At 64.5% G+C, this 43132-nt stretch carries 43 protein-coding genes, 2 tRNA genes and 2 pseudogenes; 27 read left to right on the plus strand and 20 right to left on the minus strand.

What is annotated here, in order from left to right; genetic code table 11:
* On the minus strand, positions 1–926 hold a 926-nt coding region (locus HYH07_RS34435; protein WP_220006635.1), incomplete at its 3' end, for a complex I NDUFA9 subunit family protein.
* A 140-nt stretch (positions 927–1066) separates the two neighbouring features.
* Between HYH07_RS34435 and HYH07_RS34440 the strand changes: the two genes are divergently transcribed.
* The 3 genes from HYH07_RS34440 to HYH07_RS34450 all read left to right on the plus strand — a co-directional run bounded on the left by HYH07_RS34440 (position 1067) and on the right by HYH07_RS34450 (position 2023).
* Positions 1067–1153 (plus strand) — tRNA-Leu (locus HYH07_RS34440).
* 432 nt (positions 1154–1585) lie between these two features.
* Positions 1586–1801, plus strand: coding sequence for a hypothetical protein (locus HYH07_RS34445; protein ID WP_220006636.1), 216 nt, complete (start codon positions 1586–1588; stop codon positions 1799–1801).
* Positions 1802–1819: 18 nt separating this feature from the next.
* Positions 1820–2023, plus strand: coding sequence for a hypothetical protein (locus tag HYH07_RS34450; protein ID WP_220006637.1), 204 nt, complete (start codon positions 1820–1822; stop codon positions 2021–2023).
* Positions 2024–2143: 120 nt separating this feature from the next.
* On the opposite strand, the gene HYH07_RS34455 is transcribed toward HYH07_RS34450, so the two are convergent.
* Positions 2144–3415, minus strand: a complete 1272-nt coding sequence (locus HYH07_RS34455) for an MFS transporter (protein ID WP_220006638.1) — start codon at positions 3413–3415, stop codon at positions 2144–2146.
* Positions 3416–3672: 257 nt separating this feature from the next.
* Here HYH07_RS34455 and HYH07_RS34460 point away from each other — a divergent pair, with 257 nt between their 5' ends.
* The 8 genes from HYH07_RS34460 to ptsN all read left to right on the plus strand — a co-directional run bounded on the left by HYH07_RS34460 (position 3673) and on the right by ptsN (position 11905).
* Positions 3673–4998 carry a UbiA family prenyltransferase gene (locus HYH07_RS34460; RefSeq protein ID WP_220006639.1) on the plus strand — a complete coding sequence of 442 codons (1326 nt, stop codon included), beginning with the start codon at positions 3673–3675 and terminating at the stop codon, positions 4996–4998.
* Positions 4999–5101: 103 nt separating this feature from the next.
* Positions 5102–5716: a ribonuclease D gene (locus HYH07_RS34465; protein ID WP_057752212.1), complete on the plus strand. Its 615-nt coding sequence runs from the start codon at positions 5102–5104 to the stop codon at positions 5714–5716.
* 225 nt (positions 5717–5941) lie between these two features.
* The gene (gene lptC, locus HYH07_RS34470) at positions 5942–6676 is read left to right on the plus strand and encodes an LPS export ABC transporter periplasmic protein LptC (RefSeq protein ID WP_220006640.1); all 735 of its coding nucleotides are present in this window, start codon (positions 5942–5944) and stop codon (positions 6674–6676) included.
* Between the two features lie 5 nt (positions 6677–6681).
* Positions 6682–7404, plus strand: coding sequence for an LptA/OstA family protein (locus tag HYH07_RS34475; protein ID WP_220006641.1), 723 nt, complete (start codon positions 6682–6684; stop codon positions 7402–7404).
* A 233-nt stretch (positions 7405–7637) separates the two neighbouring features.
* The gene (lptB, locus tag HYH07_RS34480; RefSeq protein ID WP_220006642.1) at positions 7638–8639 is read left to right on the plus strand and encodes an LPS export ABC transporter ATP-binding protein; all 1002 of its coding nucleotides are present in this window, start codon (positions 7638–7640) and stop codon (positions 8637–8639) included.
* 91 nt (positions 8640–8730) lie between these two features.
* Complete coding sequence (gene rpoN / locus HYH07_RS34485) at positions 8731–10383, plus strand: RNA polymerase factor sigma-54 (protein ID WP_220006643.1); 1653 nt, start codon at positions 8731–8733, stop codon at positions 10381–10383.
* A 174-nt stretch (positions 10384–10557) separates the two neighbouring features.
* Positions 10558–11157 (plus strand): ribosome hibernation-promoting factor, HPF/YfiA family, encoded by a 600-nt coding sequence (gene hpf, locus HYH07_RS34490; RefSeq protein ID WP_220006644.1) that lies wholly within the window; start codon positions 10558–10560, stop codon positions 11155–11157.
* A gap of 286 nt (positions 11158–11443) precedes the next feature.
* A complete protein-coding gene (ptsN, locus tag HYH07_RS34495) occupies positions 11444–11905 on the plus strand; it encodes a PTS IIA-like nitrogen regulatory protein PtsN (RefSeq protein ID WP_027528272.1) in 462 nt (153 codons plus the stop codon).
* 139 nt (positions 11906–12044) lie between these two features.
* Here ptsN and HYH07_RS34500 read toward each other — a convergent pair whose 3' ends face one another.
* Entirely contained in the window at positions 12045–12680 is a 636-nt protein-coding gene (locus HYH07_RS34500) for a TetR/AcrR family transcriptional regulator (RefSeq protein ID WP_220006645.1), read from the minus strand.
* Positions 12681–12986: 306 nt separating this feature from the next.
* On the opposite strand from HYH07_RS34500, the gene HYH07_RS34505 reads away from it, so the two are divergent.
* The 3 genes from HYH07_RS34505 to HYH07_RS34515 are packed head-to-tail and all read left to right on the plus strand — an operon-like array spanning position 12987 to position 16552.
* Positions 12987–13790 (plus strand): SDR family NAD(P)-dependent oxidoreductase, encoded by an 804-nt coding sequence (locus HYH07_RS34505; protein WP_220006646.1) that lies wholly within the window; start codon positions 12987–12989, stop codon positions 13788–13790.
* A 36-nt stretch (positions 13791–13826) separates the two neighbouring features.
* The gene (locus HYH07_RS34510) at positions 13827–14957 is read left to right on the plus strand and encodes a DUF5938 domain-containing protein (RefSeq protein WP_220006647.1); all 1131 of its coding nucleotides are present in this window, start codon (positions 13827–13829) and stop codon (positions 14955–14957) included.
* Positions 14958–15013: 56 nt separating this feature from the next.
* Positions 15014–16552: an AMP-binding protein gene (locus HYH07_RS34515; protein WP_220006648.1), complete on the plus strand. Its 1539-nt coding sequence runs from the start codon at positions 15014–15016 to the stop codon at positions 16550–16552.
* A gap of 245 nt (positions 16553–16797) precedes the next feature.
* Here the strand turns inward: HYH07_RS34515 and HYH07_RS34520 are convergent, their stop codons facing one another.
* The 14 genes and pseudogenes from HYH07_RS34520 to HYH07_RS34585 form a co-directional block, all read right to left on the minus strand.
* Entirely contained in the window at positions 16798–17730 is a 933-nt protein-coding gene (locus HYH07_RS34520) for a xanthine dehydrogenase family protein subunit M (protein ID WP_220006649.1), read from the minus strand.
* On the minus strand, positions 17727–20414 hold the full coding sequence (locus HYH07_RS34525; protein WP_220006650.1) for a molybdopterin-dependent oxidoreductase: 2688 nt from the start codon (positions 20412–20414) through the stop codon (positions 17727–17729). Before HYH07_RS34525 ends, HYH07_RS34520 begins: the two co-directional genes overlap by 4 nt.
* Positions 20411–21052: a TetR/AcrR family transcriptional regulator gene (locus tag HYH07_RS34530; RefSeq protein WP_220006651.1), complete on the minus strand. Its 642-nt coding sequence runs from the start codon at positions 21050–21052 to the stop codon at positions 20411–20413. The genes HYH07_RS34525 and HYH07_RS34530 overlap by 4 nt, the downstream gene beginning before the upstream one ends.
* A 532-nt stretch (positions 21053–21584) precedes the next feature.
* Positions 21585–21686: pseudogene (locus HYH07_RS36495) on the minus strand (DUF1150 family protein); the annotation flags it as partial.
* Positions 21687–21723: 37 nt separating this feature from the next.
* Positions 21724–22218 carry a type II toxin-antitoxin system VapC family toxin gene (locus HYH07_RS34540; RefSeq protein ID WP_220006653.1) on the minus strand — a complete coding sequence of 165 codons (495 nt, stop codon included), beginning with the start codon at positions 22216–22218 and terminating at the stop codon, positions 21724–21726.
* Positions 22215–22508 carry a type II toxin-antitoxin system Phd/YefM family antitoxin gene (locus HYH07_RS34545; RefSeq protein WP_220006654.1) on the minus strand — a complete coding sequence of 98 codons (294 nt, stop codon included), beginning with the start codon at positions 22506–22508 and terminating at the stop codon, positions 22215–22217. The genes HYH07_RS34540 and HYH07_RS34545 overlap by 4 nt, the downstream gene beginning before the upstream one ends.
* Before the next feature lie 121 nt (positions 22509–22629).
* The gene (locus tag HYH07_RS34550; RefSeq protein ID WP_057752251.1) at positions 22630–22902 is read right to left on the minus strand and encodes a DUF1150 domain-containing protein; all 273 of its coding nucleotides are present in this window, start codon (positions 22900–22902) and stop codon (positions 22630–22632) included.
* A 50-nt stretch (positions 22903–22952) separates the two neighbouring features.
* On the minus strand, positions 22953–23378 hold the full coding sequence (locus tag HYH07_RS34555; RefSeq protein ID WP_011083554.1) for an Hsp20 family protein: 426 nt from the start codon (positions 23376–23378) through the stop codon (positions 22953–22955).
* A 233-nt stretch (positions 23379–23611) separates the two neighbouring features.
* Positions 23612–24697 carry a sn-glycerol-3-phosphate import ATP-binding protein UgpC gene (locus tag HYH07_RS34560; protein ID WP_220006655.1) on the minus strand — a complete coding sequence of 362 codons (1086 nt, stop codon included), beginning with the start codon at positions 24695–24697 and terminating at the stop codon, positions 23612–23614.
* Positions 24698–24703: 6 nt separating this feature from the next.
* Positions 24704–25552 (minus strand): sn-glycerol-3-phosphate ABC transporter permease UgpE, encoded by an 849-nt coding sequence (gene ugpE / locus HYH07_RS34565; RefSeq protein ID WP_220006656.1) that lies wholly within the window; start codon positions 25550–25552, stop codon positions 24704–24706.
* Positions 25552–26433 (minus strand): sn-glycerol-3-phosphate ABC transporter permease UgpA, encoded by an 882-nt coding sequence (ugpA, locus tag HYH07_RS34570; protein WP_220006657.1) that lies wholly within the window; start codon positions 26431–26433, stop codon positions 25552–25554. The genes ugpE and ugpA overlap by 1 nt, the downstream gene beginning before the upstream one ends.
* 54 nt (positions 26434–26487) lie before the next feature.
* Positions 26488–27804, minus strand: a complete 1317-nt coding sequence (gene ugpB / locus HYH07_RS34575) for a sn-glycerol-3-phosphate ABC transporter substrate-binding protein UgpB (protein WP_057752261.1) — start codon at positions 27802–27804, stop codon at positions 26488–26490.
* Positions 27805–28196: 392 nt separating this feature from the next.
* The gene (locus HYH07_RS34580) at positions 28197–29399 is read right to left on the minus strand and encodes a CaiB/BaiF CoA-transferase family protein (protein ID WP_220006658.1); all 1203 of its coding nucleotides are present in this window, start codon (positions 29397–29399) and stop codon (positions 28197–28199) included.
* Between the two features lie 172 nt (positions 29400–29571).
* Positions 29572–29997: an organic hydroperoxide resistance protein gene (locus tag HYH07_RS34585; RefSeq protein ID WP_194478699.1), complete on the minus strand. Its 426-nt coding sequence runs from the start codon at positions 29995–29997 to the stop codon at positions 29572–29574.
* Positions 29998–30153: 156 nt separating this feature from the next.
* Between HYH07_RS34585 and HYH07_RS34590 the strand changes: the two genes are divergently transcribed.
* A complete protein-coding gene (locus HYH07_RS34590; protein WP_220006659.1) occupies positions 30154–30612 on the plus strand; it encodes a MarR family winged helix-turn-helix transcriptional regulator in 459 nt (152 codons plus the stop codon).
* 16 nt (positions 30613–30628) lie between these two features.
* On the opposite strand, the pseudogene HYH07_RS36500 reads toward HYH07_RS34590, so the two are convergent.
* The 3 genes and pseudogenes from HYH07_RS36500 to HYH07_RS34600 all read right to left on the minus strand — a co-directional run.
* Positions 30629–30793, minus strand: a pseudogene (locus HYH07_RS36500) (GIY-YIG nuclease family protein); the annotation flags it as partial.
* A gap of 63 nt (positions 30794–30856) precedes the next feature.
* Positions 30857–30932 (minus strand) — tRNA-Ala (locus tag HYH07_RS34595).
* Positions 30933–31023: 91 nt separating this feature from the next.
* Entirely contained in the window at positions 31024–31434 is a 411-nt protein-coding gene (locus HYH07_RS34600; RefSeq protein ID WP_057752270.1) for a TIGR02300 family protein, read from the minus strand.
* 159 nt (positions 31435–31593) lie between these two features.
* Between HYH07_RS34600 and aroA the strand changes: the two genes are divergently transcribed.
* The 12 genes from aroA to HYH07_RS34660 form a co-directional block, all read left to right on the plus strand.
* The gene (gene aroA / locus HYH07_RS34605; protein ID WP_220006660.1) at positions 31594–32931 is read left to right on the plus strand and encodes a 3-phosphoshikimate 1-carboxyvinyltransferase; all 1338 of its coding nucleotides are present in this window, start codon (positions 31594–31596) and stop codon (positions 32929–32931) included.
* Positions 32928–33566 (plus strand): (d)CMP kinase, encoded by a 639-nt coding sequence (cmk, locus tag HYH07_RS34610; protein ID WP_220006661.1) that lies wholly within the window; start codon positions 32928–32930, stop codon positions 33564–33566. Before aroA ends, cmk begins: the two co-directional genes overlap by 4 nt.
* Before the next feature lie 267 nt (positions 33567–33833).
* On the plus strand, positions 33834–35540 hold the full coding sequence (gene rpsA, locus HYH07_RS34615) for a 30S ribosomal protein S1 (RefSeq protein ID WP_057752276.1): 1707 nt from the start codon (positions 33834–33836) through the stop codon (positions 35538–35540).
* Positions 35541–35771: 231 nt separating this feature from the next.
* Positions 35772–36752 (plus strand): signal peptide peptidase SppA, encoded by a 981-nt coding sequence (gene sppA, locus HYH07_RS34620; RefSeq protein ID WP_220006662.1) that lies wholly within the window; start codon positions 35772–35774, stop codon positions 36750–36752.
* A gap of 182 nt (positions 36753–36934) precedes the next feature.
* Positions 36935–37240 (plus strand): integration host factor subunit beta, encoded by a 306-nt coding sequence (locus HYH07_RS34625; RefSeq protein ID WP_007598410.1) that lies wholly within the window; start codon positions 36935–36937, stop codon positions 37238–37240.
* Positions 37241–37310: 70 nt separating this feature from the next.
* A complete protein-coding gene (locus tag HYH07_RS34630) occupies positions 37311–37703 on the plus strand; it encodes a lipopolysaccharide assembly protein LapA domain-containing protein (protein WP_220006663.1) in 393 nt (130 codons plus the stop codon).
* 65 nt (positions 37704–37768) lie between these two features.
* On the plus strand, positions 37769–38428 hold the full coding sequence (locus HYH07_RS34635; RefSeq protein ID WP_220006664.1) for a phosphoribosylanthranilate isomerase: 660 nt from the start codon (positions 37769–37771) through the stop codon (positions 38426–38428).
* Positions 38425–39642 carry a tryptophan synthase subunit beta gene (trpB, locus tag HYH07_RS34640; RefSeq protein WP_220006665.1) on the plus strand — a complete coding sequence of 406 codons (1218 nt, stop codon included), beginning with the start codon at positions 38425–38427 and terminating at the stop codon, positions 39640–39642. The genes HYH07_RS34635 and trpB overlap by 4 nt, the downstream gene beginning before the upstream one ends.
* Positions 39639–40475, plus strand: a complete 837-nt coding sequence (trpA, locus tag HYH07_RS34645; RefSeq protein ID WP_220006666.1) for a tryptophan synthase subunit alpha — start codon at positions 39639–39641, stop codon at positions 40473–40475. The genes trpB and trpA overlap by 4 nt, the downstream gene beginning before the upstream one ends.
* Positions 40476–40585: 110 nt before the next feature.
* Entirely contained in the window at positions 40586–41527 is a 942-nt protein-coding gene (accD, locus tag HYH07_RS34650) for an acetyl-CoA carboxylase, carboxyltransferase subunit beta (protein WP_057752290.1), read from the plus strand.
* Complete coding sequence (locus tag HYH07_RS34655; RefSeq protein WP_220006667.1) at positions 41524–42867, plus strand: folylpolyglutamate synthase/dihydrofolate synthase family protein; 1344 nt, start codon at positions 41524–41526, stop codon at positions 42865–42867. The genes accD and HYH07_RS34655 overlap by 4 nt, the downstream gene beginning before the upstream one ends.
* A 102-nt stretch (positions 42868–42969) precedes the next feature.
* A partial coding sequence (locus HYH07_RS34660) for a metallophosphoesterase (protein ID WP_220006668.1) occupies positions 42970–43132 on the plus strand: 163 nt, incomplete at its 3' end.

The following is a 43132-nucleotide window of genomic DNA, read 5'->3' on the forward strand; positions in this document are numbered from 1 at the left end:
CGCCAGAGATATTGCGGGGCGATCGCTTCCAGCGAATCGGGGGTGATGCCGAGCCCTTCCAGCGTCAGGCCGGCGGCCTTCGCCGCGTCCGACACGACATTGTCGCGCTCGAGCAGCGTGACCTGGTCCGGCGTCAGCTTGAAGGTACCAGGGGCGAATTGCAGGAGGGCGGCCTTGAGGCGGGCGAGGCCGAACGACAGCGGCACCAGGGTGCGTTTGCGGTCGGTGATAGCGAGAATGGCCTCGATGATCTCGCGCATGGTCAGCACCTCAGGCCCGCCGAGCTCGTAGGTCGCGCCCGCCTTGGCCTTGCCGTCGACGGCATCCGCGATCGCGGTAGCGACATCGCCGACATAAACCGGCTGCATTCGGGTGCTCCCGCCGATCAGCGGCAGCACTGGCGACAGCCGCGCCAGGGCCGCGAAGCGGTTGGTGAACTGGTCCTCGGGGCCGAACATCACGGAGGGGCGGAAGATCGTGGCCGACGGCACCGCCGCGCTCACCGCGGCCTCGCCGGCGGCCTTGGCCTTGGCATAGCGCGAGGGCGAATCAGCATCCGCGCCGATGGCCGAGACATGGATCAGGTCGGCGCCCGCCGCGGCCGCCGCCTTGGCGACGGTCTCGGCGCCCTTGGCCTGGACGGCGTCGAAGGTCTGGGCGCCGCCCTCGGTGAGGATGCCGACCAGATTGATCACGACATGCGAATCACGCACCGCCGCCTCGACCGATCCAGGGTAGCGCAGGTTCGCCTGGATGGTGTGGACCTGGCCGACCTTGCCCGAGGGCTGCAGGTGGCCGGCGAGTTCCGGCCTCCGCACCGCAACCCGGATCCGGTAATCCCGCCGGCACAGCGCCCGAACCACATTCCGGCCCAAAAACCCCGATCCGCCGAAAACCGTGACGAGAGTTTCCAGATTCGATGCCATGGAGGTCCATTCCTGCAGGAAGAGTACGCGATATCAGGCTTCTACCGGGGCGGTGTGCGATGCGCAATCGGCATCCAGAACCATGAATTGACAACGGCGTCACCGAACCGTAGTAACCGCCTCCGTGCCCCAAACGGCATGCCCAGGTGGTGGAATTGGTAGACGCGCTGGCTTCAGGTGCCAGTGGCTTAACGGCCGTGAAGGTTCGAGTCCTTTCCTGGGCACCACCGTCATCGAGACAATGATCGTGCTCGAAGCCCTTGAGAACTGAGGGTTTTCTGTCTCCCATGGGGACAGGCGGGTGGCACAGATGGTTCTCTCGATGTCTCGGCCTCGGCAACACGCCATCACGGGCGTCGACTGCTTTCGCAAGATCGTACCTGCTGACGTATGAGCGCTGGTTGGCAAGCGCGACCGGAAGGTTTCTCTCGGAACGAAAGCATTGATGACGCCCGCCGCTCGCGAAGTTGGGCCACGCGGCTGTTGAGGCGGGACGCGCGCCCAACATGCCGGCGGAAGTCCGCACTGCTCCAGCAACAAGCTCCTGCTCCATCTGCTGCGTGATCCTACTCACGGTCGGAACACCGGCTCTGAGGCAAGGTGCGGCATCAACCCGATGGGCGGGATGACCTTCGGATGGAGAGAAGACCATGTGCGCAATGTCAGACATCGATGAACTGTCCCTCGACCGGCTCGACGACGTTGCGGGAGGATCAGGTAATTTCGGCACATCAGGACATACCGGAGCTATCGCCTGGGGAACGAAAAGCAATGGCGGTATGGCTGTTACGTGGCCGGGCAGCCTTGGCGGTGTGAACGGTGTTTGGTCGGTTTCCTCGGACGGCGGCGTGCAGTGGCACGGCAAGCCCCAGTGAAGTCGAAGGAGAAGGGAAATGACCCAACCATCCTATCAGGAGCTGACGGACGCCGATCTAATCGTCGTGTCGGGCGGAGGGCTAAAGGAAATCTTTCAGCAAGCCGGGCGTCAGATCATGGACAAGGTCACGCAACCTTCGCTCCTGTGCAATCCGGACACGGCACTGATGCGGCTCGACGGAACGCTGACGTCAGATAGCTCCGGCTGTCACCGGACCTAAAGCGCGATGAGATTGGGTTGAACCGTTATCGCGCTTTAGCTCTTTGTTTGAGCATGATCTTTTCGGAAAACCGCATCACACTTTTCCGGATCATGCTCTAGGAAGCGGCAAGAGACGCCCTCACACCACCCGCTTCCCCGCCTTCTCCGCCACCCCCTTCTGCACGAAATACATCGCCACCAGCGTGATAACAGTGGTCGTGACGACGACGTAGCCGATCCGCTCGAAATGCAGCAGCGAGCCGTCGGCTTGTTGCGAGATGATCGCGGCCGCGAGCACCGAGCCGAGGCCGCCGGAGAGCTGCTGCAGCGAGGCGCTGACCGCGCTGAACGCGCCGCGCTGGCTCTGATCGGGGATGGCCGAGATCAGCGCCTGCGACGGGATCATGCGCGAGAAGATACCGACGAACAGCAGCACGTTGACGGCGATCGCTGTGGCCAGCGAGACGTGGCCGAGATGGGTGTAGATCAGCACCATAGCGATGGTCATCGCGCAGCCGAACACGAAGGTCGGATATTTGCCGAACGCGTCGGCCGCGCGGCCGACCAGCGGTCCGGTGACGATGCTGAACAGGCCGGAGACCAGATAGATCGTCGGCAGATGCACGATGTCGATGCCGATATTGTTCACGGTGAAGGCGCTGGAATACGGCATCAGCATGTAGCCGCCCGTCGCCAGCAAGGTCGTGACCGCGAAGGCCAGCGTGTAGCGCGGCTCGCTGACCGTCGCGACCAGATGGTGGAACGGGTTCCGATCCTGCTTCAGCTTCAGATGCGCATCGACTGGCTCCATGGCAAAGGCGATGACGGCGATCGACAGGATCGACAGGCCGACGATCGCAAAGAAGCAGACATGCCCATTCCAGTGATTGGCCAGGAACAGCCCGGCGGGAACGCCGAGCACCTGGCTCGCGGCAAAGGCTGTTTGCACAAACCCCATCACGCGGCCGCGCAAATGCAGCGCGAACAGGTCGGTGACGATGGCGAGCACGATCGAGCCGATCACGCCGCCGAACAGGCCGGTGACGATGCGGCCGAGCAGCAGCACATGATAATTCTGCGCCAGCGCGCACAGCAGGGTTCCGAGCGTGAACCCGGCATAGAAGAACAGCAGCAGCCGCTTGCGGTCGAAGCGATCGGCAAAGCCGGCGGCGAGGATGCCCGACAAGCCGGCGCTGAAGGCGTAGGCCGACACCGCGACGCCGAATTGCCCGGCCGTGATGTCGAGCGAGGGCATCATGATGGCGCCGAGCGGCGACATGATGATGAAGTCGAGAATGATCGTGAACTGCGCGAAAGCGAGCAGCGCCACGAGGAGCGACTGGTAGCGCGTAAAGCCGCGCTGGCTTTGCTGCTGATCGTCGATCGGCGCGGCGAGCGTCTGGTCTGTCATGGCACCTGATGCGTGTGAGAAACCGGGCTCAGATAGGGTCGGCGCCGCCGATTACCACCGGCTCGGACCTCGGGTTCGGCTGGTATATCCAGCGCGTGCCGGATTGTGGGATCCCTGCAACAGCTGGCTTCGCGGTCCCCTTTGCCGAAGGGTTAAGCCGCCCTTAGCCAATGCCGCCTAGGCTCGCGGCCGTCCTTTTCCCGCTGCCCGCCAGCCCTTGGGGCCGGCCGGGTCGCGGCAAGTCAGAGCGTTTTCGGATGGAGCAACCCGCCTGGCAGTACGATCCGAGTGAGGCCGCGCCGCAGGCGAGGCCGGCGCCGGCCCGTACTCTCGTCATCGATCTCGAAGGCGCCCTGCTGCGCTCGGAATTGCTGATGGAGGCGCTGTTCTCTGCCCCTGCCCGCATGCTGGCCCGTTTCGGAGCGCGCGGACGTCCGGGCATGGCTGTAATGACGGAGGTTCTGGCACGCGCCAGGATCGACTACGCCCGCCTGCCCTATGATGCCGAGGTGCTGAACCGGGCACTGGCGGCGCGGGCGCGGGGCGCGAAGATCTTTCTGGTCGCGGAGCGCTTTGCCGACCAGGCGGCGGGCATCTCGGCGCATCTCGGCTTCGACGGCGTCGTGACCCCAGCCGACCTTGCGGCCGGCGACAATCTGCCGTTCGATCGCGCCGCGATCGAATGCATCGACCACGTCGATCGTGATCGCGCCAGTCTTCGCACCTGGGCGAAGGCGCTGCGGCTCTATCAATACGCCAAGAACACGCTGGTGTTCGTGCCTGTTCTCACCGCGCATCAGGTCAATGTCGCAACGCTCGGCACCACGCTGCTGGCGTTCCTGGCGTTCTCGGCCTGCGCCTCGGGCGCCTATCTGATGAACGATCTGCTCGACCTCGCCGCCGATCGCCAGCATCGGACCAAGCGCCACCGCGCGCTGGCCGCGGGTGACCTCAAGATCTCGTCGGCGCTGTCGGCGATCCCCGTGCTGTGGCTGTTCGCCTTCGCTGCCAGCCTCTGCATTTCCCCGACCTTCCTCGGCGTGCTCGTCGCCTATCTCGTCACCACCATCGCCTATTCGCTGGTGCTCAAGCGCAAGATGCTGGTCGATGTGGTCACGCTCGCCGGCCTCTATTGCCTGCGCATTGTCGCCGGCGCCGTCGCCGCCGGCGTGATACTGTCGGAATGGCTGATGGTGTTCTCGCTGTTCGTGTTCACCTCGCTGGCGCTGATCAAGCGTTTCAGCGAGCTCAGCCTGCGCCAGGACGAGGGCCTCGCCGATCCCTCCAACCGCGACTACCGCATCAGCGATCTCCACATCATCGCCGCGATGGCGGCGGCGAGCGCGATGAATGCGGTGACGGTGTTTGCGCTCTACGTCTCGTCCTCGGCGGTGACGCCGCTCTACAGCCGGCCCTGGATGCTGTGGCTGCTCGCGCCGCTGCTGCTCTACTGGTTCGGCCGGGCCCTGATGATCGCGCATCGCCGCGAGATGCCTGATGACCCCATCATCTACGCCTTCCGCGACGGCGCCAGCCGCACCACCGTGGCGGCGATGGTCTGCATCATGCTGGCGGCGATCTGAGCCGTCGCGGCTTGCGCGGCCTGTCCCTAATGGCTAAATCGCGGACCATCCGATTTGCCTATGCTGCCGAGCGACCGATTCGATTTGAGGGGTTTGAAACGTCATGACCGTACGCCTGCACCGCGGTGACCTGCCTGACCTCTCCCGCTACACCGGCGCGGTGGCGATCGACACCGAGACCATGGGGCTCAACCCGCACCGCGACAGGCTCTGCGTGGTCCAGCTCTCGCCGGGCGACGGCAGCGCCGACGTGGTGCAGATCCCCAAGGGCCACACCGATGCGCCGAATTTGAAGGCGCTGCTGGCCAATCCCGCCATCACCAAGATCTTTCATTTCGCCCGGTTCGACGTCGCGGTGCTGTACCAGACCTTCGGTGTGATGACGGGCCCGATCTACTGCACCAAGATCGCCTCCCGCCTGACCCGCACCTATACCGACCGCCACGGCCTCAAGGATCTCGTCCGCGAGGTGCTCAATGTCGACCTCTCCAAGCAGCAGCAGTCCAGCGATTGGGGTTCCGACAGCCTGAGCGAGCCGCAGCTGGCCTATGCCGCCTCCGACGTGCTGCATCTGCATGCCTTACGCGAGCGGCTGGACGCCATGCTGGTCCGGGAGGGCCGCACGGCGCTGGCAAAAGCCTGTTTCGACTTCCTGCCGACCCGCGCTTTGCTCGACCTCCAAGGCTGGGAGGAAGAGGACATTTTCGCGCATTCCTGAGATCGTTTCGACGTCATTCCGGGGCGGCTCGAAGAGCCGAACCCGGAATCTCGAGATTCCGGGTTCGATGCTTCGCATCGCCCCGGAATGACAGCAAGCGGACCAGGGCTGCCGCCTCGTTTCGGACACTTTCGTGCCGGTTTGTCGCGGGCTGCATATTCCAGCGGTCGCGGGTACAATGGCGCGGCCTTGAACCGGACAAGGCGAGCGACACCCGGAGCAGCGGTGAATTCGGCCCAGTTTCCCACCTACGACGCTGCGCTTGCGGCGAAGTTTGCCAGCGCGGCGCGCCACAGCCGTCTGGTGCGGATTCTGCGCATCGCAGTCCCGGTGACGGTGGCTGCGTCCCTGGCTGCAATTGTCCTGGTCTCGACCTTGCTCAATCCCTTCCAGATCCCCATCAAGCTCGACTCCGGGAACCTCGTGGTCACGGGCACCAAGATCACGATGGAATCGCCGCACCTCTCAGGCTTCACGCCGGACCAGCGGCCCTACGAGCTGTGGGCCAAGACTGCGACGCAGGACATCACCGACCCCGATCATGTCGACCTCAACGATCTGCGCGCGAAAGTGTTGATGGAAGACCAGTCGACCGTGTTCCTCGATGCCCGCACCGGCCGCTTCGACAACAAGCAGCAGCAGCTCGATTTGCACAAGGACGTCTTCGTGCGCACCTCGACCGGCTACGAGGCGCGGCTGAATTCGGCCTTCGTCGACATGAACAAGGGCACGGTCTCCTCGGATGAGCATGTCGACGTCAAATTGACCAACGGCACGCTGACCGCCGATCGCTTGCGCATCACCGAAGGCGGCGACGTCATCCGTTTCGAAGGCAATGTGGTGATGCATCTGGACAAGATCAGCACGGATGATGCAACGCCCGCGCCGGTCGCGCAGCCCGCGCCGGTCGCGCCGCCGCCGGCGAAGAAGAGCAAGTCTGCGAATTCGAATTCAAAGTGATTTTCATGGCTCATGTTTTCCCGCGCAATGACGTCAAGCGTCGCGCCATCATCGCAGCGGCTGCGCTGAGCATCGCCACAGGCGCAGCGGTCGCGCAGAGCACGATGCAAGGCGTACCGAACGCGATGCAGGGCTTTTCGCAGAACCGCGATCAGCCGATCCAGATCGAGGCCGCCGCGCTCGAAATGCGTGACAAGAAGAAGGAGGCAACCTTCTCCGGCAATGTGAAGGTCGTGCAGGGCGACACCACCATGACCTCGAAGACGCTGGTGGTGTTCTACGAATCGAGCAGCGACAAGCAGCCCGCACCGGTACAGCCCGCACCGGCGAAAGGCGCGAAAGCAGCACCTTCCATGCAGGCCGCGACGCCGGGGCCGGGTGGCGCCTCCTCGATCAAGCGGCTGGAAGCGCGCGGCAATGTCGTCGTCACCCAGAAGGACCAGGTCGTGACCGGCGAGACCGCCGTGTTCGACACCAAGACCAACCTCATCACCATGCTGGGCGGGTCTGCAGGCCAGGTGGTGCTGACCCAGTGCCAGAACGTGCTGCGCGGCGACCGTCTGATGGTCGACATGACCACCGGCGTCTCGCGGGTGGAATCCGACAGCGGCAAGGTGCAGGGCCTGTTCATCCAGTCCCAGGGCGGCGGCAATGGCAAATGCGGGACGCCCGCAACGCCTGGCTCCGGCCCGGCGATACCGTCGCTCATTCCGGGTAAGCCAAAGTAAATCAATAGCTTATATAATAATTCGAGGTCGCCAGGTTGAAGCCGGCCCGACAAGATTGTATCTAGCGCGCAGGGCTTTCGAAGCGGGGTTCGCCGCTTTTCGGGCGTGTTTCACTGGGCATGAGACATCCCTTCACTCATGCTGTGCTGGCGAATCGCTGGGGCCGGCGCAGCAGATCGCGAGATCACGCACGATCGTCGTGCAAGATTGTCGTGAAAGGCTAGAAGGCGGGGATGGTCGATCTTTTCAGCATGTTCCGACGGCGCCCCGCCAAGCGCGGCCGGCCAGGATTTGCCCGTCAGGACATCACCGCGCTCGGTGACAGCGTCGGCGGGCTCATGCCGAGTCCTGTCAGGGATGCACTGCCGATCGCGCGTGACCAGCCGATGCAGGCCGCGGATCCCTATGGCGTCGAGGCTCCGCCGCGGCCACGACCGGCGGCGGCGCCGCCTCCCCAGGCCAGATCCAGTTCCAAGGCGAATGGCGCAGGCGCGCCGCAGCTGTTGCGGCGGCCTGGCTTCCTGGCTGTGCATAGCGTGGAAAAGAGTTTCGGCAGCCGCCAGGTCGTGCGCGGCGTCAGCATCTATGTGCGCCGCGGCGAAGCGGTCGGTTTGCTCGGTCCGAACGGCGCCGGCAAGACCACCGTGTTCTACATGATAACAGGCCTGATCAAGGCCGATCGCGGCGCGATCGAGCTCGACGGCCACGATGTCACCAAGCTGCCGATGTATCAGCGCGCGCGGCTCGGCATCGGCTATCTGCCGCAGGAAGCCTCGATCTTCCGCGGCCTCACCGTCGAGCAGAACATCCGCGCCGTGCTCGAAGTGGTCGAGCCTTCGCGCAAGAAGCGCGAGCAGCAGCTCGACTCGCTGCTCGACGAATTCAACATCACGCGCCTGCGGAAATCGCCTTCGATCGCGCTGTCGGGCGGTGAGCGCCGCCGCGTCGAGATCGCGCGCGCGCTGGCGACGCGTCCCAACTACATGCTGCTCGACGAGCCCTTCGCGGGCATCGATCCGATTGCGGTCGGCGACATTCAGGACCTCGTCCGCCACCTCACCAATCGCGGCATCGGCGTCTTGATCACCGACCACAATGTGCGCGAGACGCTCGGCCTGACCGATCGCGCCTATATCGTCTATGCCGGTGAGATCTTGACAGAGGGAACCCCGGACGAGATCGTCGCGGATCCGGATGTCCGCCGCCTTTACCTTGGCGAGGAATTCCGCCTCTAGCCCGTTTTTGCGTTTCGTCAAGACGTGTACATCGGGCTCGGACTAGGATAAGCAAAAATCGGACCAATTTTTTGGGAACGGTTCTTGCTTCATGGCGCTTACGCAGAGATTAGAGTTCCGGCAATCGCAGTCGCTGGTCATGACGCCGCAGCTGATGCAGGCGATCAAGCTGCTGCAATTGTCCAATCTCGATCTCACCACCTTCGTGGAGGAGGAACTCGAGCGTAACCCTCTGCTGGAACGGGCCAATGACGAGGGCGGCGGCGAAGCAACGGCCGAGACCGTCCAGTTCAGCGACAGCCATGGTGACGACGATTCGGTCAGCCACGGCGACGGTCCTGGTGAGGGGACTGGCGCCGACGACGGCTTTGGCGGCAGCGGCGAGGCCTTCGAGCCGGGCCAGGAAGAGTGGATGAGCAAGGATCTCGGCTCCCGCGCCGAGATCGAGCAGACCCTCGACACGGGCCTGGACAACGTCTTCTCCGAGGAGCCGGCCGAGGCGGCCGCGCGCAACGCCCAGGACGCGGCGCCGACCACCTACACCGAATGGGGCGGCGGTGCCTCGGGTGACGAAGACTACAATCTCGAAGCTTTTGTCGCGGCCGAGACAACGCTGTCGGACCATCTCGCCGAGCAGCTCTCGGTCGCCTTCACCGGCGCGGCGCAGCGCATGATCGGCCAATACCTGATCGACCTCGTCGACGAAGCCGGTTATCTGCCGCCCGATCTCGGCGGTGCGGCCGAGCGGCTCGGCGCAACGCAAGAGGACGTCGAGGACGTTCTTGCCGTGCTGCAAAAATTCGATCCGCCCGGCGTCTGTGCACGGTCCTTGAGCGAGTGCCTCGCGATCCAGCTCCGCGAGCTCGACCGCTACGATCCGGCGATGCAGGCCCTCGTCGAGCATCTCGATCTCCTCGCCAAGCGCGACATCGCATCCTTGCGCAAGCTCTGCGGCGTCGACGACGAGGACATCGCCGACATGATCGGCGAGATCAGGCGGCTCAATCCCAAGCCCGGCATGAAGTTCGGCTCGGCGCGGCTCCAGACCATGGTGCCGGATGTCTATGTCCGGCCGGGTCCTGACGGCGGCTGGCATGTCGAGCTCAACAGCGACACTCTGCCGCGCGTGCTGGTCAACCAGACCTATTACTCCGAGCTGTCGAAGAAGATCGGCAAGGACGGCGACAAGTCGTATTTTACGGACGCGCTGCAGAATGCGACCTGGCTGGTGCGCGCGCTCGACCAGCGCGCCCGCACCATCCTGAAAGTCGCCACCGAGATCGTGCGCCAGCAGGACGGCTTCTTCACCCATGGCGTCGCGCATCTGCGGCCGCTGAATCTGAAGGCGGTTGCCGACGCCATCCAGATGCACGAATCCACCGTGTCGCGCGTCACCGCCAACAAGTACATGGCGACAAATCGCGGCACATTCGAGTTGAAATATTTCTTCACGGCCTCGATCGCCTCGGCCGACGGCGGCGAGGCGCATTCGGCCGAAGCGGTGCGTCACCACATCAAGCAGCTGATCGATTCGGAAGCGCCGACGGCGATCCTGTCGGATGATACCATCGTGGAACGCTTGCGCGCCTCGGGCATTGATATTGCCCGCCGCACGGTCGCGAAGTACCGCGAAGCCATGCGCATTCCGTCCTCGGTGCAACGCCGCCGCGACAAGCAGAGCGCTCTTGGTAACGTCCTTTCCACCGCCATGTCCGATCGCTCCCGCAACACCGAACCGGCCTGATTGCGCTGGCGCGAAATCGCGCTACTCTCTTCCCCCATTCGCGACCGATCCAAGCAGGCGCATGATCCGGAAAAGTGTCCGGCGGTTTTCCGACAAGATCATGCGCAGGGAAATGACCTAAGATGCGATGACGCGTCATCGCATCTTAGCCAATTGAACCAAGCGAGGCATCACATGACTCTTCGGATTTCGGGCAAGAGCGTCAGTGTCGGTGAGGCCCTTCGCGGCCGCGTCACTGACCGGACTGAAGAGGTCCTGCGTAAATATTTCGACGGCAATTATTCCGGCCACATCACGCTCAGCAAGGATGGCTTCGGCTTCCGCACCGACTGCGCGCTGCATCTCGATTCGGGAATTACGCTGGAAGCGGATTCGAACGCGCCGGACGCCTATGCCAGTGCCGACCAGGCCCTGATCATGATCGAGAAGCGCCTCAAGCGCTACAAGAGCCGCCTCAAGGACCGCTCAGCCCGCAAGGCCCATGTCGCCTCCGCGGCGCTGGCCGCGCTCGACGCCACCGCCTATGTGCTCGAGGCCCCCGGCGAGGGGGACGATGATGAGGAAGTTACCGGCTACAGCCCGGTGATCATCGCCGAGGCCACGACCTCGCTGAAGCAGATGTCGGTCAGCGAAGCCGTCATGGAACTCGACCTCAGCGGGGCGCCCTGCCTGGTATTCCAGCATGGCTCCTCGGGCCGGGTGAACATCATCTACCGCCGGGCCGACGGCAATGTCGGCTGGATCGACCCGCCGGGTGACAAATCCGGCGGCTAGAGCGTTTTCGAGCGAAGTGGAAGCCGGTTCGCGTTAAGAAAACCCCGTCAAAACAAAGAATCTGCTCCCGAAAGGGTACCCCCCGTATCAACCACAGGTCTTAACAATGACCGGGACAAGCCGCACGCAGCAGTTGGCACCGGGATTGCGTTGGAGTAGAAGCGGCCCACATCAAGACCGGGGCTAAGTCCCCCTTCTGCTTGACCTTCTTGACGCCGGTCGGGCTCGCTTCTGGCGAGACGGCCAAATCGGAACTTGACGGTTTAATTCACCTCGGAACACTTCCATGCCGATTACCGATCTGGTCGCACCCGAGGCGATTCTCCCGGCATTGAAGGTCAACAGCAAGAAGCAGGCGCTCCAGGAGCTCGCGGCCAAGGCGGCCGAACTGACCGGACAGAACGAGCGCTCGGTGTTCGAGGTGCTGCTCCAGCGCGAGAAGCTCGGCACCACCGCGGTCGGCTATGGCGTCGCCATTCCGCACGGCAAGCTGCCCAAGCTCGAGAAGATCTTTGGCCTGTTCGCCCGGCTCGATCGCCCGATCGATTTCGAGGCGATGGACGGCCAGCCGGTCGATCTCGTCTTCCTGCTGCTCGCGCCCGAAGGCGCCGGCGCCGATCACCTCAAGGCGCTCGCCCGCATCGCCCGTCTGCTCCGCGACCAGGACATCGCCAAGAAGCTCCGCGCCTCGCGCGACGCCCAGGCGATCTATTCGGTGCTGGCCCTGCCGCCGGCGAGCGCGGCGTAATCTTTCACCATTGCCGACTGAGAGAGTGTGTCTGCTGTCTCGCCACCGTCATTGCGAGCTCAGCGAAGCACTCCAGAGTCCCTCCGCAGAAAGATTCTGGATTGCTTCGCTGCGCTCGCAATGACGAGGCGCAAACGCCTCAGCACACCGTCGGCAGCAGGCGCCGGACTTCGTCGAGCAGTCCAGCAATCGCCGCCTTGTCACCTGCGAGGTGCTTGAGCAGCGCACCCTGGAAGAGACCGTCGAACAGCGCATAGAGCGCGGCTGGTGACGATGCCGGCCGCTTGTTGCCGAGCTCGGCATAGCGCGAGGCGATTCGCCAGATCATCGCCTCCAGACTCTTGTCGATCTCGAGCACGTCCTTGCGAAACGCCGCCTCGAACATCGCCTGCGAGCGCAAATCGTACCAGAGCCGGTGCATCCGGGCTTCGTTCTGCAGCGTTGCTGCGAGCTTGGCGAGGAACCCCTCCGTCAATTCATCGCGGCTGGTAGCCGTCGCGACGACCTCGTCATAGCGTGTCACGCACTTCGCCTTGTAGTGGCGCACGCAACAGCAGATCAGGTCGAGCTTGTCGCTGAAATAATAATGGAACACGCCGTGCGTGAAGGCCGAGTTCTGCGCGATCTCGCGCAGGCTGGTGCGGGCGAAGCCGAGCTCGCCCAGGGTTTCGAGTGCGGCCTCCGCCAGCTCGATCCGCCGTGCGTTGAACTTGTCGTCCCGCACGACCTCCGCCACGGCCTCACGCTTCGCCGCTCCTGTCGCTTGCCGCGCCATTGTCGCGCTGTCTCCGGTCTCTTCGTCACCACGATCCGTCACCCCTACAGACCATCCTCTTTGACAACTGTCAAATTTTCACCTTGACAAATGTCAAGTTCCGGGAGGAGTGTGCGCCCAAGAATTTGGACAGTCGTCAAGACGCCAGCACATGGAGGAAACGCATCCACCGGCGCCGCGCCGCCGGAACGGACTCGCATGCCGTTGCGCCCCCCGCGCCGGCACCGTGCTGCCGATTGCAGCACGCACCGATCATCAGCGAACAGATCAGTCCAGCAGATCAGCCAAGCAAAGGGAGGACGTGCGATGAGTGAGAAGAGTCTTGATGGCCGCAAAGCCCTGGTCACCGGCGGAGCCCGCGGGATAGGAGCCGCTATTGCAGAGGCACTGGCGCGGTCCGGTGCGGCGGTCATGATCGGCGACATCCTCGATGACGTCGGCAGGGACAGCGCCGGCCAGATCGCCAGGCTCGGCGTGAAGACCGGCTTCGTGCATCTCGATGTCAGCGACGATGCGCAGTGGGAGAAAGCGACTGCTGCGACGATCGCCACCCTCGGCGGCTACGACATTCTCATCAACAATGCCGGCATCGAGATCACGTCGCTGATCTCGGAGGTCAGGGCCGAGGACGCGCGGCGGATGTGTGACGTCAACATCGTCGGCACCGTGCTCGGCATGAAGCACGCCTTCCGCGCCATGCGGCCGGGCGGACCGGCCGGCAAGGGCGGCGCGGTCGTCAACATCGCCTCCGTCGCGGCGACGATCGCCTTCCCGAGCATCGCGGTCTATTCCGGCACGAAGTCCGCGGTCGATCGCATGACACGGGTTGGCGCGATGGAAGCCGGCAAGCTCGGTTTCGGCGTGCGCGTCAACTGCATCTATCCCGGCTTGATCCCCACCGACATGGGCATGCAGCTGGCCAGCGACATCGTGAAGATCGGCCTTGCGCCCGACGTCAACGCCGCGGTCGGCTCAGTGGTGGAGCAGACGCCCCTCGGCAAGCTCGCGGAAGTCGGCGACATCGCCAATGCCGCGGTGTTCCTGTGCTCGAACGAGGCCCGTTTCATCACCGGCATCGGACTGCCGGTCGATGGTGGCATGGGCATGTAACAAAGAACCTGACATCAGGCATTTCGGAGGAACGCTATGAGCGCGAAAAAGCCAGTCATCGTCTATGGCGCGTCCGGCTACACCGGCCGGCTGGTCTGCGAATACTTACGCGAATACAACATCCCCTTCGTCGCTGCGGGGCGCAGCGCCGAGAAGCTCAACGCCGCGATGAAGGCGAACGTGGCCGGCATCGAGACCGCCGACTATGAGGTGGTCGAAGTGCCGCACACCGTGAGCGCACTGACGGAGTTGTTCAACGGCGCCTCCGTGGTGCTCAACACCGTGGGTCCCTTCGCCAGGTTCGGCAACGAGGTGGTGCAGGCGTGTTGGGCTTCCCGATGCCACTACACCGACACCACGGGTGAGCAGGACTGGCTGATCATGCTCGAGCAGGAGTGGGGCACCAAGTTCGCCAATGCCGGCCTGCTGCTCGCGCCTGGCATTGCACAGATGTACACCACCGGCGAGATCGCAGCCCAGCTGTGCCTGGAGACGCCCGGCCTCGACACGCTTGATATCGCCGTGTTCTGGGGCGGCAGCCCGACCATCGCCTCGACCCAGACCATCCTGGTCAATGCCGCGATGGCCAAGGCGTACTACCTGGAGCAGAACAAATATGTCGAGCACCAGCCCGACGCCGGCCTCACCAACCTCGCCATCCCCGGCCAGCATGAGTTGGCGCTGGCGCTGCCCTGGGGCGGCACCTCGCACCCCGTGTGGTTCAAGCGCGATCCGCGCGTGGCCAATGTGAAGGTGCTGGGTGGCGTGTTCAACCGCGCACTGATGCTGGGCGTGCCGCAGATTGTCGCCGCCGCGCTGGAGGCGACCAAGGACATGAACCCCGACGACCGCTACGCCGCGTTGGCGCAGACCGCCGCCGGCGTGATGAACAAAATGCCGCCGCGCGAGAACCCGCGCGTCAACAAGTCGCTGGATTCGGTGCATGCCTCCGGCCCGCTGGGGCGCGCGCACTGCGTCATCAATGGCAACAGCAACTACAAGCAGACCGGCATGCTGCAGGCCTACGCCGCGGCGCACCTGCTGCAGCAGCCGCCCAAGCGCGTGGGCTTCGCCTCCGGCTGCCAGGCCTTCGGCCATCACGAGCTGCTCGGGCAATTGCGCAGTTTTGGTCTGGTCGGCAAGCCTGTTCTGACCGTACACGATTAGCTCAATCGCGGGTGGCGCGGCTTGCCGCGTCACCCGCTGCCACTTCGGGGGCGACCATGCGCTTCATCGATTATCTCGACAAAGGCGCCTCGCTCGGCGCCGATGCGCCGTGCTTGACCATGGACGGGCGAGATCTCAGCTATCGCGAGGTGCAGCAGCTCAGCTATCGCGTCGCCCGCGGTCTCGACCGGTCGGGCATCGCGCCCGGCGAGAAGGTTGCGATCCTCTCCGGCAACGATCCGGTCGCGTTTGCCTGCGTGTTTGGCGTTTCCCGCGCGGGCGCGGTCTGGTGTCCGATCAATCCGCGCAACGAGGCGCCCGAAAACCGCGTTATCCTCGACCAATTCGACTGCAGCCTGCTGCTGTTTCATTCAAGCTTTGCGCCGATGGTGGCGGCCGTGCGCGCAGAGCTGCCGCAGCTGCGCAAGCTCGTCTGTCTCGATGCCGAATTGCCCTTCGCGTCCTCGTTCGACAGCTGGCTCGCCGGCCTCCCCAACGATCCCTACCAGCGCGAGACGGTCGACGACCTCGCGATGATTCCCGGCACCGGCGGCACCACCGGCAAGCCGAAGGGCGTCATGCTGTCGGGCCGCAACATCGAGACCATGACGGCGCTGACGCTGATGGGCTATCCGTTCAAGGGCCGTCCGGTCTATCTCGCGCTCGCCCCGCTGACCCACGCGGCCGGTGTGCTGTGCTTTCCGATCATGGCGCTCGGTGGCCGCATCGTGATCATGCATCACCCCGACATCGCCGAATTCCTCGATTTGATCGAGCGCTACCATGTCACGCACACCTTCCTGCCGCCGACCGTGATCTACATGCTGCTCGATCATCCGAGGCTGGACTCCGCCAAGCTCGAATCGTTGCAATGTTTCTGGTACGGCGCGGCGCCCATCTCGGCCACGCGGCTTGCGGAGGCGCTCCGGCGTATCGGGCCGATGGCGCAGCTGTTCGGTCAGACCGAAGCGCCGATGATGATCTCGATGATGGCACCGGATGAGCATTACAATGCCGACGGCACCATCGCGATGCAGCGGCTCGCTTCGGCCGGGCGGATCAGTCCGCTGGTGCAGGCCGGCATCATGGATGGTGACGGCAATCTGCTGCCATCAGGCGCACGTGGCGAGATCGTGGTTCGCGGTTCGCTGGTGATGCAAGGCTATTACAAAAATCCCGAAGCCACGGCGGAGGCGTCGGCGCATGGCTGGCACCACACCGGCGACATCGGCTACATCGACGACGACGGCTACCTCTATATCGTGGACCGCGCCAAGGACATGATCATAACAGGCGGGTTCAACGTCTACTCCATCGAGGTCGAGAACGCGCTGCGGGCGCATGAGGCGGTGCAGGATTGCGCCGTGATCGGGCTTCCGGACCAGAAATGGGGTGAGCGGATCGTCGCCGTGGTGCAGCCCCGCGCCGGCCAGAGCATCGATGCGACGGCGCTGGCAGCGTTCGTCAAGCAGCGGATCGGCAGCGTCAAGACACCGAAGCAGATCGAGGTCTGGGACGATCTGCCGCGCTCCAAGGTCGGCAAGGTGCTGAAGCCGGATATTCGCGCACGGCTGGCGGGTCGCTCAGCCGGCTAAAGCGCGATGGGTGCAAGTTGAAGCGAGTTCGGCCGCACGATGTGGCGGCATCGGCACTGCGCTCCCTCTCCCGCTTGCGGGAGAGGGCTGGGGAGAGGGTATCTCCGCAACGGGACAGTCCCCAAGAGGAAAGAACCCTCACCCGCCACGCTCTGCGAGCGTGCAATAGCCGAGACTAAGCCTCGGCGTCCTTGAAGAACGGCCGCCGAAGGCGGCCTATGCTCTCCCGCAAGATGCCCAGCCGCCTAATCCAAAAGCCGCTCCAGCACGTCGCGCATCAGCCCTTGCAGAAGATCGAGCTTGTAGGCCGTCATCGGCAATGGCTTGGCGGGCGAGGTCGCCGCTTTCGCCGCCGCTGCGATCGATGCCGCATCGGCAATCTGGCCATGAAGCGCGACTTCCGCGGCGGTGAGGCGAAGCGGCACGGGCGCGACGCCACCGGCAGCGAGACGCACGAACTGGAACTTGCCGCCGGCGATCACGACGCGGGCGCAGAGCTCCACCAGCGGCCATTCCGCATAGGTCCGGCTGATCGCGCGCTTGTAGGACGCGCGCTCACCCTCAAGCGGAGCCGGGAGCGCAATGCTCCTGATCATCTCGCCTGCTGCGAGCATGTGATCGGCGTGCGCGAGCGAGCCATCGCCGAGCAGATCCGCGATCGAGAGTCCGCTGCGCCGGTCCGTGGCGATGGTCGCATCATAGGCGAGCAGGGCCGCCGCCATGGTGGAGGGATGCGGCGCGACGCACGGGCCGAGATCGAAGGCAACGCCATAGAGATGATTGCCCGACCGGGCAGGGCAGGTGGTGCCGCCTTTCTTCAGGCATTCGATGTCGGCCCGGCGGAAGTACCAGCAGCGCGACCGCTGCGCGAGATTGCCGCCAAGCGTTGCGACCTGGCGCACCTGGGGCGTGGCGAGGCCTTGCGCGCTCGCCGCGATGCCGGGATAGGCAGCGGCGATGCGCGCGTCAGTCGCGATCGTGGCGATGCTGGTCAGCGCGCCGATCTGGGCTGCTCCGTTGGCGTCCCAGGTGATCGCCTTGTCGCCGCTGGCCGAGATATCGATCACCATTCCCTGCGACACGCCGCTGCGGCGGCGTTCGCTGAAATCGGTGCCTCCGGCGCGGAATTCAGGCGTGGGCTTGGCAGTCGTCTTGGCGGTGATGGCGGCGACGCTCATGCTGCATCCCTCCCCTTCAGCGCGGCCACCAGGCGATCGGGCCGGAACGGAATTTCGGTCAGTCTCACGCCGATCGCATCGCGGATGGCATTGGCGATCGCGGGCGAGGTCGGCACTGTCGCGACTTCGCCGATGCCGACGCTGCCACCGGGCACATGCTCGAAACCGGCCTCGTCGAAATGCACGTCCAGTTTCGGCATGTCGGCAATCCCCGGAATGCGGTAATCCTCCATGTTGCCGCTCAGGATGTGGCCGCTCCTGGGATCGGTCTCCCGCGCCTCATAGAGTGCGTAGCCGATGCCCTGGATCACCGCGCCGGCGGCCTGGCTTCGCGCCAGCATCGGCGCGGCGAGCTTGCCGATCGAGAGGCCCGTATAGGCGTTGAGCACGCGCACATGGCCGAGCCAGGTATCGACCTCGACTTCCATCACCTGCACCGAGCTCGGCACGCCGGCGCCGACCACCATGTGGTTCATCAGACGCAGCACCCAACCGAACACCCGGCCCATGATGCCCGCCTCGTGCAGCGCGGGCCGGACGCCGGGCGGCGGCTTGCCGTCCTCCTGGCGTCTTGCCGACACGGCGATATCAGGGGAAGCGGCGATCATCTCGCGCCACGGCGCGTTCGAGCCCGGAGCAGGTGTGCGGGACGCGGTGCGCTTGATTTCCGCCTTCAGCTTGTCGATGGCGAGCAGGGTCGGTGGCACCACCGAGGCGGTGACGCGGCTGCCGCCGGAGCCCGGCCCTCGCGGCAGGTTGGAGCGGCCGATGCGAACCTCCACATCCTGTGGCTCGAGATCGAACGCTTTCGCGACAGTGTTCGCGATCACGCTGCGCGTGCCCGTGCCGATATCCTGGACCGCGCAGCTTGCGACGATGCGGCCGCCCTTGACCGCGAGCTCGACCGAGGAGCCGGTCTGCCAGAGATAGAGCCAGTAGCCGGTGGCGACGCCGACGCCGCGCCGGTAGCGGCCTTCTTGCAAGGCGGCCGGCTTGCGGTTCTTCCAGACGTCGAGGCCGGCGGCCCAGTCGTACAATCGCTGGCGGTTGGGATCGGGGTCCCAGCGCTTGCGCAGCTGAATCGGGTCGACCTTCATGCGCAGCGCCGCTTCGTCGACCGCCTGCTCCAGAGCAAACGACATCGGCGGACCGCCGGGGCCGCGGAACGGCGCCCCGGGCGGCAAATTGCTCAGCACGTCGAAGTCGACGAGCTCTTTCGCATCGGCCGGATAGATCAGCCGTGCCAGGCCCGCGATCAGCGAGTTCACGGCTGCGCCGGTATCGGCATGCGCGGTGAGCGACAGCGCCTTGAGGCGGCCTTCCGTTGAAGGCAGCAAGGACAGCTTCAATTCGGCGGCCGGACGATAGCCGGCGACGGAAAGTTCCTCTTCGCGATCGAAGGCGACACGCACCGGCGCCTTCGCGGCGCGCGCGAGCTCGATCGCGGCGATGGTCTCGAGGCCAAGGCTGCCCTTGGAGCCGAAGCCGCCGCCGACATGATCGGCGATCACACGCACCTTGTCGTGCGGAAGGCCAAAACGCTTGGCGATCTTCTCCATGCTCTCGTGAATGGCCTGGGTCGAGATGTGCACGGTGAGCTGGTCGCCATCGAACCTGGCCACGGCGGCATGTGGTTCGAGGCTTGCGTGCTGTTGCGTCGAGACGCGGAAGGTTTCCTCGACCAGCAGCGGATTGCGTTGCGCCCGCGCCTCGTCAAGCCAGCTCCTGGCCTGCTTGGCTTGCTGCGAGAACGGCGCCGAAGGCCCGCGCACATTGCCCTTCCACGACACCGGCGCGCCGCCGGCGCCCTCGGACACGTTGCCGGCACGCTTGCGGTCCTTCTTTTCGAACACGATTGGCGCATCGTCGCGTCGCGCTGCATCGAGCCCGATCACCGCGGGGAAAGGCTCGGGCGTGTAGGTGATCGCGGCGATGGCCTGCAATGCGGTGCGGCGATCCCTGGCCGCGACGGCTGCAATCGGCGCGCCGACGAAGCGGATCATGTTGTCATCGTCGAGCAGCGGAACCACCGCGGCGACACCGGGAATAGTGCGTGCCGGCGCCAGGTCAAGCCCGGTGATCCTCGCATGCGCGACGTGCGCGCGCAGGATGACGCCTTCGAGCTGGCCGTCATGGTGGACGTCGACGGTGTAGCGGGCCAGTCCCGTCACCTTGTCGCGGGCTTCCAGCCGCGGCGCGACGGGATCGCTGCCGTCGAAGCGGCCTGAACAAGCCTCCGCCACCGCGCGAAAAATGCCTTCATAGGCGCCGCAGCGGCAGAGATGTCCTGACAGCGCGGCGGCGATCTCCTCGCGCGAGGGCGTCGCCGTGCCCTTGGTGGCGCGCCAGCTGTCATGGAAGGCGGTGGCTTCGACGACAAAGCCTGGCGTGCAGAAGCCGCATTGCAGGGCGTCGTGCGCCATGAACGCCTTCTGCACCGGATGCAATCCGGTGCTTCCGATGCCTTCGATGGTGGTCAGCGATTTGCCGGCGGCCGCCTGCGCCGGCAGCAGGCAGCTCACGACGGGAACGCCGTCGAGCAGCACGGTGCAGGCGCCGCAGACGCCGGAGCCGCAGACGAGCTTGGTGCCGGTGAGGCCGCCATCGCGGATCACGTCGATCAAGAGCGCGTCCGGATCGTCTGGTAGCACCAGGGGCCTGCCATTGATGGTCGTGGCGGTCATTTTCGAACTCCCGTTTTGCGCAGGGGTTTCTTCGCAGGAGGCGCCATCGCGCCGGCGATCAGCATGCGCAGCATGGTCTCGAGCTGTTTCAGGAACGCTTCAAACGGCTGCATGGAAGGGAAAGCGGATTTGGTGCCGTGGATCGCCATCTCGACGCAGCGTGCGAGCTCGCGCGCGGTGACGCCGCTTTCGAGGTTGAGCTTGCGCTTGCGGCACACCCGCGCGATCGTGGTTGCGATCTCGTCGGCGAAACGGCTGGAATAGCTCTGGTAGAGGTCGCGCGCCTGCGCGAGATGCTCGGAAAACAGCTCCTCGGTGTGGGGCGAGTCCTTGAGCGAAGCGAGCAGCGATTGCATCCGCGCGCCGATCTCGGCGACCAGGATGTCGGCGAGCCCGAGGCCCGCTTCTTCCGCCGCCTTCGCTGCCGCGATTTCGGCGGCGAGCCCCTGCTCGTAGAGCCGCTCGACCACGGCGCGAAACAGCGCCTCCTTGGAGGCGAAGTGATGATAGAGCGCCTGCCGCGTCAGCCCGGCCTCCACCGCCGCCTGCTCGATCGAGGAGCGGCGGAAGCCGTGGCGGCGGAACACGCGCATGGCGGCGTCGAGGATCCGGTCCTGGGGCGGGGCCTTGGCCTGCATTTTGTCAGATTTGACAAATGTGAAGGAACTGTCAAGTCACGGATTGATGACGGCCTCGTGCGCGTGCGGGGCAATCGCAAATGGGAGAGACTCCCCTGTGGCCATCCTTCGAGACGCCCGCCGTTGGCGGGCCCGCAGGATGAGGACTGCGTGTGTGGCCCCATTTTTCGGCGGGCACCGATGCTGCTTAGCCTCATCCTGAGGAGACCGCGAAGCGGTCGTCTCGAAGGACGAGGCGCGCTCAGGTCGCGCAAAATGCCATATGCGATTGCCCTGCCCGCAAGCGGGGGAGGGAGCCCTCCGCCGATGCCGCCGCATCGTGCACCCTGTCTGCGATAGCCCAGCGTGCGCGCAGTCGCCAACGCCGCCCCCGCACGCCGGCGGAGGCATCACCGAATTCCTAACTGGCCACGCTTCGCGCGGAGCCGTTGGCTTGCGATCGCGACGCGAAAACGTCCTCTCTCAAATGAAAACGGGCATGCCTTCGCGCGAAGGCATGCCCGCCAAAACTCTCTTCGTGCGACGCGCGCGCTTAGTGCACGCTCATCGCCTGCAGCTCGTTGCTCCAGGCGTTGGCGATCGCGGCTTCGCGGCTGTCGGTCAGCATGATCGGCATGCCATCGGCGGGGTGGAGTGGCGCTGCCGCCCCGGGCGTAAAGTGGCCACTTCCGCTATAGCTTGGCGATCGCATCTAGCGACACGGGTGGCCGCACGAGCGTCTCCTTGCCGTGACGGTAGAACCTGTGCGTCCACGGATCGAACACCGGGACGCGCGCTTCGATGAATTCGTGGATGTCGCGTGTAACCACAATCAGATCCTGCAGGGCGGCGATGGCAGCGATGAACAGGTCTGGTTGGCCGAACGTATGGCGGCGCTTGCGGCCTTCAACAATCATCGTTTTCCATCGCACGATGACATCTTCGGTGATGGAAAAAATTCGACCCGCGAACAGCGGCCGAAGGATGTTATCCAGCCACGATTGGAGATCGGCACGCCTGGCGGGGTCGGACAGTTGCTCGATGCCATAGACGATTTCAGCGAACGTGATCTCCGTGACATAGAGTTTGTCGCCGCTTTGGCCGGCGACAAAATTTACAACGTCATTGTTGGGCTTGGGCCTGCGTAGCTCCGAAACCACGTTGGTATCGAGCAGCCAGCCTCTCAAAGCTCGACGTCCCGCACCTTGGACTTGATCGTCAGGCGTTCAAATTCCAGGTCACCCAACGGGGATTTGGCAAGGACTGTAACGATGTCGCGACCGCTCACGGGACGCTGGAGGCGGTCGAATTCCTCTGCCGCGACAATAACCGCAGCATCTTTCCCGTGCAGCGTCACGCGCTGCGGTCCGACGCGGTGGGCTTCTCGGACGATCTGGCTCAGGTGAGTCTTCGCATCCTGAAGGCTCCATCGTCCGGACTGGGAGCCCTTCTTCGAAGACGGACGCTTTGCGGTCATCTGCTTCTTTCTGGTCGTATCAACCAGATTTGAGAGTATCCGAATTCGACGGTCAAAGCAAAACGGGCACGCCTTCCTGCGAAGGCATGCCCGCTCAAAACTCTCTTCGTGCGACGCGCGCTTAGTGCACGCTCATCGCTTGCAGCTCGTTGCTCCAGGCGTTGGCGATTGCGGCTTCGCGGCTGTCGGTCAGCATGATCGGCGTGCCGTCGGCGGCGTGGAGCGCGAACAGCTTGAGGCCGGGCGCAATCTTCGGGGCTTCGGGGAACAGGCCGGGCACATCCTCGGAGCGGATCTGCTTCACATAGGCGATGTGGCCTTCGCCCAGGTTTGCCAGCGTCTCGGGTGAGACGTTCCTGGCTTCGTATTCGAACGCAACGTGACCTTCACTCATGGTCTCGACTCCTTCACAGAACTAAGCGGTCGAGTCCGCTACTCGTTCCATTATTCGTGCTCATTGATAGCGATTGTCTTAACGATCCTCTCCGGTTCTGGCCGGGCCAGGTCGATCGACAACAACCCGTTCTTCAGATCCGCACCCAGCACCAGCATCCCCTCCGCCAGCACGAAGGTGCGCTGGAAGTGGCGCGCGGCGATGCCGCGATGGATGTATTGCCGGGTCTTGTCGTCCTGCTGCCGCCCGCGAATGACGAGCTGGTTTTCCTCAATGGTTACATCGAGTTGATCGCGGGTGAAACCGGCGACCGCCAGCGTGATGCGCAAGCGCTCGGGCTGGCCGTCCGATCGGTCGCACCTCTCGATATTGTAGGGAGGATAGCCGTCGGCGCCTTTGACGACGCGATCGAGCACGCGCTCGATTTCGTCGAAGCCCAGAAGGAACGGACTGGAAAGCGTGGGAACACGAGACATAGTTTACAAAGTCCTCGCGGAAAGCGACTTTGGTGTTTCGGGGCCCCATCAAGGCACCCCTTGGTCAGCAATATGGGCATATCCCCGTGCGGGTTCAAGCACGTAGCAGGGGCTGTGGATTCACTGCTTGCGCGGCCCGGCGGCGGAGCCGCTTTTTCCGGACGATTCCCCAATGAGAACAGACCCCCTTTTACTGTGCATGGGGTTGTTTTCGGTAGGTTTGGCTGGAACCGTCAGGCTTCGATCCGCGTCCGCCCGTCAGCGCTGAACAGGTGCAGCTTGGAGCGGATTGCGGCGACACGGATCTTCGCGCCGATCGCAGGAGCCTCGGTTCCGGGGATGCGGACGATCACCTCGCCTGGCGGTAACTCGCCCGGCGTGGCGGCGATGCGCTGCTCGTCCTGGGCGCGCGAGCCATAGACGAAAGTCTCGGCGCCGACGCGCTCGATCGCGTCGACGGTCAGCGACAGCGCAACTCCGCCTGACGGCGTCCGGTCGGTGATGACGAGATCCTCGGGGCGGATGCCGAGAATGCCGGCTTCGCCTGCGGCGCCGCCGAGCTGCGACTTGATCTCGTCCTGGCGCGTCGACATCAAATTCATCGGAGGTGCGCCGATGAATGAGGCGACGAAGGTGGTCGCCGGCTTCTCGTAGATCGCGAGCGGATTGCCGACCTGCTCGACCTGGCCGCCGTTCATCACCACCAGAATGTCGGCGAGCGTCATCGCCTCGAGCTGGTCGTGGGTGACGTAGATCGAAGTGACGTTGAGCCGGCGCTGCAATTTGCGGATCTCGACGCGCATCGAGATGCGCAGCTTGGCATCGAGGTTCGACAGCGGCTCGTCGAACAGGAACACCTTGGGCTGGCGCACGATGGCGCGGCCCATGGCGACGCGCTGGCGCTGGCCGCCGGAGAGCTGGCGCGGCTTGCGCTCCAGCATGGCGGAGAGCTCGAGCACCCGCGCGGCTTCCTCGACGCGGGTCTTGATCTCGGCTTCCGGCATGCCGCGATTGCGCAGGCCGTAGGCCATGTTGTTGAACACGCTCATATGCGGATAGAGCGCGTAGTTCTGGAACACCATCGCGATGTCGCGATCGGCGGGCTCGATTCCGTTGACGACCTTGCCGCCGATGTCGATCTCGCCGCCGGTGACGGTCTCGAGGCCGGCGACCATGCGGAGCAGCGTCGACTTGCCACAGCCGGAAGGGCCGACCAGCACGCAGAACTGGCCGTCGCCGACATCGACGTTGACGCCCTTGATGGCCTCGAAGCCGCCGGAATAGGTCTTGCGGACGTTGCGCAGGGTGACGTTCGCCATGTCTCTTTACTTCTCCGTCTCGACCAGGCCGCGCACGAACAATTTCTGCATGGCGACGACGACGAACACCGGCGGCAGCATCGCCAGCACGGCGGTCGCCATCACGATCGGCCATTCGGTCAGCGCATCGTTGGTGGTCATCATCTTGCGGATGCCGATCTGGATGGTCTGCATGTCGTCGCGCGTGGTGATGAGCAGCGGCCAGAGATATTGATTCCAGCCGAGAATGAAGAGGATCACGAACAGCGCCGCCATGTTGGTGCGCGACAGCGGCAGCAGCGTATCCCAGAAGAAGCGCAAGGGACCGGCGCCGTCGATGCGCGAGGCCTCCAAGAGTTCATCCGGCACGGTCATGAAGAACTGGCGGAACAGCAGCGTCGCCGTCGCCGATGCGATCAGCGGCAACGCCAGGCCCGCATAGCTGTCGAGCATGTGCAAATCGGCGACGATCTTGTAGGTCGGATAGATGCGCACCTCGACCGGCAGCATCAGGGTGATGAAGATGATCCAGAAGATCGCCATCCGGAACGGAAAGCGGAAATACACGATCGCATAAGCCGAGATGATCGAGATCGCGATCTTGCCGATCGCGATCGCCAGCGCCATCACCAGCGAATTGAACATCATGTTGCCGACGGGCTCGCGGGTCGTGCCGCTCGTGCCGACGAAAATCGTCTGGTAATAGACCTCGAAGAAATGGCCGCCCGGGAGCAGCGACATCTGGCCGTTGGCAATCAACGCGTTGTCCTGGGTCGACGCGACAAAGGCCACGTAGACCGGGAAGGCGACGATCGCGATCCCGATCCAGAGGATGATGTGGGCGACGTAACGCCTGAAGCCCTCTTGCTCGACCATCAGTAGGTCACCTTGCGTTCGACGAAGCGGAACTGGATTCCGGTGAGCACGATGACCATGATCATCAGGATCACCGATTGCGCCGCCGAGCTGCCGAGATTTCCGCCGATCAGGCCGTCATTGTAGACCTTGTAGACCAGCGTGACCGTCGAGGTGCCGGGGCCACCGCGCGTCATGGTGTCGATGATGCCGAAGGTGTCGAAGAATGCGTAGACGATGTTGACGACCAGGAGGAAGAAGATGGTCGGCGACAGCAGCGGGAAGGTCACGGTCCAGAACCGCCGCATCGGGCGCGCGCCGTCGATCGCGGCGGCCTCGAGCACGCTTTTCGGAATCGCCGCGAGCCCTGCGAGGAAGAACAGGAAATTATAGGAGATCTGCTTCCAGGCGGCGGCGAGGATGACGAGTGTCGCGGCCTGGTTGCCGTCGAGCAGCGGATTCCATTCGATGCCGGTGCTACGCAAATAGCGCGAGAGCACGCCGAGCGAGGGGTGCAGCATGAACACCCAGAGCACGCCGACGACCGGCGGCGCCACCGCATAGGGCCAGATCAGCAGCGTGCGATACACCGCGCCGCCGCGTAAGGGCTTGTCCGCCATCACCGCAAGCAGCAACGCCACGGAGAGCGAGGACGCCGCGATCGCGAACGAGAAGAAGAAGGTGCGGACGACAGTCTCGAAATAGGCGGGCTCGCTGAACAGCTCGACATAATTCTCGAACCAGACGAAGCTCGTCGAGAGGCCGAAAGCGTCCTGGAGCAGGAACGACTGGATCACGGCCTGCAGGGCCGGCCAGTAGAAGAAAATCAGGACGATCGCGAGTTGCGGGGCAACCAGCGCGTAAGGCAGCAGCTTTGATTGGAAAATCGCTTGCTTTTGCATGATGGAGTAGCGCGGGCGGGCCGCTGATCGATGCGGCCCGCCGGCGCCTTCGCCTTATTTTACGGCGGTCTTTTCGAACTGGCGCAGCATGGTGTTGCCGCGCTCGACCGAGGCGTCGAGTGCCTGCTTGGCGGTCTTCTTGCCGGCGAGCGCCTGCTCGATCTCTTCCGCCCAGACGTCACGCAGCTGGACCATGTTGCCGAGGCGCAAGCCGCGCGAATTCTCGGTCGGCTCCTTGTTGGTCAGCTCGAGCAGCGGGGTCTCGAGATAGGGCTGATCCTTGTAGAAGCCCTCGGCCTTGGCCTTCTCGTAGGCGGCCTTGGTGATCGGCAGATAGCCAGAGGCCTTGTGGATGTAGACCTGGCGATCGGTGTCCGAGAGGAAGGTCAGGAATTTCGCGACGCCCTTGTACTCGTCGGCCGACTTGCCGCCCATCACCCAGAGCGAGGCACCGCCGATGATCGAGTTCTGCGGCGCGCCCTTGACGTCGGGATAGTAAGGCATCGGCACGGCGGTGAAGTTGAACTTGGCCTGCGCCTTGACGTTGCCGAAGAAGGCCGACGAGGTCAGATAGATCGCGCACTCGCCCGAGGTGAAGCGGCCTTCGCCCTGGTTGGTGCGGCCGGCGTAGTCGTAGGTCTTGTCCTTCTGCAGCTCGACCAGTTTCTCGAGATGCTTCTCCTGCAGCGGTGCGTTGAACTCGAGCTTGGTGTCGAAGCCATCAAGGCCGTTCGCCTTGCTCGCGAGCGGCACGTTGTGCCAGGCGGAGAGCTGCTCGAGATTGACCCAGGTGACCCAGGAGTTGGAGAAGCCGCAGGTCGGATGGCCGTTGTCGTGCAGCTTCTTGGCGACCTCGAACACTTCGGGCCAGGTCTTCGGGATCTCGGCATTGACCTTCTTCAGCTCGTCGAGATTGACCCACATGACTGTGGACGACGAGTTGAACGGGAAGGACAGCATCTCGCCCTTCGAGGTCGAGTAGTAGCCGGTGATCGCGGACAGATAGGCCTTCGGATCGAACTTCTCGCCGGCGTCGGCCATCAGCTTGTAGACCGGCTTCACGGCGCCGGTCGCGGCCATCATGGTCGCGGTGCCGACCTCGAACACTTGCATGATATGCGGCGCATTGCCGGCGCGGAACGCGGCGATGCCGGCGTTCATGGTGTCGGGATAGCTGCCCTTGTAGGTCGGAATGACCTTGTAGTCGCTCTGCGCCGCGTTGAAGTCGTTGGCGAGCTTGACGATGACGTCGTTGTTCGCGCCGGTCATCGCGTGCCACCACTGGATTTCAGTCACGGCCAGCGCCGGCGAAGCCGTCATGCCGACTGCAATTGCGACAGCGGCAGCCGCCCCAAAAAATCGAAGAGCCATCAAGAAACCTCCCTCAGCCGTCAATAAAGAAGCGCTTGCGCTAGCAGCGCCATATGACGTTCACATGACTGTGTAAGCGGCCGAAACGAAAGCGGCAAGCGCCGGAAAAGGGAAGTCGTCAAATAGGCGAACGCGCCGCGCAACGGCCGGCGTTCGCGGTGCACACCAATGCTCGCGCCGCACTGCGGCATTGGTGATGTGAGGCTGACGATCGGGCCGCGGATTCGAAAACCTCTCCCGCTTGCGGGAGAGGTCGCGCGAAGCGCGGGTGAGGGCTTTCTCCTCTGGGGGATTGTCCCGTTGTTGAGACACCCTCTCCCCAACCCTCTCAGCGCGAGCGAGGCTCGTCGCGCCCCGCAAGCGGGGGAGGGAGAGCACCTAGGATGCGGGCTCTAGCGCCTGCGCTCGGGCCCGCAGACCACGCCGCTCTCGACCATCGCGTCGATCTCCGACCTTGAGTAGCCGAACTCGCCCAGCACCTCCTGGGAGTGCTGGCTGAATTTCGGCGGCAGCCGGCGCAGGCTCGGCTTGCTGCGATCAAGCCGGATCGGCGAAGCCACGCCCTTGTACCAGTCCTTCTCGATGACATCGCCGCGAGCGACGGTGTGCGGATTGGTCAGCGCCTGGTCGATCTTCTGCACGGGGCCTGCGGGCAGGCCCGCGGCGAGCAGGCGATTGCACAGCGGCTCGGCCTCGTGCTGGCTGAACACCGCGGCGAGCTCGGCGCGCAGCGCCTCGCGATTGGCGATGCGGTCCTTGTTGCGGGCAAAGCGCGGGTCGGTGCCGAGCTCGGGCTTGCCGATCTCCTTGGCGAGCTTGCGGAAGGTGCCGTCATTGCCGACGCCGATGAAGATGTTGTCGGTCTTGGTCGGGAAGATCGCGTAGGGCACGAGGTTCGGGTGCTCGTTGCCGGTCAGCGACGGCGGCTTGCCATGCATGAAATAATTCGCGGTGTGCGGATGCATGATGGCAAGGCCGGTCTCGTACAGCGTCGTCTCCAGGAACTGGCCCTTGCCGGAGCGTTGCCGCTCGGACAGCGCCATCAGGATGCCGATCGCGGCGTAAAGGCCTGTGGTGATGTCGACCAAGGGCACGCCGATCCGCATCGGGCCGCTCTCGGGCGATCCGGTCGCGGCGATCATGCCGGTCATGGCCTGGATGATGGCGTCATAGCCGGGGTTGCCGCCGCGCGGGCCGTCGGCGCCGAAGCCGCAGATCCGGCAATGCACGAGGCGCGGAAATTTCTGGGCGAGCACATCGTTGCCGATGCCCCATTTCTCCAGCGTGCCCGGCTTGAAATTCTCGATCAGGACGTCGGCCGTCTCCAGCATCTTCAGCAGCACGACGCGGCCGCCTTCGGAAGCGAGATCGAGGCCGATCGAGCGCTTGTTTCTGTTGATGCCGATGAAATAGGCCGCATCGTCCTCGTGGAAGGGAGGGCCCCAATCGCGCACCTCGTCGCCCGCGGGCGGCTCGACCTTGATCACGTCGGCGCCGTGGTCGGCGAGGATCTGGGTGCAATAGGGGCCGCCAAGCACGCGCGTGAGATCGATGACGCGCAGTCCGCTCATTGCGCCTGTGGCGGTGTCAGTCATGCCTTGCTTCCCCTGTGTCGATATTGATCACAGGCCTAGCGAGGTTCGAACGCGCCAGCAATGGCTTGTCGCGTGGGGGCGTATGCGTCGCCGCGCAATCCCGCAGCGTGGGAAATCTCGCGGAAGCGGCCGGCCTGAGAGGGATCCCGGGCCAGCCATTTCACCGTCGGGATCAGACGACCGTCAAGCGAACGTCGACATTGCCGCGCGTTGCGTTGGAGTAGGGGCACACCTGGTGCGCCTTCTCGACCAGCGCTTCGGCGTCCGCGCGGGACAGGCCCGGCAGCGAGACGGCGAGATCAATGTCGAGGCCGAAACCGCCGGCCGAGCGCGGGCCGATGCCCACGGTCGAGGTCACGGAGGCGTCGGCGGGAACCTTCGGGCCGCCCTGCGAGGCCACGAACTTCATCGCGCCGATGAAGCAGGCGGCATAGCCGGCCGCAAACAGCTGCTCGGGATTGTTGCCGGCGCCGCCGCCGCCGCCGAGCTCCTTCGGCGTGGTCAGCTTGACGTCGAGCGCGCCGTCGAGGGTCGCGGCATGGCCGTCGCGGCCGCCGGTGGCTTTTGCGCTGGTCTTGTAAAGGACGTTCACGGACATTGTCGTCTCCCTTAGGGGCTTCGGTTGGGGTGCGCTCTGTATTGCAAACAATTAGATTGCGCGCAATTGAAATCCGCAAGCCTCACATTTAATTGTTCGCAATTGAATGTAGGCCCGCCCGGTCCCACAATGCGGGCCAGTCTCAAGAGATTCTCTATGGCCCGCAAATTATCGACCCTCGATCCGCAACGCCTCGACAACCAGATCTGCTTCGCGGTCTATTCGGCCGCGCACGCCTTCAACCGCGTCTACAAGCCGCTGCTGGACCGGCTCGGCCTGACCTATCCGCAATATCTTGTCATGCTGGTGCTGTGGGAGCGCGATGACGTGCCGGTGAAGGATATCGGCGAAAAGCTGTTTCTGGATTCAGGCACGCTGACGCCGCTCCTGAAGCGGCTCGAGGCCGCGCACCTCGTCAAGCGCACGCGCTCGAGCGAGGACGAGCGTCAGGTCTTGATCGCCCTGACCCCGCAGGGGCATGCGCTGAAGGAGAAAGCGCGCAGCGTGCCGCAATCGATCCTCGCGGCGTCGGATTGCACGGTGTCGGAGCTGGTCGCGATGAAAGACGAGATTGTCGCGCTGAGGGATCGGTTGAATGCGGTGATCGGGGAGTAGGCCCCGAACGCGCAGATCAGAAATGCTTCTTGGCGAATGCGCGACCAGAGCCTGACTTCAGATATCGCTCGAATGCGGCAGCTCGTGCGGCGTCGTCGAAAGCGAAATACGTGCGAATTCGCCAAGGGCCGTATTTTGACGTGTGCGGCACCTCGCCGGCATTGTGTTTTGCCAGGCGCGCCGCCTTCGCTCACTTCGCTACGAGGGACTTCCTCAGGCTTGCCGAGCCGAAGCTCGCGAAGGCTGGTGGAGCCAGGCGGGATCGAACCGCCGACCTCTTGCATGCCATGCAAGCGCTCTCCCAGCTGAGCTATGGCCCCTTAACCCTTGGGATGATCCTGGGGGATCACTCCCGACCGGCGAGCCTTCCGACTCGCGCGGTGCACCCTTTTTCACAGATCGGGACTGATCTCAAGTCTCTTCATCGCCTCCGACATCACCAATGATGTCGGTCACGTCCTCATCGCCCTCTTCTTCGTCGGCAATGAAGGTCGAATCATCGTCATCGTCGTCGTCGAGGGTCTCGTCGACCTCGATATCGTCCTCGGATTCGGGCACGACGGCCTTGACCTTGCCGGTGTTCTCCTCGGCATCGGCCTCCTCGAGCGAAACCAACTCTTCGTTCTCGGCCGGCTCCGGCGCGGTGTCCGCAGCTGCAGCGTGGCGCGCCTCGGCCCCGCGGGTGCCGCGGGCCGGCGCCACGGGCGCGATCGGCACAACCTCGCCGGTATAAGGCGAGATCACCGGATTCTTGTTGAGGTCATAGAACTTCTTGCCCGTGGTCGGGCAAATACGTTTGGTTCCGAGTTCGGACTTGGCCACGGCAGAGGAATCCTGGGATGTCTGAAAAGCGGTGTTTCACTTGGCTAGTTGGCGGCCCGCTGTCAATAGCGCATTACGGGAGAAAGACATGCTCGTGACGGCGGGGGGGCCATGTGGTAGGTGCCCGCCAGCCTCCGAGGCGCATCCAAGGACACAATCTTGACCCATTCCGACAAGCCGACACCCCTGAAGTCGAGCCCAAGCGGTCCCCTGACCGGAAAAGTACGGGTACCCGGGGACAAGTCGATCTCCCACCGTGCCCTCATCCTGGGCGCGCTGGCCGTCGGAGAGACCCGCATTACGGGCCTGCTCGAGGGCGAGGACGTCCTCAACACCGCCAAGTCCATGCAGGCCCTCGGCGCGAAGGTCGAGCGCACCGGCGATTTCGCCTGGAAAGTGAATGGCGTGGGTGTCGGCGGCTTTGCCCAGCCCAAGGCGGCGCTGGATTTCGGCAACTCCGGCACCGGTTGCCGGCTGGTCATGGGCGCCGTTGCCGGCTGCCCGATCTCGGCTGACTTCGACGGCGATGCCTCGCTGCGCAGCCGCCCGATGCGCCGGATCCTCGATCCGCTCGAAAAGATGGGCGCCAAGGTCGTCTCTGGCGGCGAGGGCGGCCGCCTGCCCCTGACCATCCAGGGCGCGCGCCATCCGCTGCCGATCACCTACAAGACCCCGGTCGCCTCCGCTCAGATCAAGTCGGCAGTGCTGCTGGCCGGCCTCGCCGCGCCGGGCACCACCACCGTGATCGAGAGCGAGGCCAGCCGCGACCACACCGAGCTGATGCTGAAGCATTTCGGCGCCGACATCACCTCGGTCGCCGAGGGAGCTCACGGCCGCCGCATCACGCTGGTCGGCCAGCCCGAGCTGCATGGCGCGACCGTCATCGTGCCCGCCGATCCCTCGTCTGCAGCTTTCCCTGTCGTCGCGGCACTGATCGTCGAAGGCTCCGACATCGTTCTGTCCGACGTGATGACCAATCCGCTGCGCACCGGCCTGTTCACGACGCTGCGTGAAATGGGCGCGTCGATCGAGGAAAGCGAAATGCGCGGTGATGCCGGCGAGCCGATGGCACGCCTGCGCGTGCGCGCCTCAAAGCTGCGCGGCGTCGAGGTGCCGCCGGAGCGCGCGCCCTCGATGATCGACGAATATCTGGTGCTGGCCGTGGCGGCGTCGTTTGCCGAAGGCGCCACCATCATGCGGGGCCTGCAGGAGCTGCGTGTCAAGGAATCCGACCGGCTCGAGGCCACCGCCGCGATGCTCCGCGTCAACGGCGTCAAGGTCGAGGTCTCCGGCGACGACCTGATCGTCGAGGGTCGCGGCCATGTGCCCGGCGGCGGGACTGTCGCCACCCATATGGATCACCGCATCGCGATGTCCGCGCTGGTGATGGGCTGCGCCTCCGACCAGCCGGTGATCGTCGACGACACCGCCTTCATCGCCACCAGTTTCCCTGACTTCATCCCAATGATGCGCTCGCTTGGGGCCGAGTTCTCATGATTATCGCCATCGATGGTCCCGCGGCCTCGGGCAAAGGCACGCTCGGCAAGCGCCTCGCCCATCACTATGGTTATCGTCACCTCGATACCGGCGTGATCTACCGCGCGGTGGCCTATGCCCTGATGCAGTCCGGCAACGATCTCCACGACGAGGCCGCGGCGGTGCAAGCCGCCCTGGAACTCGATCCCGAAAAGTTCGGCAATCCCGCCCTGAAGACCCAGGAGGCCGGTGAGGGCGCCTCGATCGTCTCGGCGATCCCCAAAGTCCGTGAGGTCCTGGTCAATTTCCAGCGGCAATTCGCCGCCGACCCGCCCGGGGCCGTGCTGGACGGAAGGGACATTGGAACCGTGATCTGCCCCCATGCCGATGTGAAAATCTTTGTCGTGGCCGACCCCAGGGTCCGCGCTCGCCGGCGCACCATGGAGGCCAGGGCGCGGGGCGAGGAAGCGGACGAGGCGGCCGTGCTCGCCGACATCATCCGGCGCGACGAACGGGACAAGAACCGGCCGATTGCGCCTTTAAAACCGGCCCTGGATGCTTACTTGCTAGATAACTCCCAACTGGATATAGAAGGCGGCGTCCGGGCCGCCATCGACATTATCGAGGCCGTCCGAGCGGGCCGGTCGCGGGGCTAAGCCGCAGCCGTCATTGGAGGAAGTGCCCGCTCCCGCTCTTTGAGGTCGATACTCTCGGTCCCTGTTTGGGGATCGACGCGATCCAGGCTCCGGACACAACGATTCCACGTATCGAACGCGCGGGCCTCTGCCGGCCCGTTTCCGCTGTTTCGGCTTCAGGCCGGAGCAGCGAACGGTCGCTCGAAGGTCTTGCGGGCCTTCCGACACTGCGCGCGCGATACGCCCATGAATCCAACGGCCGGCAAGACATCCGCAACTGGAGAACAAATGGCTTCGACTTCCGCTGATACCTATAGCCCGTCGCGTGACGATTTCGCCGCGATGCTCGACGAGTCCTTCGCGGGTGGCAACCTGCAGGAGAGCTCGGTCGTCAAGGGCAAGGTGGTTGCAATTGAAAAGGACATGGCCGTCATCGACGTCGGCCTGAAGACCGAAGGCCGCGTTGCGCTGCGCGAATTTTCCGGCCCCGGCCGTGACAGCGAAATCAAGGTTGGCGACGAGGTGGAAGTGTTCCTCGATCGCATCGAGAACGCCCTCGGCGAGGCCGTGCTGTCGCGCGACAAGGCGCGCCGCGAAGAGAGCTGGGGCAAGCTGGAGAAGGCGTTCCAGAACAACGAGAAGGTCACGGGCGTCATCTTCAACCAGGTCAAGGGTGGCTTCACCGTTGACCTCGACGGTGCCGTTGCCTTCCTCCCGCGTTCGCAGGTCGACATCCGTCCGATCCGCGACGTTGCGCCGCTGATGAACAACGCGCAGCCGTTCCAGATCCTCAAGATGGACCGCCGTCGCGGCAACATCGTCGTCTCCCGCCGCACGGTGCTCGAAGAGACCCGCGCCGAGCAGCGTCAGGAGCTGGTGCAGAACCTCGAAGAGGGTCAGGTCATCGACGGCGTGGTCAAGAACATCACCGATTATGGTGCGTTCGTTGATCTCGGCGGCATCGACGGCCTGCTGCATGTCACCGACATCGCGTGGCGCCGCGTCAACCACCCGACCGAGGTGCTCTCGATCGGCCAGACCGTGAAGGTCAAGATCATCAAGATCAACCACGAGACGCACCGCATCTCGCTGGGCATGAAGCAGCTGCTTGACGATCCGTGGCAGGGCATCGAAGCCAAGTACCCGCTGGGTGCCCGCTTCACCGGCCGCGTCACCAACATCACCGACTACGGTGCGTTCGTCGAGCTCGAGCCGGGCATCGAAGGCCTGATCCACGTCTCCGAGATGTCGTGGACCAAGAAGAACATGCACCCCGGCAAGATCGTGTCGACCTCGCAGGAAGTCGACGTGCAGGTGCTGGAAGTGGATTCCGTCAAGCGCCGCATCTCGCTCGGCCTCAAGCAGACCATGCGCAACCCGTGGGAGGTCTTCGTCGAAGGTCATCCGACCGGTTCGGTGGTCGAGGGCGAGGTCAAGAACAAGACCGAGTTCGGTCTGTTCCTGGGCCTCGAGGGCGACGTCGACGGCATGGTCCACCTCTCCGACCTCGACTGGAAGCTTCCGGGCGAGCAGGTGATCGACAACTACAAGAAGGGCGACATGGTGAAGGCCGTGGTGCTCGATGTGGACGTCGAGAAGGAGCGCATCTCGCTCGGCATCAAGCAGCTCGAAGGCGACCCCTTCGCCGAGCCGGGCGATGTCAAGAAGGGCGCGGTCGTGACCTGCGAAGTGCTCGAAGTGAAGGAGAGCGGTATCGAGGTGAAGATCGCCGGGACCGACTTCTCGACCTTCATCAAGCGCTCGGAGCTCGCGCGTGACCGCAACGACCAGCGCGCCGAACGCTTCGCGGTCGGCGAGAAGGTCGATGCCCGCGTGATCCAGTTCGACAAGAAGGCCCGCAAGGTCCAGGTGTCGATCAAGGCGCTCGAAGTCGCCGAAGAGAAGGAAGCCATCGCGCAGTACGGCTCCTCGGATTCGGGTGCGACGCTCGGCGACATCCTGGGGACCGCGCTCAAGAACCGCGACAGCAAGTAAGCGAAAACCTTGGTTTCGCTGACATCAAAGCCCCGGCTCCGGCCGGGGCTTTTTTGTTGCTATCGTCGTCCCGGCCGTGGCCGGGACGACAGCGAATGTTCGATGACGCTCTCGGCTCGCATCAAGAGGCCTTGTTTTCTTCAAATTGCGCCGCAATTGATGTATCCAGACGAGCTGAGGGTCACGTTGTGACCGCACGACGCCAGCGGCCTTTCATTTGGAGATATCTCGATGTCGCTCGATTCGGACATCATCGTCGATCGCCGCAGGATCCGCCGCAAGCTGACGTTCTGGCGCGTGATGGCCGCGCTGATCGCGATCGCCGCGATCGCGGGCTTTGCGCTGATCGCAACGCCCGGCGCGCGCGGCAGCTTCGTCTCCGCCGGCTCCATCGCGCGTGTGCAGATCGAGGGCCTGATCCGCAGCGATGCCGAGCGCACGCGGGCGCTGGAGCGGCTGGAGAATTCGCAGGCCGCCGCCGTGATCGTTCACGTCAACTCGCCCGGCGGCACCACCGCCGGCTCCGAGCAGCTCTATGATTCCTTGATGCGCCTGAAGGCGAAGAAGCCGCTGGTCGTGGTGGTCGAGGGCCTTGCGGCCTCCGGCGGCTACATCACCGCGATCGCGAGCGACCACATCATCGCCCAGCAGAGCTCGCTGGTCGGCTCGATCGGCGTGCTGTTCCAGTTCCCCAACGTCACCGAGCTCCTGAAGACCATCGGCGTCAAGGTCGAGGAGGTAAAATCCACGCCGCTCAAGGCCGCGCCCAACGGCTTTGAGCCGACCAGCCCGGAAGCGCGCGCCGCTCTGGATGCGCTGGTGAAGGATTCCTATGCCTGGTTCAAGGATCTGGTGAAGCAGCGCCGTGGCATGGATGACACGCAGCTCGAAAAAGTCGTCGATGGCCGTGTCTTCACTGGCCGCCAGGCGATCGATCTCAAGCTGATTGATCAGCTCGGCGACGAGAAGACCGCGGTGACCTGGCTGGAGGAACAGAAGGGCGTCAAGAAGGGTCTTTCCGTGCGCGATTACAAGCTCGAGCCGCGCTTTGGCGACCTGACCCTCTTCAAGACGGCGGCCTCAGTGACCCTGGAAGCGCTTGGATTCAGCGCGATTGCGCATCAAATCGAGCAAACTGGCGTCGTGCAGGCGGTTGATCGTGCCGGGCTGGATGGATTGCTGGCGCTGTGGCAGCCGGCCGCATCGAATTGAGCTGAAACTGACGGAACCGCGCGAGCTCCAGCCCCTTTTCCCGTCTGGCGGGTGGATTTGCAGCCCGCTTTTTCGGCAAATGTCACGCACTTTCACGACGCCCAGCCTTCATTTAGCGTCTTGACAGATCAAGGCATTTTCACGGAAATGGTCATCCGCACGCTTCCGGGTCCTATCTCTCGATGATCAAATCCGAACTTGTTCAGCGTATCGCCGAGCACAACCCGCATCTGTACCAGCGGGATGTCGAGAACATTGTGAATGCGATTCTCGAAGAGATCGTAGCGGCACTCGCGCGCGGTGACCGCGTCGAGCTGCGCGGCTTCGGCGCTTTCTCGGTCAAGCATCGCCCCGCCCGCGCCGGCCGCAATCCGCGCACCGGCGCCCATGTCCCCGTCGATCAGAAGAGCGTTCCGTTCTTCAAGACCGGCAAGGAAATGCGCGAGCGGCTTAACCGCGACCATCCCGATCCGGGCGCGCCCGATTAGGTCTGTCGTCCGGGCTTAGCCGAACCGCCGTTTGATGCGGCGGCAGGTGATTCAAGGCGAGCGACACGCGATGCGAAAGTTTCTGACCTGGCTGTTCGTGACTCCGCTGGTCCTGATCCTGGTGACCTTTGCGGCCGCCAACCGGCACGAGGTCACCGTCTCCTTCGATCCCTTCATGGCGAAGGATCCGGCGCTGTCGCGCGACATTCCGTTGTTCCTGCTGCTGGTCCTGACGGCTGCCTTGGGCGTCGTGGTCGGCGGCTGCGCGGTCTGGTTCGGCCAGCGGCACTGGCGCCGCGCCGCACGCCGGCATGAGGCGGATGCCCGGGCCGCGCGGGGCGAATTGGCCGGGCTGCGGGCTCAGGCGGCCGCAGCCAAGCCCGAGGCCCAGCGCCTCCCGGCGCCCTCAGGAGTGGGCCTTTACGGGCCTATCGGGCGAGACAAGCAGCGCGCGACGTTGTAGAAGCGGCCCGAACCGAAAAGCCCGTTTCCCGGCCGCCGCTTGCGGCCTCCATCTGCTTTGAGACCATGTCCCTGCTCGTCAAGATCTGCGGCCTGTCCACGCGCGAGACGCTTCAAACGGCGCTCGACGCGGGCGCCGACATGGTGGGGTTTGTGTTCTTTCCGCCCTCGCCGCGGCACGTCTCCCTGGAGACGGGACGCGATCTCGGCCGGCAGGTGAAAAAGCGCGCGCTGAAAGTGGCGCTCACGGTCGATGCCGACGATGCCACGCTCGACAACATCATGGACGCGCTGTCGCCTGACATCTTCCAGCTCCACGGCCAGGAGAGCGTGGCGCGCTTGCGTGACATCAAGCAGAAGTTCGGCCGCCCGGTCATGAAGGCGGTGCCGGTCGCGGCCGCGGCCGATCTGGCGGTGCTGCCAGGTTATGCCGCAATCGCCGACCGCATCCTGTTCGACGCCCGTGCGCCGAAGGATGCGACCCGCCCCGGTGGCCTGGGGGAGCCCTTCGACTGGCACCTGCTCGAAAATCTCGATCTCAAGCTGCCCTACATGGTCTCGGGCGGGCTCCACGCCGACAATGTTGTCGAAGCCCTGCGCGTCACCGGCGCCGGCGGCGTCGACGTGTCCTCCGGCGTCGAGAGCGCTCCAGGCGTGAAAGATCCTGAAATGATCAAGGCCTTCATTCGCGCCGCGCGCGCCACTCAAGAGTTGAGCGTTCGATGACCATCGCCAAACCAAATTCCTATCGCAGCGGGCCCGACGAGCGCGGCCATTTCGGCATTTTCGGCGGACGCTTCGTCGCCGAAACCCTGATGCCGCTGATCCTCGATCTGGAGAAGGCCTACACCGCGGCCAAGGCCGATCCGGCCTTCCAGGCCGAGATGAACGGCTATCTCAAGAACTATGTCGGCCGGCCCTCGCCGTTGTATTTTGCCGAGCGTCTCACCGAACATCTCGGCGGTGCGAAAATCTACCTCAAGCGCGAAGAGCTCAACCACACCGGATCGCACAAGGTGAACAACGTGCTCGGCCAGATCATGCTGGCGCGGCGCATGGGCAAGAAGCGCATCATCGCCGAGACCGGCGCCGGCCAGCACGGTGTCGCCACCGCGACGCTGTGCGCGCGCTTTGGCCTCGAATGCGTCGTCTATATGGGCGCCGTCGACGTCGAGCGGCAGCAGCCCAACGTGATCCGCATGGAGATGCTGGGCGCAAAGGTGTTCCCGGTGCAGTCGGGCACGCGCACGCTGAAGGACGCCATGAACGAGGCGCTGCGCGATTGGGTCACCAACGTGCACAACACCTTCTATTGCATCGGCACGGTGGCGGGCCCGCATCCCTATCCGACGCTGGTGCGCGACTTCCAGTCGATCATCGGTGTCGAGACCAAGACGCAGATGCAGGAGGTCGAGGGACGCCTGCCGGATTCGCTGGTTGCCTGCATCGGCGGCGGCTCCAATGCAATGGGCCTGTTCCATCCGTTCCTCGACGATCCCAGCGTCGAGATCTTCGGCGTCGAAGCCGCAGGCCACGGCCTCACGCAATTGCATGCGGCCTCGATCGCGGGCGGCCGCCCCGGCGTGCTCCATGGCAACCGCACTTATCTTCTGATGGATGCCGACGGCCAGATCCAGGACGCGCATTCGATCTCGGCCGGCCTCGACTATCCCGGCATCGGCCCCGAGCATTCCTGGCTGCACGAGGTCGGCCGCGTCAATTATCTCTCCGCGACCGATGACGAAGCGCTTGCCGCGTTCCAGCTGCTCTCCAAGCTCGAAGGCATCATCCCCGCGCTCGAGCCCGCCCACGCCATCGCCAAGGTGATGGAGCTCGCGCCGAAGCGGCCGAAAGACCACCTGATGGTCGTCAATCTCTCCGGCCGCGGCGACAAGGACGTCCCGCAGGTCGGCGACATCCTGAAGGGCAAGAGCAAGTGACCACGCGTATCGACACCCGTTTTGCCGAGCTGAAGAAGCAGGGCCGCTCGGCCTTTGTCACCTATGTGATGGCCGGCGATCCCGACCCCACGACGTCGCTCGAGATCGTCAAGGCGCTGCCCAAGGCCGGCGCCGAAATCATCGAGCTCGGCATTCCCTTCACCGATCCAATGGCGGATGGTCCCTCGATTCAGGCGGCAGGTCTGCGCGCGCTCAAGGTCGGCATGACCTTGAAGAAGACGCTGGAGCTGGTGCGGGACTTCCGCAAGGACGACAACATCACGCCGCTGGTGCTGATGGGCTATTACAATCCGATCTACATTTACGGCGTCGACAGGTTCCTGGCGGATGCCAAGACATCAGGCGTCGACGGCCTCATCATCGTCGATCTGCCGCCGGAGGAGGACGACGAGCTCTGCATTCCCGCCCTGAAGGCGGGCCTGAACTTCATTCGCCTGGCGACCCCGACCACCGACGACAAGCGCCTGCCCGCGGTGCTCGCGAACACGTCAGGCTTTGTCTATTACGTCTCGATCGCCGGCATCACCGGTGCGGCGGCGGCGGACGCAAATGTCGTCGGAGACGCCGTCGCGCGCATCAAGCGGCATACCGGCTTGCCGATCTGCGTCGGTTTTGGCATCCGGACGCCGGAGGCGGCGCGCGCCATCGCCGAGAAGGCCGATGGTTCGGTGGTCGGCACTGCCTTGGTCGACGCGCTCAAGAACAGCCTCGATGCCGAGGGCCGCGCGACCGCCAAAACCGTCAACGCCGTGGCCGAGCTGACCGCGGCCCTGGCCCAGGGCGTCAAGGGCGCCAAACAAGCGGCCGAATAGGCCATAATTCCACTTTTGCGGTGGATGACACGGCAGCTTGTCGGGCAACGGCCCGGCCGCCATATATCCTTTCAGGCGATTCCCAGCGGGATCGCACATCGGAGCAAACCATGAACTGGCTTACCAATGTGGTCCGGCCGAAGATCCGCAACATGCTGCGGCGGGAGACGCCGGAGAATCTCTGGATCAAGTGCCCGGATTCCGGACAGCTCGTGTTCTACAAGGACGTCGAGGCCAACCAGTTCGTCATCCCCGGCTCGAACTACCACATGCGCATGGGCGCGGTCGCGCGGCTGAAGTCGATCTTCGACAACGAGACTTGGTTCGACGTCGCCCTGCCCGAGGTGACGGCCGATCCCCTCAAGTTCCGCGACGAGAAGAAGTATGTCGACCGCATCAAGGATGCGCGGGCGCGCACCAATCTGAACGATGCGATCAAGGTCGGCTACGGCAAGCTCGAAGGGGCCGGCGTCGTCGTCGCCGTGCAGGATTTCGATTTCATGGGCGGCTCGCTCGGCATGGCCGCGGGCGAAGCCATCGTCCGCGGGCTCGAGCTTGCGGTCGAGAAGAAGTCGCCCTTCATCGTCTTCGCCGCATCCGGCGGCGCGCGCATGCAGGAGGGCATCTTGTCGCTGATGCAGATGCCGCGCACCACCGTCGCGGTGCAGATGCTGCGCGAAGCCAAGCTGCCCTACATCGTGGTGCTGACCAATCCGACCACCGGCGGGGTCACCGCGTCCTACGCGATGCTCGGCGACGTCCAGATCGCCGAGCCCGGCGCGCTGATCGGCTTTGCCGGCGCGCGCGTGATCGAGCAGACCATTCGCGAAAAGCTGCCGGAAGGTTTCCAGCGCGCCGAATATCTGAAAGAGCACGGCATGGTCGACATGGTCGTGCATCGCCATGAGCTGCGTCCGACCCTGGCGCGGCTGTGCCGCCTGCTGACCAAGGCGCCCGCGCAGGAGAACGTGTCCAAGCCGACGCAGCCCGTCGCTAGCCCGGCGCAGATCGTATCGGCCGCTGAGACGGCGCCTGCCGCACCCCACGCGTGAACGCGTCCCCTGACAGCACAAAAGCGTCGCTCGATGCATTGATCGGGCGGCTGTCGGCCCTGCATCGGAAGCGCATCGATCTCGGGCTCGAGCGGATGCACCGTCTGCTCGAGCGGCTCGATCATCCCGAACGCAAGCTGCCGCCGGTGATCCATGTTGCCGGCACCAACGGCAAAGGCTCGACGGTGGCCTACCTGCGCGCGACGCTGGAGGCAGCTAGCCTGCGCGTCCACGCCTACACCTCGCCCTATCTCGTCCGCATCAACGAATGTTTCCGCCTTGGCCGCCTCGGCGGCGGCGTGCTCGTCACCGACGACGAATTGCTTGCTGCGCTGGAACAGGTGGAGCGCGTCAATGCCGGCGAGCCCGCGACGGTCTTCGAGCTGAAGACCGCCGCGGCATTCCTGCTGTTCGCGCAAAATCCTGCCGATGCGGTGCTGCTCGAAGTCGGCCTGGGCGGCCGGCTCGATTCGACCAACGTGGTCGATACGCCCGCTGCCTGCGTGATCACGCCTGTCAGCATGGACCACATGGATTTCCTGGGGTCGACGCTGGCGTCGATCGCCGCCGAGAAGGCCGCCATCATCAAGCGCGGCGTGCCGGTGATTTGCGCCGAGCAGACGGGCGAAGCGATGGCTGTGATCGAGGCGCAGGCCAGGCAGATGCGCGCGCCGCTGTTTGCCGCGAACGAAAGCTGGCACGTCAATGTCGAGCATGGGCGCCTGGTCTATTCCGACGAGCGTGGCCTGATGGATCTCGCCGCGCCGCGCTTGTTCGGCCGTCATCAGTTTGACAATGCCGGCCTTGCCATTGCGACGCTGCGCGCGATTGCGACCTTCAAGGTCAACCAGGCGGCATTCGAGGCCGGCATCGTCGGTGCCGAGTGGCCGGCACGAATGCAACGGCTCACCTCGGGCGAGCTGCTCGCTCTCGGGCCGCAAGGCAGCGAGATCTGGCTCGACGGCGGCCACAATGCCGACGGCGGCCGCGTCACCGCCGCCGCGCTCGGAGATCTCGAAGAACGCGTGTCGCGGCCGCTCGTCGTCATCGCGGGCATGATGGCGAACAAGGACGCGAAGGCGTTTCTGGCGAATTTCGCCGGGCTCACCCGTCACATCATCGCGGTGCCGATCCCTGATACGGAGAATGCGATGCCGGTCGACCATCTCGCGGACGCCGTCCGCAGCCTCGGCATGCGCGTCGAGATCGCCCCCGGCGTCGAGGCCGCCCTGCGTTCCCTGGCGAAGCTCGCCTGCGAGGTGCCGCCGCGTATCCTGATCACGGGCTCGCTCTATCTCGCCGGCCACGTGCTCGGGCTCAACGGCACGCCTCCTGCATGAGAGCCACGTAGCCCGGATGGAGCGAAGCGCAATCCGGGACATTTCGCCAAGCAGTTAGAGTCCCGGATTGCGCTTCGCTCCATCCGGGCTACGGTGACCCACATGCGTTTTGCCGCGATTGCCGACGTCCACGGAAACTATCTCGCGCTGGAGGCGGTGCTCTCAGACATTCGCGCGCTTGGAATCACCGACATCGTCAATCTCGGGGACATGCTGAGCGGCCCGCTCGATGCTGTCAGGACCATCGAGATCCTGATGGAGATCG

Source organism: Bradyrhizobium sp. BR 10261 (assembly GCF_019455395.1).
Lineage (GTDB): Bacteria > Pseudomonadota > Alphaproteobacteria > Rhizobiales > Xanthobacteraceae > Bradyrhizobium > Bradyrhizobium manausense.

Bases quoted from the DNA above. Each gene is read 5' to 3' on its own strand.
- HYH07_RS34445 (WP_220006636.1), top strand. From the start codon at position 1,586: ATGTCAGACATCGATGAACTGTCCCTCGACCGGCTCGACGACGTTGCG.
- HYH07_RS34450 (WP_220006637.1), top strand. From the start codon at position 1,820: ATGACCCAACCATCCTATCAGGAGCTGACGGACGCCGATCTAATCGTC.
- HYH07_RS34455 (WP_220006638.1), bottom strand. From the start codon at position 3,415: ATGACAGACCAGACGCTCGCCGCGCCGATCGACGATCAGCAGCAAAGC.
- HYH07_RS34460 (WP_220006639.1), top strand. From the start codon at position 3,673: ATGGAGCAACCCGCCTGGCAGTACGATCCGAGTGAGGCCGCGCCGCAG.
- HYH07_RS34465 (WP_057752212.1), top strand. From the start codon at position 5,102: ATGACCGTACGCCTGCACCGCGGTGACCTGCCTGACCTCTCCCGCTAC.
- HYH07_RS34475 (WP_220006641.1), top strand. From the start codon at position 6,682: ATGGCTCATGTTTTCCCGCGCAATGACGTCAAGCGTCGCGCCATCATC.
- lptB (WP_220006642.1), top strand. From the start codon at position 7,638: ATGGTCGATCTTTTCAGCATGTTCCGACGGCGCCCCGCCAAGCGCGGC.
- rpoN (WP_220006643.1), top strand. From the start codon at position 8,731: ATGGCGCTTACGCAGAGATTAGAGTTCCGGCAATCGCAGTCGCTGGTC.
- hpf (WP_220006644.1), top strand. From the start codon at position 10,558: ATGACTCTTCGGATTTCGGGCAAGAGCGTCAGTGTCGGTGAGGCCCTT.
- ptsN (WP_027528272.1), top strand. From the start codon at position 11,444: ATGCCGATTACCGATCTGGTCGCACCCGAGGCGATTCTCCCGGCATTG.
- HYH07_RS34500 (WP_220006645.1), bottom strand. From the start codon at position 12,680: ATGGCGCGGCAAGCGACAGGAGCGGCGAAGCGTGAGGCCGTGGCGGAG.
- HYH07_RS34505 (WP_220006646.1), top strand. From the start codon at position 12,987: ATGAGTGAGAAGAGTCTTGATGGCCGCAAAGCCCTGGTCACCGGCGGA.
- HYH07_RS34510 (WP_220006647.1), top strand. From the start codon at position 13,827: ATGAGCGCGAAAAAGCCAGTCATCGTCTATGGCGCGTCCGGCTACACC.
- HYH07_RS34515 (WP_220006648.1), top strand. From the start codon at position 15,014: ATGCGCTTCATCGATTATCTCGACAAAGGCGCCTCGCTCGGCGCCGAT.
- HYH07_RS34520 (WP_220006649.1), bottom strand. From the start codon at position 17,730: ATGAGCGTCGCCGCCATCACCGCCAAGACGACTGCCAAGCCCACGCCT.
- HYH07_RS34525 (WP_220006650.1), bottom strand. From the start codon at position 20,414: ATGACCGCCACGACCATCAATGGCAGGCCCCTGGTGCTACCAGACGAT.
- HYH07_RS34530 (WP_220006651.1), bottom strand. From the start codon at position 21,052: ATGCAGGCCAAGGCCCCGCCCCAGGACCGGATCCTCGACGCCGCCATG.
- HYH07_RS34545 (WP_220006654.1), bottom strand. From the start codon at position 22,508: ATGACCGCAAAGCGTCCGTCTTCGAAGAAGGGCTCCCAGTCCGGACGA.
- HYH07_RS34550 (WP_057752251.1), bottom strand. From the start codon at position 22,902: ATGAGTGAAGGTCACGTTGCGTTCGAATACGAAGCCAGGAACGTCTCA.
- HYH07_RS34555 (WP_011083554.1), bottom strand. From the start codon at position 23,378: ATGTCTCGTGTTCCCACGCTTTCCAGTCCGTTCCTTCTGGGCTTCGAC.
- HYH07_RS34560 (WP_220006655.1), bottom strand. From the start codon at position 24,697: ATGGCGAACGTCACCCTGCGCAACGTCCGCAAGACCTATTCCGGCGGC.
- ugpE (WP_220006656.1), bottom strand. From the start codon at position 25,552: ATGGTCGAGCAAGAGGGCTTCAGGCGTTACGTCGCCCACATCATCCTC.
- ugpA (WP_220006657.1), bottom strand. From the start codon at position 26,433: ATGCAAAAGCAAGCGATTTTCCAATCAAAGCTGCTGCCTTACGCGCTG.
- ugpB (WP_057752261.1), bottom strand. From the start codon at position 27,804: ATGGCTCTTCGATTTTTTGGGGCGGCTGCCGCTGTCGCAATTGCAGTC.
- HYH07_RS34580 (WP_220006658.1), bottom strand. From the start codon at position 29,399: ATGACTGACACCGCCACAGGCGCAATGAGCGGACTGCGCGTCATCGAT.
- HYH07_RS34585 (WP_194478699.1), bottom strand. From the start codon at position 29,997: ATGTCCGTGAACGTCCTTTACAAGACCAGCGCAAAAGCCACCGGCGGC.
- HYH07_RS34590 (WP_220006659.1), top strand. From the start codon at position 30,154: ATGGCCCGCAAATTATCGACCCTCGATCCGCAACGCCTCGACAACCAG.
- cmk (WP_220006661.1), top strand. From the start codon at position 32,928: ATGATTATCGCCATCGATGGTCCCGCGGCCTCGGGCAAAGGCACGCTC.
- rpsA (WP_057752276.1), top strand. From the start codon at position 33,834: ATGGCTTCGACTTCCGCTGATACCTATAGCCCGTCGCGTGACGATTTC.
- sppA (WP_220006662.1), top strand. From the start codon at position 35,772: ATGTCGCTCGATTCGGACATCATCGTCGATCGCCGCAGGATCCGCCGC.
- HYH07_RS34625 (WP_007598410.1), top strand. From the start codon at position 36,935: ATGATCAAATCCGAACTTGTTCAGCGTATCGCCGAGCACAACCCGCAT.
- HYH07_RS34630 (WP_220006663.1), top strand. From the start codon at position 37,311: ATGCGAAAGTTTCTGACCTGGCTGTTCGTGACTCCGCTGGTCCTGATC.
- HYH07_RS34635 (WP_220006664.1), top strand. From the start codon at position 37,769: ATGTCCCTGCTCGTCAAGATCTGCGGCCTGTCCACGCGCGAGACGCTT.
- trpB (WP_220006665.1), top strand. From the start codon at position 38,425: ATGACCATCGCCAAACCAAATTCCTATCGCAGCGGGCCCGACGAGCGC.
- accD (WP_057752290.1), top strand. From the start codon at position 40,586: ATGAACTGGCTTACCAATGTGGTCCGGCCGAAGATCCGCAACATGCTG.